The sequence below is a fragment of the Methylopila sp. Yamaguchi genome (assembly GCF_002897035.1).
Taxonomy (GTDB): domain Bacteria; phylum Pseudomonadota; class Alphaproteobacteria; order Rhizobiales; family Methylopilaceae; genus Methylopila.
Window position 1 is genome coordinate 1 of record NZ_BAUX01000011.1, and the last position, 56,654, is coordinate 56,654.

General features: G+C 70.0%; 53 protein-coding genes and 1 pseudogene (1 of these 54 running past the window's edge). 31 read left to right on the top strand and 23 right to left on the bottom strand.

Annotation, left to right across the window (positions count from 1 at the left end; translation table 11 throughout):
* Nucleotides 1-342 (top strand): TIGR02301 family protein (locus METY_RS13485; protein WP_103121921.1); only part of this gene is annotated, 342 nt, incomplete at its 5' end.
* Nucleotides 343-454: 112 nt separating this feature from the next.
* A complete protein-coding gene (locus METY_RS13490; protein WP_020186082.1) occupies nt 455-712 on the top strand; it encodes a hypothetical protein in 258 nt (85 codons plus the stop codon).
* A 26-nt stretch (nt 713-738) separates the two neighbouring features.
* Here the strand turns inward: METY_RS13490 and METY_RS13495 are convergent, their stop codons facing one another.
* Together METY_RS13495 and METY_RS13500 are read right to left on the bottom strand one after the other, a co-directional pair.
* On the bottom strand, nt 739-1,374 hold the full coding sequence (locus METY_RS13495; RefSeq protein WP_103121922.1) for a LysE family translocator: 636 nt from the start codon (nt 1,372-1,374) through the stop codon (nt 739-741).
* A 135-nt stretch (nt 1,375-1,509) separates the two neighbouring features.
* Nucleotides 1,510-2,841 (bottom strand): dihydroorotase, encoded by a 1,332-nt coding sequence (locus METY_RS13500; RefSeq protein ID WP_103121923.1) that lies wholly within the window; start codon nt 2,839-2,841, stop codon nt 1,510-1,512.
* Nucleotides 2,842-2,931: 90 nt separating this feature from the next.
* On the opposite strand from METY_RS13500, the gene ygfZ reads away from it, so the two are divergent.
* Together ygfZ and METY_RS13510 are read left to right on the top strand one after the other, a co-directional pair.
* A complete protein-coding gene (gene ygfZ / locus METY_RS13505) occupies nt 2,932-3,795 on the top strand; it encodes a CAF17-like 4Fe-4S cluster assembly/insertion protein YgfZ (RefSeq protein ID WP_103121924.1) in 864 nt (287 codons plus the stop codon).
* The gene (locus METY_RS13510; protein WP_103121925.1) at nt 3,792-4,382 is read left to right on the top strand and encodes a DNA-3-methyladenine glycosylase I; all 591 of its coding nucleotides are present in this window, start codon (nt 3,792-3,794) and stop codon (nt 4,380-4,382) included. The genes ygfZ and METY_RS13510 overlap by 4 nt, the downstream gene beginning before the upstream one ends.
* A 42-nt stretch (nt 4,383-4,424) precedes the next feature.
* On the opposite strand, the gene METY_RS13515 is transcribed toward METY_RS13510, so the two are convergent.
* From METY_RS13515 to METY_RS13525, 3 genes are all read right to left on the bottom strand, one after another.
* Complete coding sequence (locus METY_RS13515; RefSeq protein WP_103121926.1) at nt 4,425-4,691, bottom strand: Txe/YoeB family addiction module toxin; 267 nt, start codon at nt 4,689-4,691, stop codon at nt 4,425-4,427.
* A complete protein-coding gene (locus tag METY_RS13520; RefSeq protein WP_103121927.1) occupies nt 4,688-4,945 on the bottom strand; it encodes a type II toxin-antitoxin system Phd/YefM family antitoxin in 258 nt (85 codons plus the stop codon). Before METY_RS13520 ends, METY_RS13515 begins: the two co-directional genes overlap by 4 nt.
* Before the next feature lie 61 nt (nt 4,946-5,006).
* Nucleotides 5,007-6,335, bottom strand: a complete 1,329-nt coding sequence (locus METY_RS13525; protein WP_103121928.1) for a dicarboxylate/amino acid:cation symporter — start codon at nt 6,333-6,335, stop codon at nt 5,007-5,009.
* A 164-nt stretch (nt 6,336-6,499) separates the two neighbouring features.
* Between METY_RS13525 and METY_RS13530 the strand changes: the two genes are divergently transcribed.
* The 11 genes from METY_RS13530 (at nt 6,500) to METY_RS13580 (ending at nt 19,270) form a co-directional block, all read left to right on the top strand.
* A complete protein-coding gene (locus tag METY_RS13530; RefSeq protein ID WP_244593646.1) occupies nt 6,500-7,114 on the top strand; it encodes an HD domain-containing protein in 615 nt (204 codons plus the stop codon).
* A gap of 14 nt (nt 7,115-7,128) precedes the next feature.
* A complete protein-coding gene (locus METY_RS13535) occupies nt 7,129-7,638 on the top strand; it encodes a tyrosine phosphatase family protein (RefSeq protein WP_103121930.1) in 510 nt (169 codons plus the stop codon).
* On the top strand, nt 7,635-8,609 hold the full coding sequence (locus tag METY_RS13540) for an NUDIX hydrolase (protein WP_103121931.1): 975 nt from the start codon (nt 7,635-7,637) through the stop codon (nt 8,607-8,609). Before METY_RS13535 ends, METY_RS13540 begins: the two co-directional genes overlap by 4 nt.
* A 72-nt stretch (nt 8,610-8,681) precedes the next feature.
* Nucleotides 8,682-10,112 carry a phospholipase D-like domain-containing protein gene (locus METY_RS13545; protein WP_103121932.1) on the top strand — a complete coding sequence of 477 codons (1,431 nt, stop codon included), beginning with the start codon at nt 8,682-8,684 and terminating at the stop codon, nt 10,110-10,112.
* 105 nt (nt 10,113-10,217) lie between these two features.
* Nucleotides 10,218-11,099: a LysR family transcriptional regulator gene (locus tag METY_RS13550; protein WP_103121933.1), complete on the top strand. Its 882-nt coding sequence runs from the start codon at nt 10,218-10,220 to the stop codon at nt 11,097-11,099.
* 82 nt (nt 11,100-11,181) lie between these two features.
* Nucleotides 11,182-11,955, top strand: coding sequence for a 2-keto-4-pentenoate hydratase (locus tag METY_RS13555; protein WP_103122040.1), 774 nt, complete (start codon nt 11,182-11,184; stop codon nt 11,953-11,955).
* Between the two features lie 234 nt (nt 11,956-12,189).
* A complete protein-coding gene (locus tag METY_RS21240; protein ID WP_200819683.1) occupies nt 12,190-14,076 on the top strand; it encodes an OmpA family protein in 1,887 nt (628 codons plus the stop codon).
* Between the two features lie 165 nt (nt 14,077-14,241).
* Nucleotides 14,242-15,642 carry an APC family permease gene (locus METY_RS13565; RefSeq protein WP_103121934.1) on the top strand — a complete coding sequence of 467 codons (1,401 nt, stop codon included), beginning with the start codon at nt 14,242-14,244 and terminating at the stop codon, nt 15,640-15,642.
* Between the two features lie 25 nt (nt 15,643-15,667).
* On the top strand, nt 15,668-16,609 hold the full coding sequence (locus tag METY_RS13570) for a diacylglycerol/lipid kinase family protein (protein WP_103121935.1): 942 nt from the start codon (nt 15,668-15,670) through the stop codon (nt 16,607-16,609).
* A complete protein-coding gene (locus tag METY_RS13575) occupies nt 16,606-17,475 on the top strand; it encodes a metallophosphoesterase family protein (RefSeq protein ID WP_103121936.1) in 870 nt (289 codons plus the stop codon). The genes METY_RS13570 and METY_RS13575 overlap by 4 nt, the downstream gene beginning before the upstream one ends.
* A 193-nt stretch (nt 17,476-17,668) precedes the next feature.
* Nucleotides 17,669-19,270, top strand: a complete 1,602-nt coding sequence (locus METY_RS13580; RefSeq protein WP_103121937.1) for a peptide chain release factor 3 — start codon at nt 17,669-17,671, stop codon at nt 19,268-19,270.
* Between the two features lie 144 nt (nt 19,271-19,414).
* On the opposite strand, the gene METY_RS13585 is transcribed toward METY_RS13580, so the two are convergent.
* The 4 genes from METY_RS13585 to METY_RS13600 are packed head-to-tail and all read right to left on the bottom strand — an operon-like array spanning nt 19,415 to nt 22,177.
* Nucleotides 19,415-20,635, bottom strand: coding sequence for a CCA tRNA nucleotidyltransferase (locus METY_RS13585; RefSeq protein ID WP_103121938.1), 1,221 nt, complete (start codon nt 20,633-20,635; stop codon nt 19,415-19,417).
* On the bottom strand, nt 20,632-20,907 hold the full coding sequence (locus tag METY_RS13590; protein WP_103121939.1) for a DUF6111 family protein: 276 nt from the start codon (nt 20,905-20,907) through the stop codon (nt 20,632-20,634). Before METY_RS13590 ends, METY_RS13585 begins: the two co-directional genes overlap by 4 nt.
* Entirely contained in the window at nt 20,904-21,569 is a 666-nt protein-coding gene (locus tag METY_RS13595; RefSeq protein ID WP_244593647.1) for a CoA pyrophosphatase, read from the bottom strand. The genes METY_RS13590 and METY_RS13595 overlap by 4 nt, the downstream gene beginning before the upstream one ends.
* Entirely contained in the window at nt 21,566-22,177 is a 612-nt protein-coding gene (locus METY_RS13600; protein ID WP_244593648.1) for a DUF1285 domain-containing protein, read from the bottom strand. The genes METY_RS13595 and METY_RS13600 overlap by 4 nt, the downstream gene beginning before the upstream one ends.
* Before the next feature lie 188 nt (nt 22,178-22,365).
* Between METY_RS13600 and METY_RS13605 the strand changes: the two genes are divergently transcribed.
* The 5 genes from METY_RS13605 to METY_RS13625 all read left to right on the top strand — a co-directional run bounded on the left by METY_RS13605 (nt 22,366) and on the right by METY_RS13625 (nt 30,140).
* Nucleotides 22,366-23,376 (top strand): AAA family ATPase, encoded by a 1,011-nt coding sequence (locus METY_RS13605; protein ID WP_103121940.1) that lies wholly within the window; start codon nt 22,366-22,368, stop codon nt 23,374-23,376.
* 5 nt (nt 23,377-23,381) lie between these two features.
* On the top strand, nt 23,382-24,296 hold the full coding sequence (locus tag METY_RS13610; RefSeq protein WP_103121941.1) for a DUF58 domain-containing protein: 915 nt from the start codon (nt 23,382-23,384) through the stop codon (nt 24,294-24,296).
* A complete protein-coding gene (locus METY_RS13615) occupies nt 24,293-27,148 on the top strand; it encodes a DUF4159 domain-containing protein (protein WP_103121942.1) in 2,856 nt (951 codons plus the stop codon). The genes METY_RS13610 and METY_RS13615 overlap by 4 nt, the downstream gene beginning before the upstream one ends.
* A 172-nt stretch (nt 27,149-27,320) precedes the next feature.
* Complete coding sequence (locus tag METY_RS13620; protein WP_103121943.1) at nt 27,321-29,396, top strand: hypothetical protein; 2,076 nt, start codon at nt 27,321-27,323, stop codon at nt 29,394-29,396.
* Nucleotides 29,397-29,435: 39 nt separating this feature from the next.
* Nucleotides 29,436-30,140: a MarC family protein gene (locus METY_RS13625; RefSeq protein WP_103121944.1), complete on the top strand. Its 705-nt coding sequence runs from the start codon at nt 29,436-29,438 to the stop codon at nt 30,138-30,140.
* Between the two features lie 9 nt (nt 30,141-30,149).
* On the opposite strand, the gene METY_RS13630 is transcribed toward METY_RS13625, so the two are convergent.
* Nucleotides 30,150-31,103: a ring-cleaving dioxygenase gene (locus tag METY_RS13630; RefSeq protein ID WP_103121945.1), complete on the bottom strand. Its 954-nt coding sequence runs from the start codon at nt 31,101-31,103 to the stop codon at nt 30,150-30,152.
* A gap of 123 nt (nt 31,104-31,226) precedes the next feature.
* Here METY_RS13630 and cutA point away from each other — a divergent pair, with 123 nt between their 5' ends.
* Nucleotides 31,227-31,547, top strand: coding sequence for a divalent-cation tolerance protein CutA (gene cutA, locus METY_RS13635; RefSeq protein ID WP_103121946.1), 321 nt, complete (start codon nt 31,227-31,229; stop codon nt 31,545-31,547).
* A gap of 152 nt (nt 31,548-31,699) precedes the next feature.
* On the opposite strand, the pseudogene METY_RS13640 reads toward cutA, so the two are convergent.
* Nucleotides 31,700-33,946: pseudogene (locus METY_RS13640) on the bottom strand (DUF1989 domain-containing protein); the annotation flags it as partial.
* Nucleotides 33,947-34,174: 228 nt separating this feature from the next.
* Entirely contained in the window at nt 34,175-35,539 is a 1,365-nt protein-coding gene (locus METY_RS13645; protein ID WP_103122044.1) for an NAD(P)-binding domain-containing protein, read from the bottom strand.
* 260 nt (nt 35,540-35,799) lie between these two features.
* On the opposite strand from METY_RS13645, the gene METY_RS13650 reads away from it, so the two are divergent.
* Both METY_RS13650 and hisG read left to right on the top strand, forming a co-directional pair.
* Nucleotides 35,800-36,891 (top strand): ATP phosphoribosyltransferase regulatory subunit, encoded by a 1,092-nt coding sequence (locus tag METY_RS13650; RefSeq protein ID WP_103121948.1) that lies wholly within the window; start codon nt 35,800-35,802, stop codon nt 36,889-36,891.
* Between the two features lie 5 nt (nt 36,892-36,896).
* Nucleotides 36,897-37,901, top strand: a complete 1,005-nt coding sequence (gene hisG, locus METY_RS13655; RefSeq protein ID WP_103121949.1) for an ATP phosphoribosyltransferase — start codon at nt 36,897-36,899, stop codon at nt 37,899-37,901.
* 291 nt (nt 37,902-38,192) lie between these two features.
* Here hisG and METY_RS13660 read toward each other — a convergent pair whose 3' ends face one another.
* Both METY_RS13660 and METY_RS13665 read right to left on the bottom strand, forming a co-directional pair.
* Nucleotides 38,193-39,080: a dienelactone hydrolase family protein gene (locus METY_RS13660; protein ID WP_103121950.1), complete on the bottom strand. Its 888-nt coding sequence runs from the start codon at nt 39,078-39,080 to the stop codon at nt 38,193-38,195.
* 96 nt (nt 39,081-39,176) lie between these two features.
* The gene (locus tag METY_RS13665) at nt 39,177-39,719 is read right to left on the bottom strand and encodes a hypothetical protein (protein WP_103121951.1); all 543 of its coding nucleotides are present in this window, start codon (nt 39,717-39,719) and stop codon (nt 39,177-39,179) included.
* 263 nt (nt 39,720-39,982) lie between these two features.
* Here METY_RS13665 and METY_RS13670 point away from each other — a divergent pair, with 263 nt between their 5' ends.
* Nucleotides 39,983-41,008, top strand: coding sequence for a L,D-transpeptidase family protein (locus METY_RS13670; protein WP_244593649.1), 1,026 nt, complete (start codon nt 39,983-39,985; stop codon nt 41,006-41,008).
* A gap of 490 nt (nt 41,009-41,498) precedes the next feature.
* Nucleotides 41,499-42,350, top strand: a complete 852-nt coding sequence (locus METY_RS13675) for a hypothetical protein (RefSeq protein ID WP_103121953.1) — start codon at nt 41,499-41,501, stop codon at nt 42,348-42,350.
* 117 nt (nt 42,351-42,467) lie between these two features.
* Here the strand turns inward: METY_RS13675 and groL are convergent, their stop codons facing one another.
* Complete coding sequence (gene groL, locus METY_RS13680) at nt 42,468-44,114, bottom strand: chaperonin GroEL (protein WP_103121954.1); 1,647 nt, start codon at nt 44,112-44,114, stop codon at nt 42,468-42,470.
* Nucleotides 44,115-44,215: 101 nt separating this feature from the next.
* Nucleotides 44,216-44,503, bottom strand: coding sequence for a co-chaperone GroES (groES, locus tag METY_RS13685; RefSeq protein ID WP_020186120.1), 288 nt, complete (start codon nt 44,501-44,503; stop codon nt 44,216-44,218).
* 318 nt (nt 44,504-44,821) lie between these two features.
* Here groES and METY_RS13690 point away from each other — a divergent pair, with 318 nt between their 5' ends.
* On the top strand, nt 44,822-45,259 hold the full coding sequence (locus METY_RS13690; protein WP_103121955.1) for a MarR family winged helix-turn-helix transcriptional regulator: 438 nt from the start codon (nt 44,822-44,824) through the stop codon (nt 45,257-45,259).
* Nucleotides 45,260-45,277: 18 nt separating this feature from the next.
* Here METY_RS13690 and METY_RS13695 read toward each other — a convergent pair whose 3' ends face one another.
* Complete coding sequence (locus tag METY_RS13695) at nt 45,278-45,766, bottom strand: GNAT family N-acetyltransferase (protein ID WP_103121956.1); 489 nt, start codon at nt 45,764-45,766, stop codon at nt 45,278-45,280.
* Between the two features lie 285 nt (nt 45,767-46,051).
* Here METY_RS13695 and METY_RS13700 point away from each other — a divergent pair, with 285 nt between their 5' ends.
* A complete protein-coding gene (locus tag METY_RS13700) occupies nt 46,052-47,005 on the top strand; it encodes a L,D-transpeptidase (protein WP_103121957.1) in 954 nt (317 codons plus the stop codon).
* Nucleotides 47,006-47,150: 145 nt separating this feature from the next.
* Nucleotides 47,151-47,513 (top strand): response regulator, encoded by a 363-nt coding sequence (locus tag METY_RS13705; protein WP_103121958.1) that lies wholly within the window; start codon nt 47,151-47,153, stop codon nt 47,511-47,513.
* Between the two features lie 77 nt (nt 47,514-47,590).
* On the opposite strand, the gene METY_RS13710 is transcribed toward METY_RS13705, so the two are convergent.
* The 6 genes from METY_RS13710 to METY_RS13735 form a co-directional block, all read right to left on the bottom strand.
* Nucleotides 47,591-47,779, bottom strand: a complete 189-nt coding sequence (locus METY_RS13710) for a hypothetical protein (RefSeq protein WP_103121959.1) — start codon at nt 47,777-47,779, stop codon at nt 47,591-47,593.
* Between the two features lie 66 nt (nt 47,780-47,845).
* Complete coding sequence (locus tag METY_RS13715; protein WP_103121960.1) at nt 47,846-48,565, bottom strand: DUF2076 domain-containing protein; 720 nt, start codon at nt 48,563-48,565, stop codon at nt 47,846-47,848.
* A 197-nt stretch (nt 48,566-48,762) separates the two neighbouring features.
* Nucleotides 48,763-50,100, bottom strand: a complete 1,338-nt coding sequence (gene glcF, locus METY_RS13720) for a glycolate oxidase subunit GlcF (RefSeq protein ID WP_103121961.1) — start codon at nt 50,098-50,100, stop codon at nt 48,763-48,765.
* A gap of 11 nt (nt 50,101-50,111) precedes the next feature.
* Nucleotides 50,112-50,720, bottom strand: a complete 609-nt coding sequence (locus tag METY_RS13725; RefSeq protein ID WP_103121962.1) for a DUF2585 family protein — start codon at nt 50,718-50,720, stop codon at nt 50,112-50,114.
* Nucleotides 50,710-51,891: an FAD-binding protein gene (locus METY_RS13730; protein ID WP_103121963.1), complete on the bottom strand. Its 1,182-nt coding sequence runs from the start codon at nt 51,889-51,891 to the stop codon at nt 50,710-50,712. The genes METY_RS13725 and METY_RS13730 overlap by 11 nt, the downstream gene beginning before the upstream one ends.
* A complete protein-coding gene (locus METY_RS13735) occupies nt 51,888-53,333 on the bottom strand; it encodes an FAD-linked oxidase C-terminal domain-containing protein (protein ID WP_103122045.1) in 1,446 nt (481 codons plus the stop codon). The genes METY_RS13730 and METY_RS13735 overlap by 4 nt, the downstream gene beginning before the upstream one ends.
* Before the next feature lie 219 nt (nt 53,334-53,552).
* Between METY_RS13735 and METY_RS13740 the strand changes: the two genes are divergently transcribed.
* The 3 genes in view from METY_RS13740 to METY_RS13750 are tightly spaced (at most 4 nt apart) and all read left to right on the top strand, a layout consistent with a single transcriptional unit that may run on beyond the window.
* Complete coding sequence (locus tag METY_RS13740; protein ID WP_103122046.1) at nt 53,553-54,323, top strand: (Fe-S)-binding protein; 771 nt, start codon at nt 53,553-53,555, stop codon at nt 54,321-54,323.
* A 4-nt stretch (nt 54,324-54,327) separates the two neighbouring features.
* Nucleotides 54,328-55,758: a LutB/LldF family L-lactate oxidation iron-sulfur protein gene (locus METY_RS13745; protein WP_103121964.1), complete on the top strand. Its 1,431-nt coding sequence runs from the start codon at nt 54,328-54,330 to the stop codon at nt 55,756-55,758.
* Nucleotides 55,755-56,654 carry the 5' portion of a LutC/YkgG family protein gene (locus tag METY_RS13750; protein WP_103121965.1) on the top strand. Its footprint extends 54 nt past the window's final position, so 900 of the gene's 954 nt are visible here — the first part of the coding sequence; its start codon is at nt 55,755-55,757; its stop codon lies off the right edge, out of view. Before METY_RS13745 ends, METY_RS13750 begins: the two co-directional genes overlap by 4 nt.

Below are 56,654 nucleotides of genomic sequence, written 5' to 3' on the forward strand. Positions count from 1 at the left end.
CCGCCGCAGCAGCAGCCCGCGCCCCAGCCGCCGCCCGCCGCCGCGCCCTACGAGCCCAAGCTGATCCGCCTCGCCGAGACGCTCGGCGCGCTCCATCATCTGCGCGCCGTCTGCAAGGCGAAAGACGCCGACGTCTGGCGCGACCGCATGTCGGCGCTGATCGCGGCGGAGGCGCCGGCGCCGGAGCGGCGCGACGCCCTCGCCGGGGCCTTCAACGCCAGCTACCGTGCCTGGGCGCGGAGCTACCACGCCTGCACGCCCGCGGCCGAGGTTGCGACCGCGCGGTTTCTTCAGGAAGTCTCGGCGATCGCGACCGAGGTCAACGCCCGCTACGGGCCCTGACGCGGGGGAGAAGTCGTTTAAGTTTTCCCGCCGGCGTTAACCCTTTTTTCGAGAATCGCTGCGTCCCGCCCGCCCTTCCGTTAGAGTCGCGGACGGACAGGGAAGGGACGCCATGGCTCATGACGATTCGGCCGCGACGGACGAAGGCGCCGTCGACGATCGCCGCGCCGCGCTCGCGTATCTCGACGAGGCGTGGGAGGAGGCCCTGCTCGACGGGATCGCCCCCGACTGCGTCGCGCACGCCGCGCTGTTCGCCGCGCTGAAGGAGCTTGTGCTGTCCTTCGGCGAGGAAGCGACCGCGCGTTTCGTGGAGCGGCTGCCGGACCGGCTGCGGAAGGGCGACTACACGCTTCCGAGCCTCGCGCATTAACCTGCGGGTTAACCCGGCGTCGCCCTTCAGTAACCCAGCGCGACGCTGATCAGCACCGCGAATCCGAACAGCGCGAGCCCGCCGCCGGACACCGCGTTCAGGCGGCCGAGCCACTTCTCCGCGATCCGCTCCCGCAGCCGGCTCGCCCCCATCGACAGCATCAGCCACCACGCCGCGCTGCCGATCGCGACGCCGATCGTCAGGAGCGCCGCGGCGCCGAAATCGCCGACCTGCTCGCCGATCCCGGCGAGGCCGCCGAAGATCGCGAAAAAACCCAAGAGCACGGCCGGATTCGTCACCGTCAGGACGAAGGACGCGAGCGCCGCGCGGAACAGCGACATGCGCGTGTCGTTGGCGGGCGCGGCGCCCTTCGAGGGCGCGTAGAGCAGCTTGACGCCGAAGGCGATCAGGATGGCGCCCCCCACCACCTTGATGACGCTGAGATGGCCTTCGATGAAGCTCGAGATCGCCGTCACGCCGAAGGCCGCGAGCCCCGCGAACAGCACGTCCGCCGCGAACGCCCCAGCTCCCGCCGCCAGAGCCGAGGCGGGGCCGTTGCGGATGGCCCGGTGGATGCACATCACGTTCACCGGCCCGACCGGCGCATTGACGCCGACGCCGATGGCCACGCCCGTCGCGATCAGCGAAACGTCGTCGATCACGCAGGGCGTCTCCCCGGAGACTCGCGCCAAAGCGCGGGTTGTGCACGGACGACTGCGGTCTTAGCCCGCAGTCGCTTCGCAGGGCAACATGGGGCTCGGGCCGTCTCCCGCAAGCGCCCATGATCGCCCAGCCGGTCAGCTCCGGAGCGTATCGATGAAGCGCACGGGCTCGCCCGTTCCCGGCGCGAGGATCTCGCTCTCCCACATCACCCGGCGTCCGCGAAGAATGGTTCCCACCGGCCAGCCCTGCACCGACACCCCGTCGTAAGGGGTCCACTGGCTCCGTGAGCCGATCCAGCCGTTCGTGATCGTCTCCCGCCGCTTGAGGTCGACCACGGTGACGTCCGCGTCGTAGCCCACGGCGAGACGGCCCTTGGTCGCGATGCCGAAGATGCGCGCGGGCCCCGCGCTGGTGAGGTCCACGAACCGCGCCAGGCTGAGGCGGCCGGCGGCGACGTGATCGAGCATGATCGGCACCAGCGTCTGCACGCCGGTCATGCCGGAAGGGCTGTCGGGATAGGTCTTGGCCTTCTCCTCCAGCGTGTGGGGCGCATGGTCGGAGCCCAGCACATCGACGACGCCCTGGTGCAGGCCCCACCAGATCCCGGCGCGGTGGGCGTCGTCGCGCACCGGCGGGTTCATCTGCGCGCGGGTGCCGAGCCGCGCATAGGCGTCGGAGCCCAGGGTGAGATGGTGCGGGGTGGTCTCGACCGTCGCCACGTCCTTGAAGTCGGCGAGATAGCGCATCTCCTCGGCCGTGGAGATGTGCAGCACGTGGACCTTCGCGCCGTGCTCGCGGGCGATGGTCGTCAGCCGCCTGGTGCACTTCAGCGCCGCTTCCGCGTCGCGCCACACGGGGTGGCTGGACGGATCGCCGGCGACCCGCTCGCCCTTGCGCTCCGAGAGGCGCGGCTCGTCCTCGGAATGGACCGAGACCCGACGGCGGGTGCGCTTCAGGATCTCGCCCACGCCCACGTCGTCCGACACCAGCAGCGAGCCGGTGGACGAGCCCATGAAGATCTTGATGCCGGCGGCGCCGGGCAGGCGCTCCAGCTCGGCGACGTCCCTCGCATTGTCGTGGGTGCCGCCGACGAAGAAGGCGTGGTCGCAGTGCATGCGGCCCTTCGCGCGGGCGAGCTTGTCGGCCAGCGCCTCGGGGGTGACGGTGAGCGGGTTGGTGTTCGGCATCTCGAACACCGCCGTCACGCCACCGAGCACGGCTGCGCGCGAGCCCGTCTCGAGGTCCTCTTTGTGAGTCGCCCCCGGCTCGCGGAAATGCACCTGCGTGTCGATCACGCCCGGCAGCAGGTGAAGCCCCGCGCAGTCAACCACCTCGCCGGCGGAGGCCGCCCCGAGATCGCCGATCGCGGCCACGCGGCCAGCGCGTACGCCGAGATCGGCGCGGCGCTCGCCGTCCTGGTTGACCACGGTCCCGCCTTTGAGCAGGAGGTCGAAGGTCTCGGACATCGGGCGTCCTCCGGAAAAAGGTTCGGCTTGAAGGCGGGGCTCCCGGGGGCCTACCTTCGCGCGGCATCGAAGGCAACAGGAACCGAGACCATGCGCGGCGCGATCCTGGACATGCGGGGAACGATCGAGGTAACCGGCCCTGAGGCTGGCCGCTTCCTCGACAATCTGCTCTCGAACGACGTCGGAGGGCTGGCTCCCGGCCGCGCCGCCTACGCCGCGCTGCTCACGCCCCAAGGCAAGATCGCCGTCGACCTGCTCGCCTCGGCGATCCCGGAGGGCGTCCGGCTCGACGCGCCGAAGTTTCTGGTGCCCGATCTCATTCGCAAGCTCGGCCTCTACAAGCTGCGCTCGAAGGTCGACTTCCGCGACACGAGCGCCGAAACCCGCGTCGCGGTCCTGTGGGGCGACGGGCTCCTGCCGAACGGCCTGCCTTCGCTCGTCTCCGACCCGCGGCTCGCGGCCCTCGGCGCGCGCGCCTACCTGCCGGCGGACGGAAGGCTTCCCGAAGGCGTGATCGACGTCGGCCCGGAGGGCTGGCGCGCACACCGCATCACTCTTGGGGTGCCGCAGGGCGGGCTCGACTTCGTCTACGGCGACGCCTTTCCGCACGAGGCCTGTATGGAGCAGCTCAACGGCATCGACTTCAAGAAGGGCTGCTATGTCGGCCAGGAAATCGTGAGCCGCATGGAGCACCGGGGCACCGCCCGCACGCGGGTGGCGCCGGTCAGGATCGACGGGCTTCCGCCGGAGATCGGCGCGGCGGTGACCGCCGGGGAGCGGGTCATCGGACGCATGGGCTCGGCGATCGAAGGCCGAGGCCTCGCGCTGCTGCGGCTCGACCGCGCGGAGGACGCCCTCGCCGCCGGCGTGCCGCTGATGGCGGGCGCCGCAATGCTGACGGTCGAGAAGCCGGCCTGGGCGCGGTTCGCCTTCCCCGGCGAGACGGCTGCGTGAGCGAAGCCGCCCCCCGTCACGCCGACGGAAAATGCCGCTGCGCCTGGTGCGGGACCGACCCGCTCTACGTGGCCTATCACGACACCGACTGGGGGCGCCCCGAACGGGACTCCCGCGCGCTTTACGAGAAGCTGGTGCTGGACGGCTTCCAGGCCGGCCTGGCGTGGATCACGATCCTGCGCAAGCGCGACGCCTTCCGCACGGCGTTCCAAGGGTTCGAGCCGGAGGTCGTCGCGCGCTTCGGCGAGGCCGACGTGGCGCGCCTTTTGGGCGATCCCGGCATCGTCCGGTCCCGCGCCAAGATCGAGGGCGCGGTGAAGTCCGCCCGCGCCTATCTCGCCATGCGCGACCGCGGCGAGGATTTCTCCGACTATCTCTGGGGCTTCGTCGGCGGCGCTCCGATCGTGAACCCGTGGCGCGAGCGCGGCGAGGTCCCGGTCTCGACCCCGCTGTCCGAGGCGCTGTCGAAGGACCTGAAGCGCCGCGGCTTCACCTTCTGCGGTCCGGTGATCGTCTATGCCTTCATGCAGGCCGTGGGCATGATCGACGACCACTTCGTGGGCTGCTGGCGAAAGGGCGGGGCCTGAGCTGGGGGTCGAGGTCCGCTCTTAGGCCTCGAACCAAGCCTTTCAGTAGTGAAAGCGGCAAGAGAGGATCTCGACCCGCCTCTCGTCTCCCGAGCCCTCAACCCGATAGACGAACCGATGCTCCCGGCTGATGCGTCGCGACCACCAGCCTTTGAGCTGAAGCTTCAGCGGTTCAGGCTTTCCGATCCCCTGAAACGGCGAGCGCGTCACGTCCTTGATCAGGGCGTTGATCTTATTGGTGAGATCGGGATCGTCAGCCTGTAGCGCTACGTAATCGCTCCAGGCGTCGGAAAACCAGACGACCTTCACCGCTCGATCAGGTCGCGTTCGACGCCCTTGCCGGCGTCAAGTTCAGCGATGCCCTTCAAAAGGTGCTCTGCGTTGCGCGGGTTGCTCATGAGGTAGAGCGTCTCCTCCATCCCGCGCCACTCCTCCTCGGAGATCACGACGACCGAGCGCCCCCCCTTCCGCGTCACCAGAAGCGGCGCGCGGCTGTCGACCACATCGTCGAGATGGGTCGCAAGGTTCTGTCGAAACTCGGTGAAACCGACATGAGACGGCATCGCGCCCTCCTCGCTTCAAAACTGTACCGAAATATGTACGCATAGCCGCTCGGCTGCAAGGTCACGCTCGCGCCGGTTCGGCGAGCTCCTCGTCCGTTCCTCCGCTGTCGAGCTGGACGTGCAGGCGTCGTTCGTCCAGCGCGCCCTCCCACTTCGCGACGACGATGGTGGCGACGCCGTTGCCGACAAGATTGGTCAGCGCGCGGGCCTCGGACATGAATCGGTCGACGCCGAGGATCAGCGCGATGGCCGCGATCGGGATGTGCTCAACGGACTGAAGCGTCGCCGCCAGCACGATGAAGCCGGAGCCGGTGACGCCGGCGGCGCCCTTCGAGGTCAGCAGCAAGATGGCGAGGATGCCGATCTGCTCCCAGAGCGTCTGCTCGGTGTTGGTGGCCTGGGCCAGGAAGATCGCGGCCATCGTCAGGTAGATGCAGGTGCCGTCGAGATTGAAGGAGTAGCCCGCGGGAATGACGAGGCCGACCACCGAGTCATCGGCGCCGGCGCGCCTCATCTTGTCCAGCATCCGCGGCAGCACAGACTCGGACGAGGAGGTGCCGAGGACGATCAGCAGTTCCTCGCGGATGTAGCGGACGAACTTGAAGATCGAGAAACCCGCGAAATAGGCCACGATCCCCAGCACGCCGAAGATGAAGATCAGGCATGTGACGTAGAAGCCGAGCATCAGGTAGAGCAGCGATGCGAGCGCCCCGAGGCCCTGCGAGCCGATCGTGTACGCCATGGCGCCAAAAGCGCCGATCGGCGCGACCTTCATCACGATGCCGATGATCTTGAAGAACACGTCCATCGACGAGTCGACGAGCGCCATCACGGGCTTGCCCTTCTCGCTGACCATATGCAGCGCGACGGCGAACAGCACGGCGAAGAACAGGACCTGGATGATCTCGCCCTGGGCGAAAGCCCCAACCACGGCGTCCGGTATGATGTGAAGGAAGAAGTCCGAGATCGACTGGCCTTCGGCCGCTTTTTGGTACTTTGCGATCGAGCCGGCGTCGAGCGTGGAAGGGTCGACGTTCATGCCGGCGCCCGGCTTCAGCAGGTTGACGACGACGAGGCCGATGACGAGCGCGACGGTCGTCAGCGCCTCGAAGTAGATCAGCGCCTTCAGGCCCACGCGGCCAACCTTGCGCATGTCCTCCATGCCGGCGATGCCGTGCACCACGGTCAGGAAGATGATCGGCGCGATCAGCATCTTGATCAGCTTGATGAAGGCGTCGCCGAGCGGCTTCATCTGCTTCGCGAGATCGGGCGCGAGATAGCCCAGCAGAATGCCGAAGGCGATCGCGATCAGCACCTGGAGGTAGAGGATCCGATACCAGGGACGGGAAGACCGTGGAGCGACGGGCTCCGCGGGGTGGGTCGCAACCATGATCGAACTCCTCCGGACGCCCTAGATCGGTGGAAGAGCTAGTTCACGGAACCGCGAGGTCGAGCGCGCTCTCGCATGACAGACCTGCTCGCCCGCTTGCGTCGCCGCGCTCGGACGCCTTCAACACTCAGATAGCGCCGCAACGTTCGAGATTCGCCTCGCCTATGACGCCCGTCTCCCCTCGCCCCGCCGCCCGCGACGACGCCCCCCGCGCGTGGCAGCGCATGCTGTCCGGCCGCCGGCTGGACCTGCTCGATCCGTCGCCCTTGGACGTCGAAATCGCGGACATCGCCCACGGGCTCGCCCGCGTGGCGCGCTGGAACGGACAGACGAGCGGCGAGCACATCTTCTCGGTCGCTCAGCATTCGGTGTTGGTGGAGGACATCGCGGCGCGCCTCTCGCCGGGCTGCGACACGCGGCTGCGCCTGACGGTGCTGCTGCACGACGCGCCGGAATACGTCATCGGCGACATGATCAGCCCCTTCAAGGCCGTGCTCGGCGGCGAGTACAAGGCGGTGGAGGATCGTCTGATGCGCGCGATTCACGTCCGGTTCGGACTGCCGGCGGAGCGCGGCGAGAGCGCGACCAAACTGCTGAAGCGCGCTGATCGCTCAGCGGCGTTCCTCGAGGCCACCCGGCTCGCGGGATTTTCGCTGGCCGACGCGCGCCGCGTCTTCGGCCGCCCCGAGGGCGCTCCGGCGGACGTCGACCTGACGCCGTGGCCGGCGGAGCTCGCCGCGCGACGCTTTCTCGCTCGGTTCGAACAGCTCCACGGCTGAGGAGAGATGAAGGGATGATCGTCGTCTGCCCCGCCTCGCAGCTCGAAGACAGCGTCGCGCGCTATGGCGTCCGGCGCGTGCTGACGCTGACCAGCGGCGGCCTGCCGACGCCGCGCCCCGCAGGCGTCGCGGCCGGGGACCACCTGACGATCGCCTTCCATGACCTGCTGGGCGCGCGGGACGGCCACGTTGCGCCCGCCGCGGCCCACGTCGCCGAGGCGCTGGCCTTCGCGAGCCGAGACGACCGCCCGCTGCTCGTGCACTGCTACGCCGGCGTCAGCCGCTCGCCCGCCATGGCCTACGCCATCGCCTGCGCGCGGGCGCCGAACCGCGAGGAGGCGGAGATCGCGCAGGAACTGCGACGTCTGAGCCCGAGCGCGACGCCGAACGCTCTCGTCGTGGCGCTCGCGGACGACGCGCTCGGGCGCGGTGGACGGATGCGCGCGGCGATCGCCGCCATCGGCCGGGGCGAGGACGCGTTCGAGGGCGAGGTGTTCGCGCTGCCAACGGGGTTGAGACCGTGACGTCCGCGGCGACCGTCGGCGTCGGGCTGTCGGCGGCGGTGGTCGCCGTCGAGGGCGACAGGCCGCTGATCCTGGTGGCGCAGCCGCCGGGCGGCGGCAAGGCGCTCGGCCTGCCGTCGGGGTCGTTCGACCCTTTGCGCGACCGCACGCTCGAGATCGCGCTCCGCACCTCGATCGCCGAGCAGACCGCGCTCGACGTCGGCTACGTCGAGCAGCTCTACACCTTCGGCGACCGCGGCAGGGCGGCGGAGCCCGGAGATCTTGCTCCGCACATGGTCTCCATCGGGTATCTCGCGCTCACCCGCCGGCCCCGTGACGGCGCGGCTCTCGCGGCCGCGGGAGCGGCGTTCCGTCCGTGGTACGGCTTCTTCCCCTGGGAGGACTGGCGGGAGCGCCGCCCCGAGGTCCTCGACGCCCAGATCCTGCCGGCGCTCGCGCAATGGACGGCGGAGGCGCCAGAGGCGGAAACCGGCCGCGCGTTGCCCCGTCTCGTCCGCGCCCGGCAATGTTTCGGCTTCGACGGAGCCCCCTGGGACGAGGAGAAGGTGCTCGACCGCTACGAGCTCCTCTACGAGGCCGGCCTCGTCGAAGAGGCGGCGCGCGACGGCCGGCCGGCGGCGCTCGGTCGCGCGGCCCTGCCGCAGCTCGGCGTCGCCATGCGCGACGACCACCGCCGCATCCTCGCGACCGCCATGGGGCGCATCCGGGCCAAGCTGAAGTATCGGCCGCTGGTGTTCGAACTGATGCCGCGGCAGTTCACGCTGACCGCGCTCCAACGCACCGTGGAGGCTGTCGCCGGGCGCCATCTTCACAAGCAGAACTTCCGCCGTCTGGTCGAAGCCGCAGCGCTCGTGGAGCCGACCGGAGCGGCGGAGACCGCGACCGGAGGACGGCCCGCCCAGCTCTACCGCTTCCGCCGGGAAGCGCTGGAGGAGCGTCCCGCGCCGGGGCTGCGGTTGGGCCGGGGCTGAACCGACCGAAAGGACGAGACGCGGGGCGACCCTGCCCTATAACCCCCTGCCCGCCTTCCCTCCCGGACATCGATGGCCGCCGACCTCCTCATTCCTGGCGACACCTGCTGGCGTATCGCCCATGCGAACCGCCTGTCGGTGATCGTCGACGCCGCCGAGTATTACCGCGCCGCGCGCGCCGCCATTCTGAAGGCGCAGCGCTCGGTGCTGCTGATCGGCTGGGATTTCGACAGCCGGATCGAGCTCGAGCCGGAGGGCGAAACGCTCGAGGGCCCGAACGCGCTGGGGCCGTTCCTCAGCTGGATCGCCGACCGGCGGCCGGAGGTGAGCATCCATCTGCTGAAGTGGAACCTCGGCATGATCGAGACGCTCGGCCGCGGCGAGACGCCCTTCTACATGCTGCAGTGGATGTGGAAGAAAAACATCCGGATGAAGCTCGACGGCGCTCACCCGCCGCTTGCGGCGCATCACCAGAAGATCGTCGTGGTAGACGACGCTCTGGCGTTCTGCGGCGGCATCGACATGACGCTCGGACGCTGGGACACCCGCGCCCACAAGGACGACGACCCGGCGCGTCGCTCGCCGCGGGGCAAACCGCTGCAGCCCTGGCACGACGCGACCATCTGCGCCGACGGCGAACTCGCCGCGGCGCTCGGCGAGCTCGCCCGCGAACGGTGGCGGCGCGCGACGGGCGAAGAGCTTCCTCCCCCGTCGGTGGCGCAGGATCTGTGGCCGGACTTCCTCGAACCGACGATGACGGAGGTCGACGTCGGGATCGCTCGCACCGTCGGCGCCTACGACACGATCGAACAGGTCTGCGAGATCGAGCGGCTTTACCTCGCCGCCATCGCGAGCGCCCGGAACACGCTCTACATCGAGAGCCAGTACTTCGCCTCGCGCAAGATCGCGGAGGCGATCGTCGCGCGGCTTCAGGAGTCGGAGGGGCCAGAGATCGTCATCATCAATCCGGACGCCCAGGACGGCTGGCTGGAGGAGACGACCATGGGGTCGGCGCGCTCCAAGCTGATCGGCTTCGTCCGCCGCGAGGACCGCCATGGGCGGTTCCGGATCTATTTCCCGCAAACCGCAGCCGGCGCTGCGATCTATGTCCACGCCAAGGTGATGATCGTGGACGACCGACTGTTGAAGGTCGGCTCGTCCAACCTGAACAACCGTTCCATGGGCTTCGACACCGAGAGCGACCTCGCCGTGGAGGCGCGTCCCGGCGACGAAGCGCTCAGGGCGCGCATCCGCTGGGTGCGCGACGATCTGCTGGCGGAGCATCTCGGCGTGGCGGCCGAGGACGTCGCCCGCAAGATCGACGAGGCCGGCTCGCTGATCGCCGCGATCGAGGCCTTCGCCGCCGCGGGCCGCCGCCTCGCCCCGCTGGAGGCGCGGGAGGTCGGGGAGATCGAAGACGTCCTGTCCGAGAACGACCTGGTCGATCCCGAGCGACCGCCCAGCTTCTGGCGGCGGACGCGCCGGAAGCTCCGCTTGCGCTGAACCCGGCGGCGCCCAGAATCCGGGGCCGCCCATGACAGGGCGGTCCGAATAGTCTAGTCCGGCGATCGTCTTTCCTCGCCGCCTGTCGCCGACGGAGGCCCATCCATGCTCGCCTGGGACGACTTTCGGCTGGTCAAGGCCGTGGCCGAACGGCGCTCGCTCGCCGGCGCCGCGACGCTTCTCAACGTCAACGCTTCCACGGTGTTTCGGCGGCTCGGCGCGCTCGAGGAGCAGCTCGGCGCGCGCTTGTTCGAGCGCGGGCGCGCCGGCTACGGCCTCACGCCCGCGGGCGAGGAGATGCTGGGCGTCGCGGACCGCATGGCCGACGACATCGTCGCCTTCGAGCGCCGCATCTCCGGACAGGACCTCGCGCCGGCCGGTGAATTGCGCGTCACCACGAACGACAGCCTGCTGATCCACCCGCTGACCTCGATCTTCGCCGGCTTCCGGCAGGCCTATCCGGACATCCTCCTCGACGTCGTCATCGGCAACGACGCGCTCAACCTGTCAAAGCGCGACGCCGACGTTGCGATCCGCGCCACCGCCAGCCCGCCCGAGACGCTCGTCGGCCGCCGGATCGCGGAGCTCGGCTGGGCGATCTACGCAAAGGCCCCGCACGCGCCGGCGGCGGACATCGCCGAGCTGCAGGACGAGGACTGGATCGGCCCCGGGGACATGCTCTCCCTGCTGCAGCGCTGGCTGCGCGAGACCATCGGCGAGCATCGCACGGTCTACCGCATCTCGACGGTGCTCGGCATGGCGGAGGCGATCGAAGCCGGCCTTGGGGTGGGTCCCCTGCCCTGCTTCATCGGCGACATGAGGCCGGGGCTCATCCGCGTGTTCGATCCGCCGCGCAAGGCCCCCGCCGAACTCTGGCTCCTGACGCACCCCGATCTGCGATCAAGCGCGCGCGTGCGCGCCTTCATGGACCATGTCGGCCACGAACTGACGCGCCTCAGGCCCGCGTTCGAGGGCCGCCCGGCCTGAGGCGCGGTCGCCTCCCGAGACCCCGGCGGGATGGCGCACATCGGACCCAATGCCCGCTCGTTTCCAGCTCAAGGATCGCCACATGCCCGACGCCGCGCCCGCCAAGATCGCCGCAGCCGCCCGCCTGCTGGAAGAGGCGCGCCGCAGCGGCGTCCAGCTTGCGGGCCTCCCCGCAGACCTGGCCCCGGCGGACGAGGCGGAGGCGATGGCCATGCACTACGCCGGCGTCGCCGCGATCGGCCCGATCGTCGGCTGGAAGGTCGGCGCGCCGACGCCCGAGGCCGAGCCCGGCCAGGGCGCGCTCACGGCGTCCACCCTCCACGACAGCCCCGCCGCGCTTCCCGCCTCCACTCTCAAGCTCTGGGCCGTCGAAGCCGAAATCGCCGTGCGGCTCGGCCGCGACCTGCCGGCGCGCGAGACGCCGTACTCGCGCGAGGAGGTCCTCGCCGCCGTCGCGACCTGGCACCCGGCGATCGAAGTGCTCGACACCGCCTTCGAGCGCTGGAGCGAGCAGCCGGCGCTGTGGCGCATGGCCGACCGCCAGAGCCATGGGTTGCTCATTCTCGGACCGGCCTCGACAGAGCCGCCGCCCGGTCCGCTCGATCGCGCGCCGGTGCGGCTGGAGATCGACGGCGAGACGGTCTTCGAGCATGAGGGCGGCAACACGGGGGGCGATCCGACGCGGCTGCTGGTGGCGCTCGCGAACCGTCTGCGTGAAGGACCCAACCACCTCAAAGCCGCGGACGTCGTCACGACCGGCTCGGCGACGCCGTTCCGCCAAGCGGCCGCGGGCGAAACGGTGACCGTCGCGTTCGAGGGCTTGGGCTCCGCGACTTTGACGATCGGCGTCGACTGACCGGGAACGATTGACCGGTCGCAGCGTTAAAACCTGCCTATTCACGCGCCGTTCATGTCGAAAGGCCTACCCAGAAGCACCAGCTGGGCTGAAGGCTCGCCCTAAGGCTATTTTCGCATCCGAATACGTCACCCAGTGGTCGTAATCGGAGGTCATTGCTCCAAGTGACGCTTGGGGCTTATTGGCGATCGCCGCACGAAAGAGGCGGACGCCGGAAACGAAACAAGGTTGGTTATGAAGACGACACGATATCTTCTTCTCGCCGGCGTCGCGCTGCCGTTGCTTGCCGCTTCCGCGCCAAGCATCGCCGCGTCCGGCCCGGCCCTCTCCGGCGACCGTCCGATCGTCGTCGCGCAGAGCGACGAGGACCGTGGTCGCGGCGGAGACCGTCCCGAGCGGGCGGAACGACCGGACCGCGCCGAACGGCCAGAGCGGGCGGAGCGACCTGAGCGCGCCGAAAGGCCGGAGCGTGCTGAACGGCCCGATCGTCCGGAGCGCGCCGAGAGGCCCGACCGCGCTGAACGTCCCGAGCGCCCCGAGCGGGCGGAGAGGCCCGAGCGGGCGGAGAGGCCCGAGCGCGCCGAGCGTCCCGAGCGGCCGGAGCGGGCCGAGCGCCCGCAAAACAACGACGCCGACGAGCGTCGCCAGCAGCGCGCGCAAGAGCAGCAGGAGCGCCGCGAGCAGCGCGCGCAGGAGAAGCGCGAAGCGGCCCCTGAGAAGCGTGAGGACGCCCGAGAGGATCGCCAGAAGCCTATCCGCGAGCAGCGCCAGGATGCTCTGCAGGACGATAAGCGGAAGGACGCGCGGGAGAAGCGCGAGACTGTTCAGGACCAGCGTGAGCAGGACCGCAAGAACGCCGCCTCGGACAAGAGCGACCCGGCTCAGGACCGGCGCGATGAGCGGCTGAAGGAGCTTCGCGAAAAGCGTCAGGACGATCGGAAGGACGCGGTCGACGATCGCAGGGACGCCGCTCAGGACAGGAAGGACGCGGCGGAAGATCGGCGTGACGACCGTCTGAAGGAGCTTCGTGAGAAGCGCCAGGACGACCGCAAGGACGCCGCCGAGGACCGCCGGGACGACCGTCGGGATGATCGCCAGGACGCAGCCCGCGATCGGCGCGACGATCGCCGGGAAAACGGCCGCACCGCTGACCAGAAGCAGCGCATCGAGCGTCTCCAGGAGCGCATCCGCGACGAGCGTCGCGACGCGAGCCGCGACAGGGATCGGCAGAACGACCGCATCGAGCGCCTGCGAGATCAGCGCAAGGAGCGTCGTGACGGCGATCGGGTGGTGATCACCGAAGGCGACCGCACGATCATCCGTGAGGGCGGCCGGACGATCATCCGTCGTGACGAAGGCGCGCGCTTCCGCATCGGCGCCCGCGATTGGCGCGAGGAGCGCCGGGGCGACGAACGGGTACGCATCTCGGTGCGTCCGGACGGCTCTGAGGTCTACACCTATGTGGACGACGACGGCCGCCTGCTCCGCCGCACGCGCCGTTACCGCGGCGAGGAGTACGTCCTGATCGACAACCGCCCGCGCGGCGGCGGCGCGATCGGCGCGTTCATTGACCTCGGCCTGCCGCCGCCCCGGATCTCGATCCCGCGCGAGGAGTACATCGTCGACGCCGACACCGCCTCGTACGACGATATCGAGACCGCCTTCGCGGCGCCGCCGGTGGAGCGGGTCGAGCGTCGCTACACGCTGGACGAGATCCGCACCAACCCGCCGCTGCGCGAACGGGTGCGGTCGGTCGACCTCGACTCGATCACCTTCGACACGGGCTCGTGGGAGGTTCGCGACGACCAGATCACGAAGCTCGAGAACGTGGGCCTCGCCATGGAGGACGCGGTCAAGAAGGATCCGAAAACGATCTTCCTGATCGAAGGCCACACCGACGCGGTCGGCTCGGACGACGACAACCTGTCGCTGTCGGACCGTCGCGCCGAGGCAGTCGCGGAGGTGCTCTCGAAGTACTTCGACGTCCCGGCCGAGAACCTGACCACGCAGGGCTACGGCGAGCAGTACTTGAAGGTGAAGACGGACGGACCTGAGGAGCGCAACCGCCGCGTGACGGTCCGCAACATCACGCCGCTGCTGCAGACCAGCCAAGCGAACTGACGCGCGCTTCGCGCAACGACGAACGCGCGGGCCCTCGGGCCCGCGCGTTTCTTTTTGCCTCTGGAGGAATTGCGGCGAAGAGGTGGCGGCGGCGGCGGAACGCTCTAGGTGCCCAACGATGGACGGACGGCCGAACGGCCGCGAGCACGAGGGGACCTGCCGACGATGAGCGCCACAGACGCAGCCGACGCCCGGACCAGAGACGGCGAACCTTCGCTCGATCGCTCCGTAACGCTCTTCCAGATCACGCTCTACGGCCTCGGCTCGATGCTCGGGGCCGGCATTTACGGGCTGATCGGCCAGGCCGCCGGCCAGCTTGGCAGCGCCGTATGGATGGCCTTTGTGGTGTCGATGATCGCCGCGATGCTGACCGGCCTGTCCTACGCCAACGTCGTCTCGCGCCATCCCAAGGCCGGCGGCGCCGCCTACGTCACCCAGCGCGCCTACGGAATTCCACTCCTGTCTTACGTCGTGGGCCTCGCGGTCGTATGCTCGGGCCTCACCTCGATTGCGACCCAGTCGAACGTGGTCGCCGCGAGCCTCCAGAAGCTGCTGGGCCTCACCGCCGTCCCGATCTGGGTGCTGGCCTTCGGCTTCCTTCTGCTGATCGCCGGTATCCTGCTTCGCGGCATCAAGGAGAGCATGTGGTTCAACGTCATGTGCACGATCGTCGAGGCCTCCGGCCTCCTGCTCGTGATCGCCGTGAGCGTGAGCTACTGGGGCTCCAACCCGCTGATGGAGTTCCCGCCGGCAGCCAGCCACAACGGCGAAGTCGGAGCCATAGCGGTGCTCGTGATGCAGGGCGCCGTGCTGACCTTCTTTTCGTTCATCGGCTTCGAGGACATGCTGAACGTGTCGGAGGAGTGCAAGGACGCGAGCCGCAACGTGCCGCTCGCGATCGTGCTGGCGATGATCGGCGCCACCATCATCTACATGGCGGTGGCGATCTCAGCCGTCTCGGTGATGCACTACAGCGAGCTCCCGAAGGAACTCGCGCTCGTGGAGGTGGTCAAGCGGGCTGCTCCGTGGTTCCCGCCGGTGATCCTGTCGGTCGTCACGATTTTTGCGGTGTCGAACACGGCGCTCGTGAACTGGATCATGGGCTCCCGCCTGCTCTACGGCATGTCGAAACAGGGGCTGATGCCCCAGGCGCTCGGGAAGGTTCACCCCACCCGCCGCACCCCGCATGTGGCGATCCTGACGCTGCTCGCGATCGTCGCCGTGCTGTCGCTGCTCGGCGACATCAAGGCGCTCGCCCAGGCGACCGTGCTTCTCCTGCTGACCGTCTTCACGGCCGTGAACGTCGCGCTCGTGATCCTGAAGCGCCGGCCGGGGGAGAAGCCCGGCCAGTTCGAGGTGCCGATCATCGTGCCGATCCTCGGCGCGATTATCTGCGCTGCGCTGATCGTCGTGCGGCTGTTCCAGGAAGGCGGACTGGCGGCGCCGGCGATCGCCTTCGGGCTGATCGCGCTGATCGCGGTGCTCTACTTCGTCACCGGCGCGGGCCGGGATCAGGAGCGCCTGCGGCGTTTCATCGAGCAGGACGAGGCGGCCGCCGGGGCGTGACCGCCTCCGCTAGAGGAAGGCGGGCGTGAGGGTCGCACTCGTGGTCAACGGCTCGTCCGGTTCGCTGCTCGGGCGAACCGGCATGGCCGACGAGCTCGCGGAGAAGCTCGCCGCAGCCGGGCTCGAGGTTGGCTCGGTCCTCGACGGCGACGCCAGCGACATCGCCGTCCGGCTGAAGCGGGCCTCGACGCTGCCAGTCGACGCCGTGGTGATAGCGGGCGGCGACGGAACGATCGCGACCGCCGCCCAGCTTCTGATGGGAACGGACAAGGCGCTCGCGCCGTTGCCCTTCGGAACCATGAACCTGCTGGCGAAAGATCTCGGATTGCCGCTCGATGTGGACGCGGCGATCCAGCAGATGGCTTCAGGGGAAATCCGCGAGATCGACGTCGGCGAGGTCAACGGCCGGGTGTTCCTGTGCAACTCCATGCTCGGCCTTCCGGCCCGGCTCGCCGAACGGCGGGAGAAGAACCGCGAGCACATGGGCGCGCTCGGCTGGTGGCGGCTCTTCGCCGCCGGGCTTAAGGGGCTGTATCGCTACCCGCCGATGCGGATCGGGCTCGACTTGGGCCGCGGCCCGGCGGCGTTCCGGACCAAGGCGATCGTGATCGCCAACAACGGCTACGACGAGGGGTTCGGGCAAGTGCTCACGCGCTCGCGGCTCGACCGCGGCGAACTCGTCGTCTACGCGACCCGCCGCCTGAGCGTCTGGCCCCTGGTGCGCCTCTCCGTGCGCATGGCGCTCGGGACCTGGAGCAGAGACGGAGATCTCGAAACCTACCCTGCGACGCGGCTGGCGGTGACCAGCCGCCGGCGCAAGCTCCGCGTCATGAACGATGGTGAGACCATGCTGCTGACGCCGCCCCTGCGTTACCGCTCTCGTCACAAGGCGCTGAAGGTGCTCGCGCCGCGTCCCCCCGAGGCGGCGACGACGGCGGACGCCCCGGTGCTGGAGAACGCGACATGACCCGCCTCGCCCACATCTCGGACCTGCATTTCGACCGCGTGGATCCTGCGATCGTCAAAGGTCTTCGCGAGGAACTGAACGACGATCGGCCCGATCTCGTGATCGTCAGCGGGGACCTGACGCAGCGGGCCTACCGGGAAGAGTACCGCTCCGCCGGCGCCTTTCTGCGCAGCCTCGAGTCCCCGGTGCTCGCGGTCCCCGGCAACCACGACATCACCTACATCCATCTCGCCCAGCGCTTCCTCGACCCCTACGCGCGCTGGCGCCGGTTCATCGCGCGCGACATCGAACCGACCTGGACCAACGACCAGGTCGCGGTCGTGGGCCTAAACACCGCCCGGCGGATGGCCTGGGGGTTCGACTGGTCCAAAGGGCGTTTCGGCTTGCGCCAGCTGCATCGGCTGAACAAGCGGCTGGAGGCGCTGCCCGAGCACCTGTTCCGGATCATCGTCGCGCATCACCCGTTGCACCCGCCCGCGCACGCGCCCGATCTCGACGTGGTGGGACGCGCCGACGACGCGCTCGCCTGCTTCCGGCGCAACCGCGTCGGGCTGGTGCTCGCCGGGCATCTGCACCGCGGCTACGTCCATGTCGACGAGATCGACCAAGGCGACGCGCCGCGGCTGCTCGTGGTGCAAGCCTCGACCGCCACCTCGACGCGGCTGCGGGGCGAGCCCAACGCGTACCACCGCATCACCATACGCCCGGGCGGTCGCATGCACCTCGAGGTGCGCGCCTGGGACGGAGCGCGCTGGGTCAGCGTCGCAGCGCGCGATCAGGGCGCGAAGCTCGGCGAACTGCCGTTTCACGCGCCCGTGGTGGAGGAGATCGCGGGGCGCGAAAACGCGCCCGCTGGTCTGGGATAGCGGCTCGGAACTTGCGCCGGGCGGCGCGCCGTGTCACGCAACCGCCTCACGATCCCTATGGACGCGCGGCCTCGCCGCATGAGCTCCGACGCCGCTGCTGAGGCTCGGGCCCATTGGCGGTTCTGTATCCCGGCTCGCGGCCGGGACATGGGCGGCGCGTTTTCAAAGCCTGACCGAAGATCCGTCCGACGCCATGACCGACGCCGCCCTCGCCACGCCTGAGACGCCCCTCGCCCGCGAAGTGAAGCGTCGCCGCACCTTCGCGATCATCTCGCACCCCGACGCCGGCAAGACCACGCTGACCGAGAAGCTGCTGATGTTCGGCGGCGCGATCCAGCTCGCGGGTCAGGTCAAGGCCAAGGGCGAACGCCGCCGCACCCGCTCCGACTGGATGGCGATCGAGCGCGACCGAGGCATCTCGGTCGTGACCTCGGTGATGACCTTCGAGTACCGCGACTGCGTGTTCAACCTGCTGGACACCCCGGGCCACGAGGACTTCTCGGAAGACACCTACCGGACGCTGACCGCGGTCGACAGCGCCGTCATGGTGATCGACGCCGCCAAGGGCATCGAGGCGCGCACCCGCAAGCTGTTCGAGGTCTGCCGGCTCCGGGACATCCCGATCGTCACCTTCATCAACAAGATGGACCGCGAGAGCCGCGACCCGTTCGAGATCCTCGACGAGATCGAGACCACGCTCGCGCTCGACGCGACGCCCCTGACCTGGCCGATCGGCCGCGGACGCGACTTCGCCGGCACCTTCGAGCTCGGCTCCGGCCGCATCCGCCTGGTCGACGGCGGCGACGAGCCGGCGGGAACGGGGCTGGAAGCGCTGGGCGGTCTCGTCTCCGAGCATCGGCTGGCCGAGGTGACCGAGGAGTTGGAGCTGGCGCAGGGCGCGCTGAAGCCCTTCGAGCTCGCCTCGTTCCGCGAGGGCCACCTGACGCCGGTGCTGTTCGGCTCGGCGCTGCGGAACTTCGGCGTCCGCGACCTGCTGGACGCCCTCGCTGACCTCGCGCCTTCGCCGCAGGGGCTCGACAGCGACAAGCGGCCGGTCGCGGCGGAGGAGCCGCGCATGACGGCCTTCGTCTTTAAGGTCCAGGCCAACATGGACCCGAACCACCGCGACCGCATCGCCTTCGTGCGGCTCTGCTCCGGCAAGCTGACGCGCGGCATGAAGGCGTTGCAGACCCGAACCGCGAAGACCATCGGCCTGCACGCGCCGCAGTTCTTCTTCGCCCAGGACCGCGCGCTCGCCGAGGAGGCCTACGCCGGGGACGTGGTCGGCATCCCGAACCACGGGCTCCTCCGCATCGGCGACACCCTGACCGACGGCGAGAACCTGTCCTTCCTCGGCGTGCCGAGCTTCGCGCCCGAGATTCTGCGTCGCGTTCGGCTGGAGGACGCGATGAAGGCCAAGAAGCTGAAGCAGGCGTTGCAGGAGATGGCCGAGGAAGGCGTGGTGCAGGTGTTCCGTCCGGTCGACGGGTCGCCGGCGCTCGTCGGCGTCGTCGGCCCGCTGCAGCTCGACGTGATGGAAGGTCGGCTCAAGGCCGAGTACGGCCTCGAGGTCGGCTTCGAGCAGAGCCAGTATTCGCTCGCCCGCTGGGTCTCTGCGGAGAACAAGGCCGACCTCAACGAGTTCTTGAACGCCAACCGCGCCAGCACGGCGGAGGATCTGGACGGCGACCCGGTGCTGCTGACCGGCTCCGCCTTCCAGATGAACCGCGCGCAGGAGCGCTGGAGCAAGGTCAAGTTCACGGACGTGAAGGACGTGCGGAAGGTCGCGGCGTAGGGGTCGGCGGCCGGTCCCCAGCCTCCGCCGTCGTCCTCCGGCTTGACCGGAGGACCCACGTTGTACGTCGAGCTTCACGCCGGACGTGGATGGTCCGGTCAAGCCGGACCATCCACGTCCGTGTGGAACGGGGAATCACCGGCGCTATCTCGCCGCGGCGTCCACCAAGGCCTGGGCTTCTTCCCCGACGGGGAACCCCGCGTCGATCCAAGCCTCTTCCGCCGCCCGCAGCGCGCGTCCCAAGGCCGGTCCTGGCGCGAGGCCGCGCGCGATGAAGTCGCCGGCCGCGAACGGCGGCTTCGGGACAGGCCACCTTTCCGGGAGCGCGACGAGGTCCGCCCACGCACCGTCGTCAGGCCCCGCGCCGGCGTCCGCCCAGGCGAGCCGCGCGCGATCCTGAAACGCTTGCCGTCCCAGCCGGTAGAGCGCGACCTTCGCCGCCGCCTCGCCGACGCCGGGCGCCAATGGCGGCCGCGCGTCTCGAATTTCGGCGAGCCGCCGCGCCTCCGCGTTGGTCAGGCGAAGGCGTTGCTGGAGCCGCTCGCCATCTTCCGCCACCACCTGCGCCAGCGCGGCGAGGCGCAGGACAGCGTCGCCCGCGCCATCGAGTTCGACCATGCGTTCGAAGCGGCGAAGGTGCGGCGCGCCGCCGATCAAGAGGCCAAGCAGCCCCGCCTCGGCCATGGTCCGCACCGTTTCGGACGCCCGCGGCGCGACGAGCAGTTTAAGTAGTTCGGCGCGGACGCGCTCGCGCGACAGCGTGGCGAGGCCCGCCCGCTCGGCGATCGCGGCGGCGAGGCCCTCGCGGTCGAGCTCTCCCCGTCCAAAGCGCGCGTGAAATCGGAAGAAGCGCAGGATGCGGAGATAGTCCTCGCGGATGCGCTCGCGCGGATCGCCGATGAACCGCGCCCGTCCGGCCTTGAGATCGTCTAAACCTCCCACGAGATCGTGGATGCGGCCGGCGCGGTCGAGATAGAGCCCGTTCATGGTGAGGTCGCGGCGCTGCGCGTCCTCCGCCCAGTCGCGGGTGAAGGCCACGACCGCCCGGCGGCCGTCGGTCGCCACGTCCCGGCGCAGCGTCGTCACCTCGAAGGGCTGGCCCTCGGCGACGACCGTCACCGTGCCGTGGTCGACGCCCGTGGGGACCGCCTTCCAACCGGCCGCGCGGGCGCGGCGCATGGTGTCTTCCGGCAGCGCGGTCGTCGCGATGTCGACGTCGCCGCGGGGCAGGCCGAGCCAAGCGTCGCGCACCGCGCCGCCGGCGATCCGCGCCTCTTCGCCCTCGCTGTCGAGCGCGGCCAACACCTCGCGGAGCGGCGACGCCGTCAGCCAGGCGACGTCGTCGAGCCGCGCCGAGGCGGTCATTTCGTGGCGGGCTCGATGATGCGGCCGGGCACGAAGACGCCGTTTTCCATGTGAGCGGGCGTATAGAGCGCCTTGGTCGAGCCGCCGGTGGTCAGCGCGAGCGTCGCCAGACTGCCGAGGGTCAGCGCCAGCGCGATCCCGACCAGCCAGATCAGGGGAATGCCCCGCCAGCGTTCGGGCGCGCGCCAGCCGTGACCGGCGAGATGCAGCCAGACCGCGTAGGCCACGAAGGGCGAGAGAAACAGGGCGATCTGGAAAAGGATGCGCGTCATTCCGCGTAAAGCCGATCATAAAGGTTCCGCAGGACGCCCGCGGTGACCCCCCAGATATGGCGTTCCCGCCACGGCATGTGATGAACTTTTCGAAGGCCGCCGCCCCATTCGCGCATTTCGACGCTGTGGTTCTCCTCCTGCATGAGGAAACCGAGTGGAACCTCGAAGGCGTCGGCGACCTCGCCGGGCGACAGCGTGAGCGCATAGGTGGGCGCGATCTCGGCCACGACGCCGACGATCGCGAAGCCCGAGTTCGTTATGTAGAGATCGAGATAACCGAGGGGCCGCACAAGTGCGGCGTCGAGGCCGACCTCCTCCTGCGCCTCCCGCAGGGCTGTGGCGAGCGGAGACGCGTCCTCCGGATCGCGCTTGCCGCCGGGAAACGAAATCTGGCCGGCGTGCACGGGAAGGCCCGCCGCACGCTGGGTGAACAGCAGCTGCGGCTCCTCCCGCGTCACGACCCCGACCAGCACGGCCGCGGCGCGCGGCACCCGATCCGGCGGCAGCAGGTCGCGTTCGCCCACAACCACGGTCTCGGGATCGTCGGGATCGGGCGCCGTCGCGTGCAGACGCTGCGCCGCGCGGACGCGAAAGTCGTCAAGGGTGAAGGCCGTGTCGGGGGCCAGGCCTCTCGCCGCGGAGACGACGCCGTCGCCCCTCACGCGCTCGCCTCGGCCATTGGAAAGAACACGCCGCCCGACCACACGCCGAGCCGTCCGTCGCGCTCGTCGGCTAGGTCGACGAGATCGTAGACCGCGGAGCGCGCGACCAGCGCCCAGAGATCGGAGCGAACGTGGACGTAAGGCTTGAAGCCGCCGTCGGCCGCTTCCTCGAAGCGCAGGGCGTGCTCGGGCCCGACGTCCACCACCTCGTCCACATTGGTGCGGAAGCGAATGCGGCGTTGCGGCCCTTCGCCGTCGCTCGCGAGCTCGACCGCAAGGAAGGGCGCGTCCTCGACGGTGATGTCGAGCTTCTCGGCCGGCGTCACGAGAACGTAGCCGTCCGGATCCCGCCGCAGCACCGTGGAGAACAGCTTGACGAGCGCCGGCCGCCGGATCGCCGACCCCTCGTAGATCCAGGATCCGTCCGCCCGGATGACGAGGTTCAGCCTGCCGCAGCGCTCCGGATGCCATTTGTGCACAGGCGCGACGCCGCGGGCGCAGGCTTCACGCGCCGCCTCCGCCAAGGCGGTCATCCGGTCCGGAGCGGGCTCCCAAGGAGCGGCGCTCGGCGTCTGGTCGGCCATCACGTTCAGTTGACGCTCCTGCATCTCAAAGCGGGGCCTTGGTGTCGCCCCTTTCCTGCCCTCTGCCTAAAGGTAAGGCGGCGGACCGGCGACGGTAGCCTATCCCGCGCCCGCGCTCCCGACCTTAAGCCCACGGCGCGAGGCTTGCATTGTGGACCATACGGTCGTCCGATGCGTAACAGTCCGACGACACAGCATGCGAGGAGCGCTCCATGACGCAAGCGGCGACCGACGGCGCGACCGACCTCGACGCGGCCATCGTCCGCGGCGCGGAAGCGATCGGCGGCCAGGTGGCCGGCGCCCGAGCCGCGATCGGCCAGGTCATCTTCGGCCAGGACAAGGTGGTGGATCAGGCGCTGCTCACCGTCCTCTGCGGCGGCCACGCCCTGCTTGTCGGCGTCCCCGGGCTCGCCAAGACGAAGCTGGTCGAGACGCTCGGCACGGTGCTCGGCCTCGACGCGCGGCGGGTGCAGTTCACGCCGGACCTGATGCCCTCCGACATCCTCGGCTCCGAGGTGCTGGAGGAGGACGCCCACGGGCGTCGCTCCTTCCGCTTCGTCTCCGGCCCGATCTTCGCGCAGCTGCTGATGGCCGACGAGATCAATCGCGCGAGCCCGCGCACGCAGTCCGCTCTGCTGCAGGCGATGCAGGAGTATCACGTCACCGTCGCCGGCCAGCGCTACGACCTGCCGCGCCCCTTCCACGTGCTCGCCACCCAGAACCCGCTGGAGCAGGAAGGCACCTATCCGCTGCCTGAAGCGCAGCTGGACCGCTTCCTGATGCAGATCGACGTCGACTATCCCGACCGGGACGCCGAGCGTCGCATCCTGCTCGCCACCACGGGCTCGGAGGAGGCGAAGCCGAAGGCGGCCATGACCACCGACGACCTGCTTCAGGCGCAGCGCCTTGTCCGCCGTCTGCCCGTGGGCGAATCCGTCGTCGAGGCCATCCTCGACCTCGTGCGCTCCGCCCGTCCTGAGACGGCGGAAAAGGCGGTCGCCGACAAGATCGCCTGGGGCCCTGGCCCCCGCGCGAGCCAGTCGCTGATGCTGGGCGTGCGCGCCCGCGCCCTGCTCGACGGCCGCCTCGCGCCCTCGATCGACGACGTGGCGGCGCTGGCCGGTCCGATCCTGAAGCACCGCATGGCGCTGACCTTCTCCGCCCGCGCCGACGGCGACACGCTTCAGGGCGTGATCGCGAAGCTCGTCGAGCGGCTCGGCTGACGCGGATGGCGGTGCGGGCCGGGCTGCTCGATCCCTCCGAGACCCGCGTCGCGGAGCGGCACGAGGAGGCGGCGCTCGGCCTCGCCGGCAGCCTGCCCCGGCTGGTCGTCGCGGCGCGCCGGGCTTCGGCGACCGTCGTCCACGGGCTGCACGGCCGCAGACGCTCGGGCACGGGCGAGAACTTCTGGCAGTTTCGTCGCTTCACCGCAGGCGAGCCCGCCGGCCGCATCGACTGGCGCCGCTCCGCCCGCGACGACAACGTCTATATCCGCGAGCAGGAGTGGGAGGCGGCGCACACCGTCTGGATCTGGATCGACCGCTCCCGCAGCATGGCCTTCCGCTCCAGCCTGTCCGACACCTCCAAGGTCGAGCGCGCCGTCATCCTGGGACTCGCGCTGGCCGACGTTCTCGTGCGCGGAGGGGAGCGCGTCGGTCTGCTCGGGCTGACCCGGCCGACCGCGAGCCGCAACGCGATCGAGAACCTCGCTCAGGCGTTGATCGCCGCCGGCGACGACGACGCCCACCTGCCGCCTGCGGCGGCCCCCATCGCGCGGCTGTCGGAGGCGATCGTGATCGGCGACCTGCTGGCGCCGGAGGAGGAGATCGCGGCGACGGTCGCGAGCCTCGCCGCGCGCGGCGGACGCGGACATCTGGTGGCGGTCGTCGACCCCGTCGAGGAGACCTTCCCCTTTACCGGCCGCACCGAGTTTCTCGATCCGGACGTCGCAGGCCTCAAGCTGGTCGCCGGCCGCGCCGAGGAGTGGCGGCAGGGCTACGCCGAGCGCCTCGCCCGCCACCGCGCCGCGCTCGCAGACATCGCGCGCCGGCACGGCTGGACGCTGCACATTCACCGCACCGACCGGCCGGCGACCGAGCCGCTGCTGGCGCTGCACGCGCGACTCGCGGAGCCGGCCGCATGAGCGCGCTCCCCCTCGCCTTTCTCAGCCCCTGGCTGCTCGTCGGCCTCATCGCCCTGCCGGCGTTGTGGCTGCTGCTGCGCCTGACCCCGCCGCGTCCGCAGACGGTCGCTTTCCCCCCGATGCGCCTGCTGCTCGACGTGGTGGCCAAGCGCGAGACGCCGTCGCGCACGCCGTGGTGGCTGCTGCTGCTGCGTCTCGGACTCGCGGCGCTCATCATTTTCGCGCTCGCGCGCCCGATCTGGAACCCGCAGGCGGCCGCGACGGCGGGGTCAGGTCCGCTGCTCGTCGTGATCGACAACGGCTGGGGGGCGGCGCCCGAATGGGACGCTCGCGTCGATGCGGCGAGCGCGGCGATCGCGGCGGCCGGCGACGACGGCCGCGCCGTGGCGCTGGTGGCGACAGCCGACGGCGCCCGCCGCGAGATCGGCCTCGAGACCGCCGACGAGGCCGCGAAGCGCCTTAGGGTCCTCGCGCCGGAGCCGTTCTCGCCGGACCGCGCGCTGCTGCTGCCCGCGCTCAGCGACTGGCTGAAGGCCAACCCCTCCGCCGACGCGCTTTGGATTTCGGACGGGCTCGCCGGCGGAAACGCCCGCGCCTTCGCGGACGGTCTCACGGCGGCGCTTCGTTCACGCTCGCTTGCGATCCGGATCGATCCCGCTCGCTCCGCCCGGGGCCTCGCCGCCGCCGACAATGCGCCCGGCGGCCTGACCGTGAAGGCGCTCCGCGCCGAGGCCTCAGGTCCCGAAACCGTGCGGGTGCGCGCCAGCGACCTGCGCGGCCGCTCGCTCGGCGAGACCGACGCGGCGTTCGGCGTCGGGGCCCGCGAGGCGACGGCGACCTTCGAGATGCCGGTCGAGCTCCGCAACGACATCGCCCGGCTTGAGATCGTGGGCGCCAAGACGGCCGGCGCCGTGCAACTGCTCGACCAGCGCTCCCGCCGCCGCACCGTCGGCGTCGTCACTGGCGCGACCTCCGACACCGCGCAGCCGCTGCTGTCGCCGACCTATTACGTCACGCAGGCGCTCAAGCCGTTCGCGGACGTACGCGAGGCGCGCGGCCAAGGCGCAAGCACCGCGGTGGAAAGCTTCGTGGAGCAGAAACTGCCCGTGATCATGCTCGCAGACGTCGGCGCCCTAACTGAAGACGCGCGCGCCCGCCTTGGCGCCTGGGTGCGGGACGGCGGCGTGCTGGTGCGCTTCGCAGGGCCTCGCCTCGCCGGCGCCGCCGACGACGGGCTGAGCCCGGTGCGTCTGCGACAGGGCGGGCGCACGCTCGGCGGCGCGCTGGCCTGGGAGACGCCGCAGGCGCTTGCGAGCTTCGCCGGCTCCGGGCCCTTCGCGCCGCTCGCCGTTCCCGGCGACGTCACCGTCACGCGGCAGGTCCTTGCGGAGCCCGACGCCGATCTGCCCGACCGGGTGTGGGCGACCCTCGCCGACGGCACGCCGCTGGTCACCGGCGCACGCGAGGCCAAGGGGATGAGCGTCCTGTTCCACGTCACCGCCGACACCCGCTGGTCGAACCTGCCGCTGTCCGGCGCCTTCGTCGACATGCTCCGACGCATCGTCGACCTCGCCGGATCCGGTCCCGCGCCGAGGGACGCCGCGCCGGGCACACAAGGCGCGGCCGCCGCGCAGCCCCAAGGCGAGCCCGCGCAGGCCGCTGCGCCGCGCGCGACGCTGCCGCCGACCCGCACGCTCGACGGCTTCGGCGCCTTCCGCAGCCCGCCGGCGACAGCGAAGCCGGCGCCCGCCGACGGCCGCCCGGCGGCGACCCCTGACAACCCGCCCGGCTTCTATGGACCAGTCGACGCCGGGATCGCGGTCAACGCGCTGAGCCCCGACGCCTCGCTGGCGCGGATCGACCTCACGGGCCTCGACGCGGCGGTGTCCGACGTGGTGGCCGTCGAGCCCACGCCGATCGCGCCTTGGCTGTTCACCCTCGCCGCGCTGTTCGCCATCCTCGACAGCCTCGTCGTGTTCCTGCTCGGCGGCGGCATGGCGCTGCTCGCCCGTCGCGGGCCGAAGGCCGCCGCGCTCGGGCTGGCCGCCGTAGGGCTGGCGCTCGTCGCTCATCCCGCGCCCGGCTTCGCGCAGGCGCAGCCGCCGAAGGCCGCCTACGACGAGCGCTTCGCGCTGGAGGCGACGCTCGCGACCCGCCTCGCCTACGTTTCGACCGGCGATTTCGAGACGGACCGCATCGCCAAGGCGGGCCTGGAGGGGCTTACCCAGCAGATCGCCCTGCGCACGGCGCTCGAGCCCGGCGCCCCGATGGCGATCGACCCCGCGAAGGACGAGCTCGCCTTCTTCCCGCTGCTCTACTGGCCGGTCATCGAAGGCGCGCCCACGCCTTCCGCCGCCGCTCTCGCCCGCATCGACGCCTACATGAAACAGGGCGGCTCGATCCTGTTCGACACGCGCGACGCCCTGACCGGCGGACGTGGCCCTGAAGGCGAGAGTCTGAAACGCATCCTGGCGGGTCTCGACGTGCCCGCGCTCGAGCCCGTGCCGCGCGACCACGTGCTGACGAAGGCCTTCTACCTGCTGGACGAATTTCCCGGGCGTTACGCAGGGAGTCCGCTCTGGGTGGAGACCATTCCAGCCGCCGACGAGGGCGAGGAGCGCCCGGCGCGCGCCGGCGACGGGGTCTCGCCCATCCTGATCACAGGCGCGGATCTCGCAGGCGCCTGGGCGGTCGGCTCCGACGGGCTGCCCCTGTTTCCCACCTCCAGCGACGAGCGCCAGCGCGAGATGGCGACCCGCGTCGGCATCAACATCGTGATGTACACGCTGACCGGGAACTACAAGGCGGACCAGGTGCACGTGCCGGCGCTGCTCGAAAGGCTGGGGCAGTGAGGCGGCGCGGTCATCCCTCCCCTGGGACAGGGGAGGATGGACGGCCGCAGGCCGGCCGGGTGGGGTGCGTCGACCGCCTGAGCTCCACGCCCGAGACGCCACCCGACCTCGACCTACCGGCCGAGGCCACCCTCCCCACGCCTGACGGCGCGAGGAGGGAGAAGGAAGACGCATGAACCTCGACGTCGCCTTCGCGCCGCTGCTGCCCCTCCCCGCGCTGATCGCTTTGGCGATCGCGGGCGCGGTCGTGGCGCTGCTGTGCGTGGTCGGGCGCACGCGAGGCGCCTGGCTGCGCGCCGGCGCCATCGCCTGCCTGCTGCTCGCGCTCGCGAACCCCACCTTCACCCGCGAGGATCGCGAGACCCTGACCAACATCCTGCCCGTGGTGGTCGACCGCTCGGGCAGCCAGACGCTGGACGGCCGGAAGGAACAGACCGACGCCGTGCGGCAGGCGGTCGAGGAGCGGCTGCGCGGGCTGCCGAACACCGAGGTTCGCTGGATCGAGGCGGGCCAGGACGGCACGGCCTCGGACGGCACCGAGCTGTTCTCGGCGCTGCGCAACGCGCTCGCCGACGTGCCGCCGGAACGTGTGGCCGGCGCGCTGTTCGTGACGGACGGGGTCGTCCACGACGTGCCGGCGGACGCGCGCGATCTCGGATTCGCGGCGCCGCTCCACGGGCTGATCACCGGGCGGCCGGACGAGCGCGACCGCCGGGTGGCGCTGACGCTGTCGCCCCGCTTCGGCATCGTCGGCCAGACGCAGAAGGTGGGCTTCCGGATCGACGAGGTTGGTCAGGGGCTAGGCCGCCCCGTGCCGGTGGTGGTGCGCCGCGACGGCGAGGAGATCGCAAGACTTGACGCGCTGCCGGGGCAGGTCACGACCTTTGACGCCCCCATTTCGCATGCGGGCGTGAACTTCATCGAGATCGAGGCGGAGCAGGTCCCGCAGGAGATCACCACAGTCAACAACCGGGCGGTGCTGCCGATCGACGGCGTGCGCGAAAAGCTCCGGGTGCTGCTGGTCTCCGGCGAGCCGCACGCCGGCGAGCGCACCTGGCGCAACCTGCTGAAGGCCGACGCCAGCGTGGATCTCGTGCACTTCACCATCCTGCGCCCGCCGGACAAGCAGGATGGGACCCCGATCAACGAGCTGTCGCTGATCGCCTTCCCCACGCGCGAGCTGTTCGCTCAGAAGATCGACGAGTTCGACCTCATCATCTTCGACCGCTACGCGCGCCAGGGCATCCTGCCGATCATCTACTTCGACAACATCGCCCGCTACGTGCGCGACGGCGGCGCCGTGCTGGTGGCCTCCGGCCCGGACTACGCCGAGCCCGGCTCGCTGTTCGAGACGCCCCTCGCCCAGGTGCTTCCCGCCGAGCCGATGGGCGGCGTGGTGGAGCGCGCCTTTCGGGCCCAGCTCTCCGACGTCGGCCGCAAGCACCCCGTCACCCGCGGGCTGCCGGGATCCGAGACCAACCCGCCGACCTGGGCGCCATGGTTCCGGATGGTCGACAGCCGGTTGCGCGAGGGCGAAGCGGTGCTGAACGGCCCTGACGACCGGCCTCTGCTGGTCCTCGCCCGCGAGAACCAGGGCCGCGTCGCGCTGCTGCTCTCCGACCACGCCTGGCTCTGGGCCCGGGGCTTCGATGGCGGCGGCCCCCATGTGGACCTTCTGCGGCGGCTGTCGCACTGGCTGATGAAGGAGCCGGACCTCGACGAGGAGGCTCTGCGGTCGCGCGCGACCGGAAAGACCGTCACCTTCGAGCGACAGACGCTGAAAGACGAGGTCCAGCCAGTGACCGTCACGCTGCCCGGCGGCGCCACGCGCGAGGTCACGCTGACCGAGGCGGAGCCCGGCCTGTGGCGGGGCGTGCTGGAGACGCCGGAGCTCGGCCTGCACCGCGCGACGGACGGGACCTTCACCACCCTGGTCAACGTCGGCCCGCCGAATCCGCGGGAGTTCACTGAGGTCGCGAGCAGCGCGAAGCGCCTTGAAGCCGTCGCCGGCGCGACCGGCGGCTCCGTCCGGCGGGTGGTGCCGGATCCGGGCGCTGACATCGAGGTCCCGCGCATCGTGCCGGTGGCCGCCGGGGCGCGGGCGTCGGGCTCCGACTGGATCGGCGTCCGCCAGGGCGACGTGTCGGTCGTGCGCGGCATCGGCATCCTGCCGGTCTTCGCGGGAGTGCTCGGGCTGCTGCTGCTGATCGGCGCCTTCGCGGCGACCTGGGCGCGCGAGAGCCGGTGAGCCGCCCGCGCCCGTTCCGCCCGACCTGAGCCGCCCGCGATGTCGTGGGGGCTCGATCTCGTCCAGCACTTCCTGCTCGCCTTTTCGGCGCTGTTCTCGATCGTGAACCCGATGGGCGGGGCGCTGATCTTCAGCCAGGTCACGTCGAACCGCACGCATCTGGAGCGGGTCGCGCTCGCCGGCCGCATCGGCGTCTACGCCGCCATGATCATGTTCGGCGCGCTGTGGATCGGCGTCTATGTGCTGAACTTCTTCGGCGTCACCATCGAAGCCCTGCGCATCGCCGGCGGCCTCGTGGTGGCCGCCGCGGCCTGGCAGATGCTGAACGCGCCGGAGCATCGCGAGGCGCGCAAGCAGAGCCAAGCCGACGAGGCGATGGAGGGCGCGCCCGCCGACACCGCCTTCTTCCCGCTCACCATGCCTCTCACCACCGGCCCCGGGACCATCTCAGTCGCGATCGCGCTGGGCGCGAACCGCCCGGCCGAGGGCGCGGCCTTCGTCACCTTCGCGGTCGGCGCCTCGGCGGGCGCGCTCGCGGTGGCGGGCTCCGTCTGGCTCGCCTACCGCTGGGCAGACGGCGTCGTCAGCCTCCTCGGCCCCGCCCGGGTGCAGATCGTCGCCCGGCTCGCCGCTTTCCTGCTGCTCTGCGTCGGGGTGCAGATCACGCTCAACGGCGCGATGGAGGCGCTGAAGCAGGTGCGGGCGGAGGAGGCTGCGGCGGTCGTCGCGCCGACCCGGCGATGAGGGCCCGCCTCACAGCGGCTTGAGGCCCGCCTCGATCTCGGCCCGCCGCGGCTCGAGGAACGGCGGCAGCGCCAGCCGCTCGCCCAGCGTCTCCGCCGGCTCGTCGACCGCGAAGCCCGGACCGTCGGTCGCGATCTCGAACAGCACGCCGCCGGGCTCGCGGAAGTAGAGCGAGCGGAAGTAGTAGCGCTCGACCTCGCCGCTGGAGCGCAGGCCCGCCTCCGTCACCCGCTCGGTCCAGGCGGCGAGGCCCGCGCGGTCCGGCGTGCGGAAGGCCACGTGGTGGGCGCCGCCGGCGCCCTGCCCCGCGAAGCCGAGGCCCGGCTGCACGGCGACGTGCAGCTCCGTCTCGGGGCCGGCGCCCTCGCCCATCGCGAAGACATGGACGCGCCCGACGCCGTCGGGATCGGCGTGCTCGGCGACATGGCGCATGTTCATCACCTCGGTCAGCACCCGCGCGGTGCGCTCGAGCGTCGGCGCGCTGATGGTGATCGGCCCAAGCCCGCGGATCTGCCGCTCGGCCGGCACGGAGCTCGCCTCCCACGGGTGCGCTTCGCCGGCCCCGCCGTCCGCCACCAGCCGCAGCCGCTGGCCCTCCCCGTCCTCGACGTCCAGCGACGGCCGGCCCGCCCGTTCGGCGATGTCCGAGACCATGACGCCGCGGGCCGCTAGCCGCTCCCGCCACCAGGCCAGGGCCGTCTCGTCAGCGACGCGCAGGCCGGTGCGGACGATGCTGTTCGAGCCCCGGCGCTCGCGGGGCGCGGGCCAGTCGAAGAACGTCAGGTCCGTGCCCGGCGTGGCCTGTCCGTCGGCGTAGAACAGATGGTAGGCCGAGACGTCGTCCTGGTTCACGGTCTTCTTGACCAGACGCAGGCCCATGGTCTCGACGTAGAAGCGACGGTTCGCGGCGGCGTCCGCCGTGATTGCGGTCAGATGATGGACGCCGGTGAGAGCGAGCGACATGGAAGCGACCTCCTGATTGACGGGGCGTGGCCCTCCATATCGGCGTGCGTTCCCGCAAGTTAAGAGCCGGCGGCATGCGTAGGCGCCCGTCGCTTACGCCGCCAGCGCAACCAGGAGCAAGCCATGACCGAATTCGTGATCGTGACGACGACGGTGGCCGACGCCGGCGCTGCCGAGGCCATCGCTCGGACGGCCGTGGAGCGTCGGCTTGCGGCCTGCGCCGGGATCGTGGCGCGGCGGAGCGTCTACCGCTGGAAGGGAGCGTTGGAAATGGCAGACGAGCTCGCGGTGGAGCTGAAGACCCTCGCCTCGGTCGCGCCGGCCCTGGAGGCGGCGATCCGTGAGCTGCACCCTTACGAACTGCCGGAGGTCGTGGTCACGCCGATCGTCGGAGGCTCGGAGGCCTATCTGGCGTGGGTGCGGGAGGGTGTCGACGTGGGGTGACGACCTCTGCCAGCCCGTCATCCCACGCGTGCGTGCGGGGCGTGACGGGCTGGTAGGTCAGGCGCCCTGGACTCTCACACCCGCTCGGCCGCTCCGCGGGGATCGAACGACACCGCCGGATCGATTGCGGGCGCGGTCTTGGGCTCGGCCTCGGCGCGCACCCGCGACTTCGTCGGGTCGTAGTGCGGGAAGGCGACCACCGTCGCCGGGATGCGCTTCTGCTGGCCGTCGAGCTTGCCGATCTCGACCGCCGTGCCAAGGTCGGCGTAGGTCACGTCGAGGCGGGCGAGCGCGATGGTCTTGCCGAGGATCGGCGAGCGGGTGGCGCTGGTGATTACGCCGATCTGGGCGCGGCCCACATGGACGCAGTCGCCGTGACCGATGTGCTCCGCGCCGGTGACGTCGAGGCCCACGAGCTTCTTCGACGGCGTCTCGCGGCGGCGCTTGAGCGCCTCCGCGCCGACGTAAGGGTCGGTCTTCTCCTTCGGGACGGCGAAGCCGATGCCGGCTTCGAACGGGTCGGTCTGGTCGCAGAACTCATAGCCTGCGAAGGCGAGCCCCGCCTCAATGCGCAGCATGTCGAGCGCCTTGAGGCCGAGCGGCTTCAGTCCACGCGGCTCGCCCGCCGCCATGATGGCGTCCCACACCTCCGGGGCCTTGTCCGGATGGCAGAACACCTCGTAGCCGAGTTCGCCGGTGTAGCCGGTGCGGGAGACCACGACCGGGATGCCGGAAATCTTGCCGACGGTGAAGCGGAACCACTTCAGCTCGGTCACGGTCGGCTGGTGCGCCGGCGTGACGACAAGGGTCTCGAGGATCTCGCGGGAGAGCGGGCCTTGGACGCCGACGTTGTGAAGCTGGTCGGTGGAGGTCTTCACCCAGGCCTTGAGGCCGTGCTTGGCCGCAAGCTCCCGCAGATGCACCCCGCAGTAGTCCTCGCCGCAAATCCAGCGGAAGTTGTCTTGGCCGAGACGGAACACCGTGCCGTCGTCGATCATGCCGCCGTGGTCGTAGCACATGGCGGTGTAGACGACCTGGCCCACCGCGAGCTTCTTCATGTTGCGGGTGACGGCGAGCTGCATCAGGGCTTCGGCGTCGGGGCCCAGCACCTCGAACTTCCGCAGCGGCGAAAGGTCCATGATCGCAGCGCGCTCACGGCAGGCCCAGTATTCGGCGATCGGCCCTTCGTCCGAGTAGCAGTCCGCCAGCCAGAAGCCGCGGTACTCCACGAACTTGCGGGTCAGCGCAGAGGTGCGCGGGTGGAACCCGCTTTCGCGCGTCAGGCGCGGCTCGGCGTCGGGCGTCATGCGGTGAGCGATGCCTTTGGAGAAGTTTTCGGCGGCGTCGTAGACGCGCACGTGGATGTCGGTGGGCTCCCAGGCGTTGGCGACGTCGATGTCGTCCGCGCAGGAGGAGGAGGAGCAGACGAGGTCCGTCAGAGCGCGCAGCAGCACGTAGTCGCCGGGCCGCGACCACGGCTCGTCCATCCCGATGCTGTCGTCGGCGCCCACGAAGGTGTTGTAAAAGAAGTTGATCGCGGGCCAGCCCGCGCGCGGCTCGATGCCGTAGGGCTTCAGCACGCGGTTGAAATTGTCGGTGCAGTTGTCGTGGCCGGGATAGCCCATGTCCTCGTAGTACTTGGCCGAGCACGCCAGCAGGAAGGCGTCGTGCCGGCCGACCGTGTCGCGCACGATCTCAACCAGCGGGGTCATGCGCGCGTCGAAATACTTCGAGTGCAGGCCGGGGCCGGGATTGGCGGTGCCCATCAGCGTGCGGGTGACGGTCGGATCGAACCCGAACTCCTTGCCGCGCTCCAGCGCTGCGGCGTCGAAGGCGAGGAAGTCGGAGCACTGCTTGCCGTCGACGTCGATGATCTGGATGTAGTCGCCGGCCTTAACGCGGTAGGCTTCGGCGGTTGCGGCCCTCACGCGCAGATCGAGCTTCGGCTCGGCCAGCGGCGGCGGCGCCACCCCGCGGTTCGGAGCGTTGGTTGCGATTTCGAGCTTGAGGTCGGTGGGCGGCGTCTGCTCGTGGGGCGCCATGGCGCCCCCCGCCGGGATCAGCGCCACGACGGAATCCGCCGAAGCTTGGAAGGCTGCGACGGCGCCGGGCGCCGTGTCCGTCGACAGCAGGCGGAAGCCGGCGAAGCGCGAGACGTCGACGCCGCGGGCGGCGAGCGCGGCCTTGGCGGCGGCCGCCGCCTCCGCGTCGTCGTCGGACACCTCGGCGAAATCGCCCGAAAGCGCGCCCTCGCTCGCGAAGATCAGGCCGGGCTGGCGCCCCTCCGGATCCACCACGCGGCAGCGGTCGCCGGCCGCGAGGTCGAACACCAGCGCCTCTCCGCCACGGGCGACGAGCGTGGTGAGGTGGAGCGGCGCGGAGTCGGTCATGGCGTCCATGGATACTTCTCCTCGGCCGCGGCGAAGCTGCGGCCCTGAAACGAGACGTCATGGTCCGGTTAGACCGGACCATCCATTTCAAGCGTCGGGACCGACGCCGAAGATGGGACTTCGGTCTAACCGGAAGACGACGGCTGAGGGCGACCCTTTCGGCTGCGGGCGCCCCTTAGCTGCGGATCATCCCGGCCTGAAGCTCAGGCTACGCCGGCATGACGTCATGTCGCTCGGCTACTCCGCCGCCTGCTGCTTCGGCTGGTTGAGGAACGCCTCAAGCGAGTCGTCCATCGCTTTCATCCACGTGGTGTGGTGCACCGGGGCGAGGTTGCCGGTGATGACCGAGGGGTAGGCGCGGTCGCGGTAGGTGAGGATGCCCTCGACCTTGTGGTGCTCCCACTCCTTGAACAGCTTCGCCACCGTGTCGACGTCGAGATGCGGGTAGTCGGTCGGCTCGAGCAGCTCGCGGACGTAGTCGGTCTGGAAGTCGATCATCTGCTCGGCGTTTTCGAGCGTGCCGAGCCGCGCCACCCAGGCTTCGCTGTCGGCGTGCATCGCGTCGTAGTCCGGCAGCGCGATGCGGCCGAGCACGACGTCGCGGGCGTACCAAGCCTGCGCGTCGAACATGTTGAAGGTGTAGAACTGGTCTTGCGCGCCGACGTGCATCAGCTTCGGGTTCTTCTCCCAGAAGATGCCCTTGTAGAGGTTCGCCGGGTACAGGCTGGTCCGCGTTTCCAGCCGGAGATCGTCCGGCAGGAAGGGATAGTGGTTGAGGTAGCCGGTGCAGAAGATGATCGCGTCGACATCTTCCGCGGTCGAGCCGTCCTTGAAGTGGCAGGTCTTGCCGACGACCTTGGTCAGCAGCGGCTTCTCCGAGAAGCTCGCGGGCCAATCGAAGCCCATCGGGCGGGTGCGGTAGCTGAAGGTGATCTGCTTCGCGCCGTACTTGTGGCACTGGGTCGCGATGTCTTCGGCGGAGTAGCTCGAGCCGATCAGCAGCACGTGCTTGCCGGCGAATTCGTCGGCGCAGCGGAAGTCATGCGCGTGCAGCACGCGGCCGAGGAACTTCTCGACGCCTTCGAAGCTCGGCACGTTCGGCGTGGAGAAGTGGCCGTTGCAGACAAAGACGTAGTCGAACTCCTCCGACACGCGCTTCTTGGCGACGAGATCGGAGACCGTGACGGTGAACTTCTGGGTCGCCTCGTCCCACTCAACGTCGCGCACCGCGTGGTTGAACTTGCAGTATTTGCGGACGCCGCTGCGCTCGACGCGGCCGGCGATGTAGTCGTGAAGCACCGCGCGCGGCGGATAGGACGGGATGGGCCGGCCGAAGTGCTCTTCGAAGGAGTAGTCCGCGAACTCCAGACACTCCTTGGGGCCGTTCGACCACAGGTAGCGGTACATGGAGCCGTGAACCGGCTCGCCGAACTCGTCGAGCCCGGTGCGCCACGTGTAGTTCCAGAGGCCGCCCCAGTTGGACTGCTTCTCGTAGCAGACCATCTCGGGGACCTCGACGCCCGCGGCCTTTGCGGACTCGAAGGCGCGGAGCACGGCGAGCCCGCTGGGCCCGGCTCCGATGACGGCGACACGCTTGGGCAATGACCCCTCCTCGAACTCGTTCATAAGCGTCGTTCGCGGCCGGTCACGTCGCGCGCGCCGGCTTGTTCCCCTGCAATTCGACGGCCGAGACGATCCTTCATGTTTTCGTGAGTGTCAACGTTTTTGCTTTTGAGGAATTAGTGCGCGCCAAAGCCTCAAACCGGCGAGAGCCTTTGGGCCGCCGAAAAAGGTCGCCTTCGAGAGCCGCCCCTGCTAGAGGCGCGGGCGACCCCGCAACCTGCCCGCCGACGCCAGACCCGATGTCCCCGCTCGCGCCCCTTCCGCCCACCTTGCTCGACCGCTTCGAAGCCGCCGGCTTCGCGCGCGCCGAACCCCGGATCCTGCAGCCGGCGGAGCCGTTCCTCCATGTCATGGGCGAGGAGCTGCGCACCCGCATGTTCCTCACCGCCGACGCGGACGGGCGCGACCTCTGCCTTCGGCCGGACTTTACCATTCCCGTCGCGCTTCAGCACATCGCCGGCGGCGACCCCGGCCGCGCGCAGTCCTATTTCTACGCCGGCCCGATCTTCCGCCAGACGCGCTCGGGGCCGAGCGAGATCGCCCAGGCCGGCGTCGAAAGCTTCGGCCGGCCGGACGGCCTCGCCGCCGAGACCGAGATCCTTGCGCTGGCGCTCGAGGCCGCCGCGGCGCTTGGCGCGCCCGAGCCGTCGATCCAGCTCGGCGACCTCGCCCTGCTCGACGCCGCTGTCGAGGCGCTCGAAGCCCCGTCCGCGCTGCGCCGCCGCCTGAAGCGCGAGATCGCCTATGGCGAGACGCTGGACGCTCTCAACGCGCCGCCGCCGGCCCGCGCGGCGCACGCGGGCCTCTTCGGCGCGCTCGACGCCGCCGGCCCCGACGCCGCCCGGGCCGTGGTGGAGGACCTGCTTTCGCTCGCCGGCATCGCGACTGTCGGCGGACGCACGCCGGGCGAGATCGCCGAGCGCTTCATCGAGCAGAACGCAGCCCGTTCCGCCGCGCGCCTGCCGGCCGTCCAGCGCAAGGCCCTGCAGGATTTCCTCGCGGTGGACGACCTCGCCCGCGCGGCGGAGGCGCGGCTCGGCGCGCTCGCCCGCGAGGGCCTCGCAATCGGGCCCGCCGTCGAGGCGCTCGGCCGGCGGCTCGACGCCTTCGCGGACGCGGGGTTGCCGGTCGACCGCATGCGGTTCTCGACCCGCTTCGGCCGCAGGCTGGACTACTACACGGGCCTCGTGTTCGAGCTCGGCCGCCCCGGCGCCCCGGGGCCGCTTGCGGGCGGCGGTCGTTACGACGGCCTCTTGACCGCGCTCGGCGCCACGCGTCCAGCGCCCGGCGTCGGCTTCGCCCTGTGGCTCGACCGCTTCCCCGGAGCCTGACGCCCATGTCCGGACCGCTGATCCTCGCCGTTCCCTCGAAGGGCCGCCTGCAGGAGAACGCGCACGCCTTCTTCGCGCGCGCCGGCCTCAACTTCGTGCAGCCCGGCGGCGCGCGCGACTATCGCGGCGCGATCGCGGACGTACCGAACGTGGAGATCGCCTATCTCTCCGCCTCCGACATCGCCGGCCAGCTCGCGAGCGGCGCCGTCCATCTCGGCGTCACGGGCGAGGACCTCGTCCGCGAGGAGATCCCGGACGCGGCGGCGCGGGTGAAGCTGCTGCAGCCGCTTGGCTTCGGCTACGCCAACGTGGTGGTGGCCGTGCCCAAGGCCTGGATCGACGTCTCGACCATGGCCGACCTCGACGATGTCGCAGCGGACATGCAGCGCCGCCATGGCCGGCGGCTGCGGGTCGCGACCAAGTACGTCAACCTGGTGCGCAACTTCTTCGCCTGGACGGAGCCCGGCGACCGCCGGGGGGCGCGCACCAGCGTCTCGAACTATCGGATCGTGGAGAGTCTGGGCGCGACTGAGGGGGCGCCGGCCGCAGGCGTGGCCGACATCGTGGTCGACATCACCACCACCGGCGCCACGTTGGAAGCCAACGCGCTCAAGGTGCTTGAAGACGGCGTCATGCTGCGGAGCCAGGCGCAGCTCGTCGCGAGTCTCGGCGCGGACTGGAACGACGGCGCCCGCGCCGCGGTGCGAACCATCCTCACGCGGATCGCAGCGGAGGTCCGCGCGCGCGAGGTCCGCGAGATCCGATGCCGCTTCGATGAGGGCGTGGGCAGGACGCTGGTCGATCTCGCCGCGCGCTACGACGCGCGCGCGCCGTTCGGGCCGCCTCCGCCTGGAACGCCACTTGTGCTGCATGCCCCGAAGAAGGCCGTGTTCGCCCTGGTCGAAGCGCTCGCCGCGGCGGGCGCCGGCACGATCACCGTCGCGACGCTGGAGGACGTGTTCGAACCCAATCCGCGACTGGTCACGGACCTGTTCGGCGCGCTGGGCTGAAAATAGAAAGGGCGGAACCGCTTCGGGGGTAGCGGTTCCGCCCTCAAAAGGCCTGCCGGTCGGGGGAGCCAGCGGCCAGTCGAAAAGCTCGGGGGAAGCTTTCGGGGACATAACGTAGGGGCCGCCCCCTGGTTCCACGGTCCACGAACTTTTTTGGATTTGTTGGAGCGCTGTCGCTCAAAACGTCATCCGTGCGCTCAACGACCCGATCGGGCCGACGGTCGAGGCCCTCCCGATCGCCGGGAACGCAGATCGCGCTTGCAAAGATCCGCCGAGCGGGGATGCCGCCCCCTATGTGGGCGGGACGGCCGCCCCGAGGTGGCTTTCGAGAAACGCGATCGTGCGGTCCCAGGCGAGGTTCGCGGCCTTGCGCTCGTACCGCGCGGGGTTGGCGTCGTTGTTGAAGGCGTGGTTCGCGCCCTCGTACATGTAGAGTTCGAACTCCTTTTCGTTCGCCTGCAGCGCCTTCTGGAACGCCGGCGCCCCGGCGTTGATGCGCTCGTCGAGCCCGGCGTAGTGAAGCTGCAATGCGGCCTTGACCTGCGGCACCCGATCGTCGGCCAGGGGCTGCCCGTAGTAGACGACGGCGGCCTTGAGGTCCGGCGCAACGGCGGCGAGGCGGTTCGCCATGCCGCCGCCCCAGCAGAAGCCGAGCGCGCCGACGGCGCCATTCGAATCCGGGCGCGCGGCTAGAACGGGCAGCGCCGCGGCGAGCGTGGCGGCGGTCTTGTCCAGGTCGAGCTTGCCGATCATCTCGCGCGCAGCGTCTTCGTCCGCCGGCGTCCCGCCCAGCGGCGACAGCAGGTCGACCCCGTAGGCGAGGAAGCCCGACACCGCGAGCCGTCGCGTGACGTCCTGGATGTGCGGGTTGAGGCCACGGTTCTCGTGGATGACGATCACCGTCGGACGCTTGGCCTCGCGCCGTCCCTTGGCGAGGAGGCCGGAGACCGGGCCGTCGGGGCCGGGAAAGGACAGGGTCTCCGTCACAATCCGCTTGTCGTCGGGGGCGACGATCTGGGCTTGGGCGTAGTCGTTCGACAAGGCGCCCAGGAGCGCCTGCGCCGCCGCCGTAGAGCCAGCAAGCAGCGCCAGCCTCTCCATAAACCCACGACGGTCGAGATCGCCATGGGTGTAGCGATCATAGAGGGCGATGGCCTTCGGATCGGGGCGCGGGGGCATGGCGTCGCTCACGGCTTGGAGGCCGCGAAATGCGCGGCGGACGAATCCTGCAGGACTTTAGACGAGAACCGGCCGGGTTCGTGTCTCACGTCGCCGTCACCGCGGCGGCTGGACCGAGCGCGCCACCGCCTCGAACTCGGCGCGGCGCGCGTCGAACGCCGCCTTGTCGGCGACGCAGACCACCGTGGTGCGCCCCTTCGGCGTATCGACCAGCACGAAATAGGAGCGCGCGTCCGGCGCGGGCTGGCCGTCCGCGGCCTTCACGTCGCCGACGACGGCCGATCCCGCCAGCCCGCCCTGCTCGAAGGGCGCGACGCTGATGACGTCGTAATAGAGCGCCAGCGTCGCCTTGATCAGATCGCTCCACTCCGACTTCGCGGTGAAGGCGTTGATCTCGGCCTGCGACAGGCCGGCGTTCTGAGGCGCGGCCTGGAAGCCGACCCGGCAGCCGGGCTCCGCGCCGTCGCCCTTCCTGATCGCGAACGAGGCGGCGTAGCGCGCGCCCCCGTCGATCTTCTCCGCGACGTAGCCCGCCGGCGCATCGATCGCCAGGCCGGTGGCCTCGTCACGCATGGGATCCGCCGCAGCCGCGGTCGCCGCAAGCAGGCCCCAGATCGCGACGGCCGTTCCGAACTTCATGACAGGCTTCCTGCGACGCATATCCCTGCACATAGCGCGCGCGTCGGCGGGTGAGGAGGAAACGTTCGTTTTGAACGCGAGAAAAGACGCCGATTTGGGCGATGGAGCGATGCGACGGCTCGCGCGTTGTCGCTTCGCGTCGTCAGCGAAGGTCGGTTTTCATGAGCGTGGTTTCAAAATGCGCGGCCGTAGCGCTCGGTCTTCTCTTGTCCTGGAGCGCCGCGGCCGCGGAGCCCCGTCCCGCGCCGCCGCCCCTCACGGAGTTGACGAGTCAGGCCGTCGACTCCGCCGATTTCGAAGGCTGGCGGGCGCGCTCGGACGCGCGCGCCAAGGCGGAAGCCGAACGCAAGACCGCCACGGAGGCCGTCGGGAAGGCGCGCAAGAAGAAGGACAAGGCCGCCGCCCGCGACCGCCTCGCAAAGCTCCCGAAGGCGGAGGACGGCGCCGACCCGTTCCTCGTCCGCGCCCAGGTGCTGCTGGACCGCGCTCACGCCTCCCCCGGGGTGATCGACGGACGCGACGGCGACAACTTCAAGAAGGCCGTGCGCGCGTTCCGCGAGATGCGCGGGATGCCGATCGACGGCGGCCTCGACCCGGAGGTCTGGGCCGCGCTCTCCGCCGACAAGGCCCCGGCGCTGAAGCCCTATGTCATCTATTCCGAGGACGTGAACGGCCGCTACGAGGAGAAGCTGCCGGCCGACTACGCCAAGCTCGCGAAGCTCAAGTGGCTTGGGTATCGCGATGCGGTGGAGATGTTGTCGGAACGCTTCCACATGGACCCGCCGCTGCTCCGCGCCCTCAATCCGGGCGTCGACTTCAAGACCGCGGGCGTCACGATCCAGGTGGCGGACGTCGGCGGGTTCGCGGAGGGAACGGTGCGACGCGTCACCGTCGACAAGAAGCTTGGGGAGCTGCGCGCCTACGACGACGCCGACAAGATCCTCATGATCGCGCCGGCGACGATCGGGTCCCCCGACACGCCCTCGCCCGAGGGCAGGATGACGATCAACGGCGCCTTCCCCGATCCGCATTACATCTACGACCCCAAGAAGAACTTCCAGCAGGGCAAGAACAAGCGAAAGCTCACTCTGCCCCCCGGGCCCAACGGCCCGGTCGGCTCGATGTGGATCGACCTGTCGAAGCCGACCTACGGCATCCACGGGACGCCCGAGCCCTCGCAGATCAGCAAGACCGCGAGCCACGGCTGCGTGCGGCTGACGAACTGGGACGCGGCGGAGCTCGCGCGGATGATCGAACCGAAGGTGACCGAGGTGGAGTTCGTCGACTGAGGCCAAACGCCTTTGCTAGACTTCGCGCGCTTTCCAACCGGCAGGTCGCGAGCGGCCGGTTGGCTCCGATCGACCGGCGGCCGATCGGTCCGCGACGAAATCCACCGCCGCGCCGCGTTGCGGCAAAAATCACGCCGCGCGGCGCCTCGGCGGCAGACTTGCTGACCCGAGCGAGGATCCGGATCAAGCGCGCCAGAGCGCGACGGGAGACGCCAGTCGATGTCCGCACGCAATCGTGATCATGATGAGGCGACACGGGCCGCGGCGAAGCCGGAGGCGAAAAAAGGTTTGGAATAATCGGGTTAACCGGTCTCCGGACTTCGGGCGTCGGGTTTTCGCCGCCCAGCGCGAGGCTGCGCTGTCACGCAGCTTGCGCATGCGATCGCGAGGAGCAGCGTTCTGGGCACGATCCGTGCTCAGGCGGCCGTGCGGCGCGCCATGCGCCGCAAATCGCCCGCGATCTCCACGTCCTCACGCCATCGAGCCCGCCATGATCAGACACATCGCCGCCGCCCTTGGCTTCCTCGCCGCCGCGACGGCGGCGCCCGCCGCCGAAATCGACAACTCCTCGATCGGGCAGGCGGAATTTCGACCGCACACGGCGACCTACGGGCTCGTCTATGTCCTGCCGAAGGACGCCAACGACCGTCTCGACGCCAAGATCCGCGGCCCGCTGAAGGACAGGCTCGTCGCGCTTGGCCTCTCGGCGGAAGCCGAGCTTAAGAACATTCCCCACATCACAGTCGTGCACATACACAACGCCGACCCTGCAACGCCGGCGGCGATGCTGAAGGCGCTGCCGAAGCCGCCGGCGCCGCTCGCGATCACCATGAAGAAGTTCTACACGACCGAAGCCGCAAAGGGCGCGGGCCGTCCGTGGTGGCTCGATCTCGGCGTGGTCAAAGAGGGCAAGGGCTACGACGACATGATGGCCTACAACGTGGTCGCCACCGCGGCCTTGGCTCCCCTGCGCGACGGCCCGCTGCCGCGCGTCACCGGACCGGTCTACGCGGCCATGGGCGACGCCGGGAAAGAACTGGTGAAGACGGTCGGGGTCAGCGGCGTCAACGTCATGAAGGACGGCAAGGCGACCACGTCCCACAACCCCCACAACACGCTTGTCTACAGCATGGAGCCCTTCGCCAAGTTCCAGGCGCCGATGGACGCGCTGGCGGCGGAGTTCAACACGGTCCTTCCCGACGGGTTTCCCGTGACGCTGAAGACGGTGTCGATCGTGGAGCTTCAGTTTTCCGGCAATGTCGTGAGGGAGATCTACCGCATCAGCCTTGAGGACGGGTCCGTCACTGACGTCGCCACGGGCAAATCCGCCTCGGCCCGCTGAGAAGTAAGAGGGTCGCGCAACGCGCCTGGTCGCCCCCGCAGCCACCCTTGAAACAAGAGAGGCCCCGGATCGCTCCGGGGCCTCTCTCAGTTCAGCGTTCAGATGGAGCGGACGTCCTCAGAAGTCCATGCCGCCCATGCCGCCGCCGCCCATGCCGCCCGGCATGCCGCCGCCGCTGTCCTTCTTCGGAAGCTCGGCGATCATCGCCTCGGTGGTGATGAGCAGAGCCGCGACCGACGCCGCGTCCTGGAGGGCGGTGCGCACGACCTTGGTCGGGTCCACGATGCCAGCCTGGATCATGTCGACGTACTCTTCCGTCTGGGCGTTGAAGCCCGACGTCGCGTTGTCGGTCTCGAGCAGCTTGCCGACGACGATCGAACCTTCGACGCCCGCGTTGGCGGCGATCTGACGGATCGGAGCCTCAAGCGCCTTCAGAACGATGTTGAAGCCGGCCTGGATGTCCGGGTTGTCGTTCTTGATGTCGCGGATCGAGGTCTTGGCGCGCAGCAGGGCGACGCCGCCGCCCGGCACGATGCCTTCCTCGACCGCCGCGCGGGTGGCGTTGAGGGCGTCGTCGATGCGGTCCTTCTTCTCCTTGACTTCGATCTCGGTCGCGCCGCCGACGCGGATGACCGCGACGCCGCCAGCGAGCTTGGCGAGACGCTCCTGGAGCTTCTCACGGTCGTAGTCGGAGGTGGTCTCTTCGATCTGGGCCTTGATCTGGGCGACGCGGCCCTCGATCGCGTCCTTCTCGCCAGCGCCGTCGACGATCGTGGTCTTCTCCTTCTCGAGCGTCACCTTCTTGGCGCGGCCGAGCATGTCGAGGGTCACGTTCTCGAGCTTGATGCCGAGGTCCTCGGAGATGACCTGACCGTTGGTCAGGATCGCGATGTCCTCGAGCATCGCCTTGCGGCGATCGCCGAAGCCCGGAGCCTTCACAGCCGCGACCTTGAGGCCGCCACGGAGCTTGTTCACGACGAGGGTGGCAAGCGCCTCGCCCTCGATGTCCTCGGCGATGATGACGAGCGGCTTGCCCGACTGCACGACCGACTCGAGCACCGGCAGGATCGCCTGCAGGCCGGAGAGCTTCTTCTCGTGGATGAGGATGTAGGGGTCCTCGAGGTCCGCGATCATCTTCTCGGCGTTGGTGATGAAGTAGGGGCTGAGGTAGCCGCGGTCGAACTGCATGCCCTCGACGACTTCGAGCTCGGTCTCGAAGCTCTTGGCTTCCTCAACCGTGATGACGCCCTCGTTGCCGACCTTCTGCATGGCGTGAGCGATCATCTCGCCCACTTCCTTGTCGCCGTTCGCGGAGATCGTGCCGACCTGCGCGACCTCGGCGGAGGTGGCGATCTTCTTGGACGAAGCCTTGAGGTGCTCGATGACCTTCGAGACGGCGAGATCGACGCCGCGCTTGAGATCCATCGGGTTCATGCCGGCGGCCACCGACTTGGCGCCCTCGCGGACGATCGCCTGGGCGAGCACGGTCGCAGTGGTGGTGCCGTCGCCGGCGAGGTCGTTGGTCTTCGAGGCCACTTCGCGCACCATCTGCGCGCCCATGTTCTCGAACTTGTCCTCGAGCTCGATTTCCTTCGCGACGGTCACGCCGTCCTTGGTGATGCGCGGAGCGCCGAAGGACTTCTCGATCACGACGTTACGACCCTTGGGGCCGAGCGTGACCTTCACCGCGTTGGCGAGAATGTCGACGCCGCGCAGCATCTTGTCGCGAGCGTCAGCGGAAAAACGTACGTCTTTCGCAGCCATGTGATTGCTCCTTTGAGCGAATGTTTCAGGACGTCCCCGCTCGCCGCGACGCGCGGACGCGCGTCAGGCCTCGCCGGGCGGATAGATAAAAGCCGGCAACCTCAGGCGATGACGCCGAGGATGTCCGACTCCTTCATGATGAGCAGGTCTTCGCCGTCGATCTTGACCTCGGTGCCCGACCATTTGCCGAACAGGATCTTGTCGCCGGACTTCACGTCGAGCGTCACCACCTTGCCGGCCTCGTCACGGGCGCCGGGGCCCACGGCGACGACTTCGCCTTCCTGCGGCTTTTCCTTGGCGGTATCCGGGATGATGATGCCGCCCTTGCTCTTCTCTTCGGCGGTCAGGCGGCGGACGACCACGCGGTCGTGCAGCGGACGAAATGCCATGGGTGAATATCCTCTCGAGCGCGTGCGCAGACGCTTCGCGATCCATAAAAGCTGACACGGGACGCCGTGCGTTCCCGTTGTTAGCACTCTTATACGGGGAGTGCCAACGGGCTGCGAGATACGAACGGTCTCTAGGCGTGTCAAGGCCAGGACGCGCAGCCGCCATGCAAAAAATCGGGTCTCGCGCCGAGGGGTGGGCCGGCTCCGCGCCGAGCGCCTGAGCTGGGGCCGACGAGCGGCCGCGTCAGGGAGAAGCGACCGCCACCGGCGACGCGCCGACGGCTTGATTCTCCAAGGCTTTCGGATGATCCTCACGGCATGGCGACACGCGAACAGATTCTGGATATCCACAATCTCTGCGCCTGCTCGCACACGCGCATGGCGGCGCGAGCGGTGACGCGGTTCTACGACGACGCCTTGCGCCCCGCGGGGCTGAAGGGCACCCAGTTTGTGTTGCTCGCCGCGATCGAGGCGGATGAGGCTGGATCGATCACCGATCTCGCCGACCGTCTGGAGATCGAGCGCACCACGCTCGTGCGAAACCTGCAGCTGCTGCGCAAGGACGGCTTCGTCGCCCCGTTGAAGGGGGCGAACGGTCGCCAGAAGCCTACGCTGACCCCGCAGGGCCGCGCCGCGCTCGACGCCGCGCTCCCGCTTTGGCGCTCCGCGCAGGACCAGATGGAATCGCGGCTCGGCTTCGGCTCCTGGCAGGTGACGCGGCGCCGACTGGGCGAGCTCCGCCGCGCCGTGAGCTGACGGCGGGCCGCGTTCGTTTCAAAGCTCGGCGACGTCCCGCGCGTAGTGATGCTGAAGCGTGCCGTTGGCGTCGTGCAGTGCCCTCACGCCTGGTAGCCGCAGGAAGCCGTGGCGCTCGCAGAACGCGCGGCCTTCTTCGAAGCGGGAATCCATCCACAGGGACAGCCGCCCCCCGCCGGACGCGGCCGCGAAGGCTTCCGCCCCGGCGAGGAGCGCAGCGGCGAAGCCCTGCCCCCGCGTTTCTTTCGCGAAGTAAAGCTTGTCGATCTCGAACTCGTTCGGCCGGTGATGCGCCTCGAGCGCCAAGGCGCCGAGGATCGCCTCGCCCGACGCCATGACCCACATCCGGCCGCCGCGCTCGGCGTAATAACTGGCCGGCCGGTCGAGCCCCGGTATCGCCTCGGCGTCGAAGGCCTTGCCCTCGAGTTCGGCGAAGACGCTCGCGATCAAATCGCCGAGCGCCGGCCCATCGGCGTCGGTCGCCTCGCGGATCAGCACGTCCGTCATAGACCCTCGTCGTTCCCTGCGTTCGGCCGCGGATCGACCCGCGGCCGTTCTGTCATGGGGCGTCGGCGCTCACAAGGCGAGCCGCAGGTCGGGCGCGCTCGGCGCGTATGTCTCTTCCACCGCGCACTTTTGTGCGAGGCGAACGACGCCGGGACTGGTTTCGCCATGGTTCGGCCCGAAGTCTCACGGACTCGTTCACGTCGCGTAAGGCGGTTTGTGCCTGTAATGCCCGTCGAAGGCGGGCCGGCAGAAGGCCGCCGCCATCTTTCGAGGAGTAGAAGTCCCGTGTTCTCCCGCACAGCAGCGTCGCTCGCCGTCGCTTTCGGGGCGCTCGGCGTGGCTCCCGCCGCCCCGGCCCTCGCCCAGTCCCGCGTGATCGAAGCCCCGGACTACGTGCCGCGGGGCGAGCGCAGCGTCGTGATCGAGCGCCGCTACTACGACGACGAAGCCCCGCGCTACGTTCGCCCGATGGAGTCGCGCCGCAACCTCGGCGGCGGCTTCATCGAGGAGATCTTCGGGGACGACGACGCGCCGTCCTATCGCGTCCGCCGGGTGCCGACGCAGCGCGAGCGGGAGGCGGAAACGCGCCGCGGTCGGATGGCGCTCGACGGCGGCTACGACCGCTATGGCGAACGCCGGGCGGTCCGCGCGCCCACCTACCAGCGCTACGACTACCTCGACGACGATTTCAACGATCCCTACGCGGAGGACAATCCGCGCTACGTGGCTCCGCGCCAGCGGCTCGCCGGGCCGCCTTCGGCCGCCGGCGCCGGAAGCGCGGTCCGCCGCAGCGTCGACCCGAAGTTCGCCCGCACGACGGTGCCGTTCAATGGGCCGGAGCCGGCGGGCTCAATCCTGATCGACACCAAGAGCCGCTACCTCTACCTCGTGCAGGCCGACGGCACGGCGGTCCGCTACGGCGTCGGCGTGGGCAAGGAAGGCTTCGGCTGGAGGGGCACGGAGACGATCTCGCAGAAGAAGGAATGGCCGGATTGGCGCCCGCCGGCGGAGATGCGCCAGCGTCGGCCGGAGCTCCCGGTGTTCATGGCCGGCGGACCGAACAACCCGCTGGGCGCCCGCGCGCTCTACCTCGGCTCGACGCTCTATCGCATCCACGGCTCCAACGAGCCTTGGACGATCGGCCACGCCGTCTCCTCGGGGTGCATCCGGATGACCAACGAGGACGTGACCGACCTCTATGATCGGGTGGGTGTCGGCACCACCGTCAAGGTGATCTGACCGGGCTCAATAACCTTTAGAAAACATTAAGTTGCGGCCGATGTCGGAAAAAAACGGCATCGGCCATTTACGTTCGGTCGACCATGAAACCGAATGGCCCGTCGCGCGTTTGGTGCGGGAGCTTTGTACCGCCGGAGTACCTGTCATGGCGCCCTTTCGCGTTCTCATCCTTGAAGACGACGCTATCCTCGCCCTCGATCTCGAGACGATCGTGTGCTGCTGGACCGACGCCGAAGTGACCGCCTGCCGCTCGATTGCGCAGGCGCGCAAGGCGCTGACGGGCGGCTTCGACCTCGCGCTGCTCGACATCGACGTGGTGGACGGCAAGTCCTACGAGTTCGCGGAGAGCCTGCGCAGCAGCAAGCTGCCCTTCGCCTTCGTCTCCGGCGCGATGCAGGACGACTGTCCCGAGACGCTGCGGGACGTCGCCTTCATCCCCAAGCCCTACACGCAGCGGGCGATCGAGAGCATCGTCGCCTCCGCCGCGGGCGGCCGCCGCCACCCGTAAGCGGCGCGTCCTAACGCATTCAAAAACCCCGCACGGTCAGCCGTGCGGGGTTTTTATTGACGTCCGCCCGGGACTGGTCAGCGGCGGCCGGACGTCGGCGGAACGAACCGGTCGAGGAACGAGCCGGTTCCGGAATCCTCCACCTCGGTTTCGCCGTCGTCGAGATCGGTCTCCGGCGAGGCCGCGACGGCGCGCTGCGGCTCGGCGCCGTCGAGGTGGGATGGCCGGATGATGGTCAGAGTGTCGAAATCACGTTCAGCGGCCATGGCTGAACTCCTGTAATGGCGACCGGCGGCGCCGGTCGCGGTGATGCCCCTCAGCAATCGGTTGGGTCAGGCCCAGTCGTCGTCGGAGAAATCGTCCCCGGCGCCAGCGTCGTCCGCGCCGGTCATCCCAGAAAACCACCCCCCACCGTCGGCGTTCGAGGCGTGGTCGTCAGCGGTTGCGTCCGACGTCGGCGTCTCCGCGATCTTGGCGGGCTCCGCTGCGGCGGCCTGCGCCTCGTGGCCGCCGAACATCGACTGGATCCCTGAGAACAGCAGCGCACCGCCGGCGACGCCGGCCGCCGTCTGCAGCGCCCCGCTCAGAAAGCCGCCGCCGCGCGACGGCTGGGCCTGCTGTCCGAGACCCGGCTGAGCGTAAGGATCCCGGCCATAGCCCGGCTGGGCATAGGGCTGGCGGTCGTAAGCGGGGCGCTGGCCGTAGTTGAGCGGCTCCGACTCGCGCGCACGGTCTCCGCCGCCGAACAGGCCGCCGAAGAGGCCGCCGCCGGTGGCCGCCGCAGCGCGGGGCCCCCAAGGCGAGGGCGCGGCGCGCTCGGGCTCCGGCTGCGCCGCCTCCAGCTCGCGCTCCAGCGCCTCGATCCTGCGCTGGGCGGCTTCGAGGCCCTGGTTTTGCATCACGATGGTCTGCGCCATGGCGTAGGGCGCGTGCGGCTGACGCGCGACCTGCTCGGCGATGAAGGCTTCGGCCTCAGGATCGCGGTAGGCCGTCTCAGCGCTCCTGACCCGGTCGAACAGGTCGGCGATCAGCTTGCGTTCTTCGGCGTTCATGGCGGAACCCTCCCGAGATCCCAAACCCCAACAACGCCGAAGCTGGTGATTGGTTGTGGCGGGTTCCAGTTTTCGTCGTGTCGATTGTTTGACGAAGCGCCGATCCTAGGCGGCGCCTTGTCGCAGGTCGGCCCGCGCGCGGGTCCGACACGGAAATCGAGCTCCCAATAGAACAGGACGAGCGGGCTGAGACGCGCCTAAGCCGCCGCCTCCGGCCGCCGCTCGAAGCCCCTGCCGTGCAGCGGCGCCGGCAGCGGACCGCCGGTCGCCCAGTCCGCGAGCTCCACCGTGTGGACGCAGGGCGTCGGCAGGCCGGAGCGGATCTGGGTGAGGCATCCGATGTTGCCGGCGGCGATCACATCCGCGCCGGTGCGGGCGAGGTTTGCGGCTTTTCGGTCGCGCAAGCGCGTCGCGATCTCGGGCTGGAGAATGTTGTAGGTGCCAGCCGAGCCGCAGCAGAGGTGCCCCTCCGCCGGCTCCTTCACCACGAAGCCGAGCGCGCGCAGCACGTCCTTCGGCTCCTCCTTGATCTGCTGGCCATGCTGGATCGAGCAGGCCGCATGGTAGGCGACCGTCTGGCCCGTCTCGCGCACGGGCGTCAGCGGCAGCGTGGCGAGCACCTCGGAGATGTCCTTGGCGAGCGCCGACACCCGCGCGGCCTTCTCGGCGTAGGCCGGATCCTCGCGCAGCATGAAGCCGTAGTCCTTGATCGTGGTGCCGCAGCCCGAGGTGGTCACCACGATCGCGTCGAGGCCGCCGGCCTCGATCGTCTTCGTCCAGGCGTCGACGTTGCGCCGCGCGCTCACGAGGCTCTCCTCTTCGCGGCCCATGTGGTGGACCAGCGAGCCGCAGCACCCCTCGCCTTCGACGTGCACCACCTCGACGCCGAAGCGGGTGAGCAGGCGGATCGTCGCGTCGTTGATCGAGGGCTCCAGCACCTGCTGGGCGCAGCCCTGCAGCAGGACGACGCGCGCCTTTCGCTCGCCCGCCGCCGGAAACACGCCGGGCCCCTCATAGGCCGACCGCGGCTCGGACGTCGCCGGCGCAAGCGCCAGCATCGCGCTGACGCTTTTCAGGCCGGGAACGCGCGCAAGCAGCGCCGCAAAGGGCTTGGCGAAGACGGCGCCTGCGAGCGCCAGCCGGAACCGGCCGGGATAGGGCAGCACGGCCGCCAGCACCGCGCGCAGGACGCGGTCGGGCAAGGGGCGCCGGTAGGTCTTCTCGATGTGCGCGCGGGCGTGGTCGACGAGATGCATGTAGTTCACGCCGGACGGGCACGTCGTCATGCAAGAGAGGCAGGAAAGACAGCGGTCCACATGGCGCACGACCTCCTCGGTCGCCGGCTTGTCCGCCTCCAGCATCTCCTTGATCAGGTAGATCCGGCCGCGCGGGGAATCGAGCTCGTCCCCCAGCAGCACGTAGGTGGGGCAGGTCGCGGTGCAGAACCCGCAGTGCACGCAGGTGCGCAGGATCTTCTCGGACGAGGCGAGCTGCGGATCCGCGCTCAGGCGCTCGGGGGCGAAGGAGGTTTGCATGCGTGTAGGCCTTAACCGCGCATCGCCTGCCAATCCCGGATCGCGTCGATCGGGTGCAGGATCATGATGACGTTGAGGGTGAGGTTGTCGCGGATCACATAGAGCGCGATCAGCTCCATCGCGAGGGCGGCGACGACGATCGTCCAGGTAGGCGCGAGCCGCGCGATCGTGAAGCCGAGCGCCATGAAGCCGATGTCTGCGATCGAGTTCAGCACGCTGTCGCCGGCGAAGGCGTCGGAGACGGTCCCCTCGCGGTAGCGCTCGATGATGATCGGCGAGTTCTCCAGCAGCTCCCAAAGCCCCTCGACCGCGACGGCCGCGACGAGCGCCGTCATGAGGGCGAGCGGCCGTCCGCGCAGGCGGCCGACAAGAACGGCCAGCCCGTAGAACAGGAAGCCGTGGATCACGTGGCTGAGCGAGTACCAGTCCGCGACGTGCTGGGAGGTGCCGGCGTCGTTCGCCGCGCCGTGCCAGAGTTCGACCGTCCCGCAGGGGCAGATCGCCGGCCGGCCCATGGCGAGCAGCGTCGCCGCAAACCCCGCGACCAGCGCGATCGCGACGCCGGCCCGAACGGCGCTGAAGCCTGCCGCTCGCGTCGGGACGCTCGCTTCAGCGGGCATGCATCCGCCCCGGATTCAGCACGCCGGCGGGATCGAAGCTCGCCCTGAGGCCGGCGGTGAGGCGCGCCAGCGCGGGCGCCTCAGGCTCGAACACGTCGACGGCGGCCCGCACCGCCTCCGGGGCGCGCACCAGCGTCGCGTGACCGCGCGCCTCGCGCACGATCGGGCGGAGCGTCGACGCGCCGGCGTCGCCCGCCGCCGAGGTCGCGACCCAGATCAGCCCGCCGCTCCAGTCATAGACATGAGCTTCGGCGAGCGGTCCCAGCCTCGCGACGACGGCAGGCCCCCGCGTCGGCGCGACCGAGATGCGCCATACCGCCCGCTCAGGTGATCCGAGCAGCGACGCGGCCGCGCCGATCTCGCGCCAGAGCGCGCGCGACGCATCGGCGTCGAGCCGGGACGCCGTCCCAAAACTTTTGAGCCGGCTGGCAAGCTGTCCGGCGCGATAGGCCACCTGGCTCTCGAAGTTCTCGAGCCTCAGGCAGGTGCGCGACGGCGCGCCGTTCAGCGCCGGCAGATGCGCCGCGCCGGACACCTCGAACGGCGTCCCCATCGCCGCGCAGAGCGCCGCCACGCCATGGGCGTCGTCGAGCCCTTCGAGCACCAGCGTCGCCTCGGTCTCGGCGATCGGCAGCGTCTTGAAGGTCGCTTCGGTGACGACGCCGAGCACGCCGTGGGAGCCGCAGGCGAACTTCACGAGGTCGTAGCCCGTAACGTTCTTCATGACCCGGCCGCCGGAGCGGATGGTCTCGGCGCGGCCCGTCGTCAGCCGCACGCCGATGAGCGCGTCGCGCGCCGCGCCGGCGATGACGCGCCGCGGGCCCGACGCGTTGGTCGCGACAAGCCCGCCGATCGTGGGCTCCGACGCCGTTCCATAGAGCGCCCGGTGGTCCAGAGGCTCGAACGCCAACCGCTGGCCCACGCGGGCGAGCTCCGCCTCGACCTCCGCAACCGGGGTGCCGGCCTTGGCCGAGACCACAAGTTCCGACGGCTCCAGCAGCGTGACGCCGGTGAGGCGCTCGGTGGAGAGCGTGATCCCTGCCTGCACCGGCCGCCCCAGCCCCGAACGGCTGCCGGCGCCGCGGATGAGGATGGGCGTCTTGGCGTCGACGGCCTCGCGGATGGTCGCCTCGATGCCGGCTTCGTCGAAGGGAGAGACGGTCTCGCTCACGCCGCCGCCTTCGCGATGCGGTTCTCCAGCGGGAACACCTTGGCGGGGTTAAGCAGCCAGGCGGGATCGAAGACCGACTTCACGCGCATCTGCTGCATCAGCTCGATGCGGGTGAACTGCGCCGTCATCAGGTCGCGCTTCTCGATGCCGACGCCGTGCTCGCCGGTGAGGCACCCGCCGGCCTCCACGCAGGCGAGGAGGATGTCCTCGCCTGCCTTTTCGGCCTTTGAGAGCGAAACAGGGTCGTTCATGTCGTAGAGCACCAGCGGATGCAGGTTGCCGTCGCCGGCGTGGAAGATGTTGGCGACCTTGAGCCCCTGGGCCTCGCAGATCTCGCCGATGCGGGTGAGCACCTCGGGCAGCTTTCCAGTCGGGATGGTGCCGTCCATGCAGATGTAGTCCGACACGCGGCCCATGGCGCCGAAGGCGGACTTGCGGCCTTTCCAGATCGCGGCGGCTTCGGCCGGCGTCTTGGCCTGCCGCGCGTAGGTCGCGCCGTGCGTCTCGGCGATCGCGCCGATGCGGGCGAGCTGCTCGTCGATCTCGGCGGCGGAGCCCTCGACCTCAACAATCAGCATGGCGCCGACGTCGCGCGGGTAGCCCGCCTTGGCGAAGTCCTCGCAGATGTCGATCGCGAGCTTGTCCATGTACTCGATCGCGACCGGCACGATGCCGGCGCCCAGCACCGCCGCGACGCAGGCGCCGGCGGCTTCGGGCGAGGGAAAGCCGAACAGGATGGGCCGCGCGCCCTCGGCCAGCGGCAGGATGCGGAGCGTCGCCTCGGTGACGACGCCGAACTGCCCCTCGGAGCCGCAGATCAGGCCCAGCATGTCGAGGCCGGGCGCGTCGAGCGCGTCGCCGCCGATCTCGACGATCTCGCCTTGAAGCGTGACGAAGGTGACGCCGAGGAGGTTGTTGGTGGTCACGCCGTACTTCAGGCAGTGCGCGCCGCCTGAGTTCATCGCGACGTTGCCGGCGATCGTGCAGGCGAGCTGCGAGGACGGGTCCGGGGCGTAGAAGAAGCCCTCATGCGCGATGGCGGCGGAGACGCCGAGGTTGGTGACGCCGGTCTGCACGCGCACGGTGCGGTTGGCGAGATCGACGTCGAGCACCTTCGACATCTTGGCGACGCCGAGCACGACGGCGTCCTCCTGCGGCAGCGCGCCGCCGGCGAGCGAGGTGCCGGCGCCCCGGGGGATCACCGGCACGCCCTCGCGGCTGCAGAAGGCCAGCACCTCGGCCACCTGTTTCGTGGTCGACGGCAGCACGACCACCATGGGCACGCGGCGGTAGGCGGTAAGCGCGTCGCTTTCGAAGGCCCGACGCTCGTCCTCCGAGACGATGACGCCCTCGCCCGGCACGATCGCCCGCAGTCCGGCGACGATGGCGTCGCGCCGGGCGAGGATCGCAGGATCTGGGGCGAGCAATGCGATGCCGCTCATGGACGTTCGGTCTCCCTCGCCGCTGTTCTTCGTCGACGCGCCGGCCGCGGCCGCCGAACGCGCTTTCTTCATATGCGCCCATAAGGCGGATTGGGTCGTTCGACTTTCGGAGGCCCGCCATGCGCCCTTGCGCCAGCCGCCGCCGATGGCCCATGGTCGCCATCCGGTTCGTCCGCTTTACATTTGTTCGCGTCCCTGGAGTCGTTTCAAGTGGCGACGATGTTTGATACGAAGCCCCGCGTCGGCCTGTTCGCGACCTGTCTCGTCGATCTCATTCGTCCCTCCGTGGGCTTCGCCGCGGCGAAGCTGATCGAGGACGCCGGCTGCGAGGTCGTGGTCCCGTCGCAGACCTGCTGCGGCCAGCCGGCGTTCAACTCCGGCGACCGTGCGACCTCGCGGGCGCTCGCGCTTCAGGTCATGGACGCCTTCCAGGGCGTCGACTATGTGGTCGCGCCCTCCGGCTCCTGCGCTGGCATGTTGAAGAAGCACGTGCCTGAGCTGTTCGAGGGCGAGCCCGACCTCGCCCGGCGGGCCGCGGCGTTCTCCGCGAAGGTGCACGAGCTGGTCTCGTTCCTTGTGGACGTGCGCGGCGTGACCTCGGTCGAGGCTCGGTTCGACGGCTCCGTCACCTATCACGACAGCTGCTCCGGCCTGCGCGAGCTCGGGGTGAAGACCCAGCCGCGAAAGCTGCTGGAGAGCGTCGACGGCCTTTCCATCTCCGAGATGCGCGATCCCGACGTGTGCTGCGGTTTCGGCGGCACCTTCGCGGTGAAGTACGGCGAGATCTCCGACGCGATCGTCGCCAAGAAGGCCGAGAACGTCTGGGCCTCCGAGGCCGGCACCCTGCTCGCGGGCGACCTCGGCTGCCTGATGAACATGGCCGGCAAGCTCCAACGCCAGGGGCGAGAGGTGAAGGCCCGCCACGTCGCCGAGGTGCTCGCCGGCATGACCGACGAGCCCGCGATCGGCGAGCCGGCGGAGAAGGTGTGATCCTATGACCCTCCATGTCACCTCCCCCGCCTTCAAGGCCAACGCGCACGAGGCGCTCTCCGACGAGGCGCTGCAGCGCGCGCTGACCAACGTCGAGAAGGGCTTCATCGGCAAGCGCAAGAAGGTCGCCGACAAGCTGCCGGAGTTCGAGGCGCTGCGGGACTCGGCGCGCGACATCAAGAACCACACGCTCGCCCACCTCGACCTCTACCTCGAGGCCTATGAGGCCAGGGTCGCCGCCGCCGGCGGCCAGGTGCATTTCGCGCCCACCGCAGCCGACGCCTCGAAGATCGTGCTCGACATCTGCCGCCGGGTCGGCGCGAAGGTCGTGACCAAGGGCAAGTCGATGATCTCCGAGGAGATCGACCTGAACACCCATCTGGAGGCCGCCGGCATGGCCGCGGTCGAGACCGACCTCGGCGAGTACATCATCCAGCTGCGCGGCGAGACGCCCAGCCACATCATCGCGCCCGCCGTCCATCTCAACCGCGACCAGGTCGAGGCCGATTTCCGCCGCGTCCACACCGACCTGCCGGACGATCGCGACCTCCAGGCGCCGGAATCGCTGCTGGCCGAGGCGCGCGGCGTGCTGCGCAAGCGCTTCCTGGCGGCCGACGTCGGGATCACCGGCGCGAACTTCCTGGTGGCGGAGACCGGCACCTCGATCATCGTGACCAACGAGGGAAACGGCGATCTCACGCAGACCTTGCCGAAGGTCCACATCGTGCTGGCCTCGCTCGAAAAGCTGGTGCCGACGCTCGACGACGTCAGCCAGATGCTGCGGGTGCTGGCGCGCTCCGCCACAGGCCAAGAGATGTCGGTCTACACCACCTTCTCCACCGGCCCGCGCCGGCCGGACGACGTCGACGGCCCAGGCGAGTACCACGTGGTGCTGCTCGACAACGGCCGCTCCTCGATGCTCGGCGGCGAGTTCCAGGAGATGCTCCGCTGCATCCGCTGCGGCGCCTGCATGAACCACTGCCCGGTCTATCATGCGGTCGGCGGCCACGCGTACGGGTGGGTCTATCCCGGTCCCATGGGCGCCGTGCTGTCGCCCTCGCTGATCGGCGTGGACAAGGCCGGCCACCTCCCCAACGCCTCCACCTTCTGCGGCCGCTGCGAGAGCGTGTGCCCGGTGCGCATCCCGTTGCCGAAGCTGATGCGGCACTGGCGGGAGCGCGAGTTCGAGCGGAACCTCTCCCCCGCCCCTGTGCGCTACGGCCTGAAGGCCTGGGGCTTCTTCGCGCGGCGGCCGGCGCTCTACCGGCTCGCGACCCGCGCGGCGATGACGACGCTGTCGCTGCTCGGCCGGAACAAGGGCCGCTTCGCCAAACTTCCCCTCGCCGGAGGCTGGACCGCCTACCGCGACTTCCCCGCGCCGGAGGGCAAGACGTTTCAGGCTCGCTGGAAGGCGCAGCAGGACAAGCGCGCATGACCGAGACCCCGTCCCTGAGCGCCCGCGAGCAGGTTCTCGCCACCATCCGCCGCTCGCTCGGCGTCACCGGCCAGGAGGCGCCGCGGCGCTTCGCGGTGGCGGAGCGGCTGAAGGTCCATCCCTCCGGCGTGCTGCCGGCGCGGGCGACGTCGAAGTCGCCTGCCGAGCGCGTCCGGCTGTTCGTGGAGATGGCTGAGGCTTCGGCCGCCACGGTCTCGACGGTCTCCTCGGCCGCCCAGGCGCCGGCCGCGATCGCGGCCTTCCTCCGCGCCCACAACCTGGCGCCGGAGATCCGGCGCGGCGCGGACCCTCGCCTCGCCGAGCTGCCTTGGGGCCAGACGACGTTGACGGTGACGGAGGGCCGGTCCTTCGGCGACGACGCCGCCGGCGTGAGCGCCGCCTTCGCCGGCGTCGCGGAAACCGGCACTCTGATCATGGCCTCCGGTCCCGAAAACCCGACCACGCTGAACTTCCTGCCGGACAACCACATCGTGGTGCTCGAGGCCGCCGACGTGGCCGCGACCTACGAGGACGTCTGGGGACAGGTGCGCGAGCGCTACGGCGCGGGCGTCATGCCCCGCACCGTGAACTGGATCACAGGTCCGTCCCGCTCAGCGGACATCGAGCAGATTCTTCTCATGGGCGCGCACGGTCCGCGGCGGCTGCACATCGTGTTGATCGACCCGGCGCACGTCGCCGACGACGCTAAGCTCGACGCCGAGCCCGTCCCGGCCGGCTCTACGCCCGCCGAGCCGCGGGTCGGCGACACGCTCGCGCTCGATCCGCAAGCCCCGGAGAGCGGCGCGCCGACGCCGCCCGAGCCGAAGCCCGCGCATCCGGCTGAACTGGTCCGGCCGGACCCGAAGCCCGACGACGCCGAGGACAAGCTCGACGAG

Coding starts and splice junctions, on each gene's coding strand:
- METY_RS13490 (WP_020186082.1), top strand. CDS start 455: ATGGCTCATGACGATTCGGCCGCGACGGACGAAGGCGCCGTCGACGAT.
- METY_RS13500 (WP_103121923.1), bottom strand. CDS start 2,841: ATGTCCGAGACCTTCGACCTCCTGCTCAAAGGCGGGACCGTGGTCAAC.
- ygfZ (WP_103121924.1), top strand. CDS start 2,932: ATGCGCGGCGCGATCCTGGACATGCGGGGAACGATCGAGGTAACCGGC.
- METY_RS13520 (WP_103121927.1), bottom strand. CDS start 4,945: ATGCCGTCTCATGTCGGTTTCACCGAGTTTCGACAGAACCTTGCGACC.
- METY_RS13525 (WP_103121928.1), bottom strand. CDS start 6,335: ATGGTTGCGACCCACCCCGCGGAGCCCGTCGCTCCACGGTCTTCCCGT.
- METY_RS13530 (WP_244593646.1), top strand. CDS start 6,500: ATGACGCCCGTCTCCCCTCGCCCCGCCGCCCGCGACGACGCCCCCCGC.
- METY_RS13535 (WP_103121930.1), top strand. CDS start 7,129: ATGATCGTCGTCTGCCCCGCCTCGCAGCTCGAAGACAGCGTCGCGCGC.
- METY_RS13545 (WP_103121932.1), top strand. CDS start 8,682: ATGGCCGCCGACCTCCTCATTCCTGGCGACACCTGCTGGCGTATCGCC.
- METY_RS13550 (WP_103121933.1), top strand. CDS start 10,218: ATGCTCGCCTGGGACGACTTTCGGCTGGTCAAGGCCGTGGCCGAACGG.
- METY_RS13555 (WP_103122040.1), top strand. CDS start 11,182: ATGCCCGACGCCGCGCCCGCCAAGATCGCCGCAGCCGCCCGCCTGCTG.
- METY_RS21240 (WP_200819683.1), top strand. CDS start 12,190: ATGAAGACGACACGATATCTTCTTCTCGCCGGCGTCGCGCTGCCGTTG.
- METY_RS13565 (WP_103121934.1), top strand. CDS start 14,242: ATGAGCGCCACAGACGCAGCCGACGCCCGGACCAGAGACGGCGAACCT.
- METY_RS13575 (WP_103121936.1), top strand. CDS start 16,606: ATGACCCGCCTCGCCCACATCTCGGACCTGCATTTCGACCGCGTGGAT.
- METY_RS13580 (WP_103121937.1), top strand. CDS start 17,669: ATGACCGACGCCGCCCTCGCCACGCCTGAGACGCCCCTCGCCCGCGAA.
- METY_RS13585 (WP_103121938.1), bottom strand. CDS start 20,635: ATGACCGCCTCGGCGCGGCTCGACGACGTCGCCTGGCTGACGGCGTCG.
- METY_RS13590 (WP_103121939.1), bottom strand. CDS start 20,907: ATGACGCGCATCCTTTTCCAGATCGCCCTGTTTCTCTCGCCCTTCGTG.
- METY_RS13600 (WP_244593648.1), bottom strand. CDS start 22,177: ATGCAGGAGCGTCAACTGAACGTGATGGCCGACCAGACGCCGAGCGCC.
- METY_RS13605 (WP_103121940.1), top strand. CDS start 22,366: ATGACGCAAGCGGCGACCGACGGCGCGACCGACCTCGACGCGGCCATC.
- METY_RS13610 (WP_103121941.1), top strand. CDS start 23,382: ATGGCGGTGCGGGCCGGGCTGCTCGATCCCTCCGAGACCCGCGTCGCG.
- METY_RS13615 (WP_103121942.1), top strand. CDS start 24,293: ATGAGCGCGCTCCCCCTCGCCTTTCTCAGCCCCTGGCTGCTCGTCGGC.
- METY_RS13620 (WP_103121943.1), top strand. CDS start 27,321: ATGAACCTCGACGTCGCCTTCGCGCCGCTGCTGCCCCTCCCCGCGCTG.
- METY_RS13625 (WP_103121944.1), top strand. CDS start 29,436: ATGTCGTGGGGGCTCGATCTCGTCCAGCACTTCCTGCTCGCCTTTTCG.
- METY_RS13630 (WP_103121945.1), bottom strand. CDS start 31,103: ATGTCGCTCGCTCTCACCGGCGTCCATCATCTGACCGCAATCACGGCG.
- cutA (WP_103121946.1), top strand. CDS start 31,227: ATGACCGAATTCGTGATCGTGACGACGACGGTGGCCGACGCCGGCGCT.
- METY_RS13650 (WP_103121948.1), top strand. CDS start 35,800: ATGTCCCCGCTCGCGCCCCTTCCGCCCACCTTGCTCGACCGCTTCGAA.
- hisG (WP_103121949.1), top strand. CDS start 36,897: ATGTCCGGACCGCTGATCCTCGCCGTTCCCTCGAAGGGCCGCCTGCAG.
- METY_RS13660 (WP_103121950.1), bottom strand. CDS start 39,080: ATGCCCCCGCGCCCCGATCCGAAGGCCATCGCCCTCTATGATCGCTAC.
- METY_RS13665 (WP_103121951.1), bottom strand. CDS start 39,719: ATGAAGTTCGGAACGGCCGTCGCGATCTGGGGCCTGCTTGCGGCGACC.
- METY_RS13675 (WP_103121953.1), top strand. CDS start 41,499: ATGATCAGACACATCGCCGCCGCCCTTGGCTTCCTCGCCGCCGCGACG.
- groL (WP_103121954.1), bottom strand. CDS start 44,114: ATGGCTGCGAAAGACGTACGTTTTTCCGCTGACGCTCGCGACAAGATG.
- groES (WP_020186120.1), bottom strand. CDS start 44,503: ATGGCATTTCGTCCGCTGCACGACCGCGTGGTCGTCCGCCGCCTGACC.
- METY_RS13690 (WP_103121955.1), top strand. CDS start 44,822: ATGGCGACACGCGAACAGATTCTGGATATCCACAATCTCTGCGCCTGC.
- METY_RS13695 (WP_103121956.1), bottom strand. CDS start 45,766: ATGACGGACGTGCTGATCCGCGAGGCGACCGACGCCGATGGGCCGGCG.
- METY_RS13705 (WP_103121958.1), top strand. CDS start 47,151: ATGGCGCCCTTTCGCGTTCTCATCCTTGAAGACGACGCTATCCTCGCC.
- METY_RS13710 (WP_103121959.1), bottom strand. CDS start 47,779: ATGGCCGCTGAACGTGATTTCGACACTCTGACCATCATCCGGCCATCC.
- METY_RS13715 (WP_103121960.1), bottom strand. CDS start 48,565: ATGAACGCCGAAGAACGCAAGCTGATCGCCGACCTGTTCGACCGGGTC.
- glcF (WP_103121961.1), bottom strand. CDS start 50,100: ATGCAAACCTCCTTCGCCCCCGAGCGCCTGAGCGCGGATCCGCAGCTC.
- METY_RS13725 (WP_103121962.1), bottom strand. CDS start 50,720: ATGCCCGCTGAAGCGAGCGTCCCGACGCGAGCGGCAGGCTTCAGCGCC.
- METY_RS13735 (WP_103122045.1), bottom strand. CDS start 53,333: ATGAGCGGCATCGCATTGCTCGCCCCAGATCCTGCGATCCTCGCCCGG.
- METY_RS13740 (WP_103122046.1), top strand. CDS start 53,553: ATGTTTGATACGAAGCCCCGCGTCGGCCTGTTCGCGACCTGTCTCGTC.
- METY_RS13745 (WP_103121964.1), top strand. CDS start 54,328: ATGACCCTCCATGTCACCTCCCCCGCCTTCAAGGCCAACGCGCACGAG.